Source organism: Pseudarcicella hirudinis, assembly GCF_900115665.1.
In the GTDB taxonomy this organism is placed as follows: domain Bacteria; phylum Bacteroidota; class Bacteroidia; order Cytophagales; family Spirosomataceae; genus Pseudarcicella; species Pseudarcicella hirudinis.
The window spans coordinates 115343-173013 of the sequence record NZ_FOXH01000002.1; the positions used below are offsets into that span (position 1 = coordinate 115343).

Genomic DNA, 57671 nt, shown 5'->3' on the forward strand with positions numbered 1-57671 from the left:
GGGTTCTGCATTTATGCTGCAAAGCTGCGGAAGCAGCGGATCTGATGATGAGGGTGATTATGAAGAGGTGGAAACTTACACCAGGGGTGTAAAAACGTATATCACTGAAACTTCAAAGGGAGTGTTCAGGATAACAGATGAAGTAAAAGTGCCGATTGATAGTTCTGTAGCTATTGTAACCTATCTCAGCGGAAAGAAAGATACCTTACATCAGGAAGCGGTGAAAGCGTTGATCGACTCTGAAATCAAGACAAATCCTCATGGAATTGGTCAGAGTAATAACCTTTCAAATGCCCTGCTTTATGGTGGAATGGGCTATATGCTCGCTAATATTATGGGAAGTAATAACCAATATTCATTTTACAGAGGTGGTGGTTATAATACTTCTTCCGGTCAGCAATATCCTAATACTTCCAGGGACACTTCAGGAAGACGCCATTATGGTTCCGGTACATTTATGAGATATTATGCTTCAAGAAGCCTGTTTAACCGTTCACAAAGTATTCAGGAAAGTGTTGGCAGCTCAAGAGTATTTACCTCAAGACCCTCAGGAGGAAGAAGTGGCTTTTTCCATAGTACGGGAAGGTCATTCGGAGGGTAGAGAAGTTGTTTCGGTCGGAATCAATGTTGATAAAAATACAGGATTTATGCCTGTTTTCATGAAAAGATTTTAGAAATGATAAAATTAAGAAAGTTAAAAAATAATCCTCTGACTGCTTTAAAACAGATAGGGTGGGACTGGATGCTGGGAGAAGATACAATTCCTTATCTGACAGATGAGGTAGTTGAAATAGAGGAGGGTGAGGCGGATGAATATTTTATAGCTGCCAATGAACTGTATGAAATGTTTATTAATGCAGGCCAGTATGTAATTGATAATAATAAATTTGAAGAGTTAGGCATTCCGGAAAATCTGATTGATCTGGTGAAATATTCCTGGGAAAATGATAAAACCTGGCATTTGTACGGACGTTTTGATTTAAGCGGGGGAACGGATGGAAAACCAATCAAACTTATCGAATTTAATGCGGATACGGCAACCTGTATTCCTGAAACGGCAGTTGTGCAATATGCGCACCTGAAGGCAAATGAACTGGAAGAACAGTTTCAGTTCAATGGTGTTTTTGAGGCATTTGTCGAGCAATTTAAATGTATTAAGGCCGAAAACGGTAGTTTTAGCCCGACCTTATTAATTTCCACACTCCGTGATGCACCGGAAGATGAAGCCAATGTATCTGTAATCGGAGAAGCAGCAAGGGAGGCGGGTTTTGAAGTCGATTTTGAATACATAGATGCTGTGGAGTTTTCTGAAACTGACGGGATTTTTAAGCAAAATCCACAGAACGGAAATTTTATCAGATATGATTTCTGGTTTAAACTTGTTCCATGGGAATACATCGGATGGGAAGAACCTGAATTAGCAGCTATTCTTACTAAAATTGTCATGAATCAGAAAGCGGTAGTAATGAATCCTGCCTATAGCCTGCTTTTCCAGTCGAAGGCTATGCTTAAAGTGCTTTGGGAACTGAATCCTTATCATCCGCTTTTACTGAAAACCGATAATAAACCGCTTCCGGAGTCTGTTTCAGTAGAAAAAGTTCTTTTTGGAAGAGAGGGAGCTAATGTCCGGGTGATTGAAAAGTCAGGAGAAATAGCTGAAGCTGCTGGAGGAGAATACGAGGGGCAAAGAGTTATATTTCAGGAATTCACGCCGTTTTTGAGAGATGAAGAAGATCATTATTATCAGGCGGGAGTGTTTTTTGCCGGAGAAGCCTGCGGTTTGGGTTTCAGACGCGGAGGTAAAATTATCGACAACCGTGCTCAGTTTTGCGGGCATATTTTGTATTAAGGAAAAGCGGAACGGTTTTTAGAAAGAAAAAGAGAAAAGACTGCTTCATGCAATCTTTTCTCTTTCTTAAATCCTCGGCTCCTTTTATCTGAAAACTATTACTCTAAGAAGCCAAAGGCAAAACTACCACTTCCCAGAGTTCAGGATAGGTAGTATCAAAATATTCGTGGATAATTTCAAAACCAACTCTTTTATGAGCTGATAGCGAACGTGTGTTTCTTTTGGCAATTTCTGTAACACAAATGTCAAATTGAGAGGATAGTAAATTTTGATGCGTTTTGTACAAACCGTCAAAAATCCCTTTTCCCCGATAAGCTTCTGAAACACAAACCTGTCCCATCACATAATAACGGTAATCTTTTACCAGCTTCCCCTGATATTCCAGTGCGCCAAGCATGTCGAACATTGCCATTAGCACCGGTACATCATTTTTAAAACTTTCAGGCATTACCAGTGCATAGCCTACCACCTGATCTCCGTCTTTGGCAATGATTTGCGGAATGGCCGTATTCATTCGGTTGAGCAGATCAAAATTGTGGACAACGGTTACAAATCCCTGATTGTCTGCGGTTTCTTCTGAAATATTTTTTCTGAGATTTTCCTGTTGGAGTGTTAAAACCTGTGTGATTTCTTCTGCTGATGAAATAGTTGTGAAAACAATGCTCATATTTTAAAATGCTTTTTGGCAAAACTCCTTAAAATAATTAATAATAAGAAATACTAAATTGGCATATATTAATAACAAATAGGAATAATTGTCAGCTCAGACGTCGGATAATCAGTGATTTTACCAACTCATAAAACTGAAGCGGTTTCATGGTTCTCCAGTTTGGGATATTGAGAGTTCCTCCGTAATTGATGTAATAGTCGAGTTTGAACTTCGTAAATTCCGTTTCCACAAAATCCATAAAATTACAGGCCGCAATCCATCCGTCTTCCACTTCTTCGAACCATTCCGCATAATAATCATCGTCTCTTGAGCCGTGAAAATTAAAGATATTTTCTCCCAGCAGAATAAACTGATTAATCCCCTCACCTAAAAGATGATCGATGACATGTCTTTTAAAAAACATAATATCATTGTGAAGGGTATCATTCCATTCTCCGAACATTTCAATAATTACTATTTTCCGGTCATAATCTGCGAAAAGGATTTTGCAGTAAAGTGTTTCGGTTTCAATTTCATCCCAAAGCGGATGAATGTAATATCCGTAAATAGTATTTTCATACATCGTCATGTTATACTTTCTGCCGAAGAAAGGGGAACGCTGATCTTTCGATGAAGCATAGTAGTTTTCCCAATTATAGAAAGGCTCAATTTCCTGCATTTATTTTTAATTAATATGGTCTGCTATTGTTTCTGATTAATCTCCTGCTAAATATAATAACCCACAAACCTGATAAATAAACTCCTTATCTTTCAGAAAATGATAAAAAATGTTTTAATGTTTCCTGAAAAATCAGCAGAAACAAAAGGCATATTTATCTTATCCAATAGTTAATTTTATAACACATTTTCTAAAAAATCTATTCTCTGCTTAACAAATGAAAAATTCAAGACGTAATTTCCTGAAAGCTATTACAGCCTCTTCTGTTGTAATGCCTATGATAGCTTCTGCCAAACCGCTTAACAAAGATGGCAGAAAACTTAATATTGCTCTGATCGGACTGGGTTATTATGCTACCTACCAGCTTGCTCCGGCATTTGCTCAAACGCAGTTTGCCAACCTCGCAGGTGTTGTTTCCGGTACGCCTTCAAAGATTGAGGATTGGAAGAAGAAATATAATATTCCTGAAAAAAACTGCTACAATTATCAGAATTTTGACAAAATTATTGAGAATAAAGACATTGATGCCGTGTATATTGTTCTCCCGAATTCAATGCATCATGAGTTTGCTTTGAGAGCAGCAAAGGCCGGGAAACATGTAATTTGTGAAAAACCTATGGCAGTTTCTGTCAGGGAAGCAGAAGAAATGATTGCTGCCTGTAAAAAAGCAGGTGTTCAACTGGCGATTGGTTACCGTTTGCATTATGAACCGTTTACCAATGAAGTAATGAGACTGGCCAGAGAAAAGGACTTCGGGAAAGTGAAATTTGTAGAGGCAAGTTTTGGTTTTAAGCTAAGAGATACCAATGCCTGGCGTATGAAAAAAGCCTTCGCCGGAGGCGGTCCGATGATGGATGTAGGGATCTATGCTTTAAATGCCAGCAGATATGCAACAGGAGAGGAACCTGTTTCAGTAACAGCACAGTGGGTAAAAACGGATCCTGAAATTTATAAAGACATTGAAGAAACGCTGTTCTGGCAATTGAAATTTCCAGGCGGAGCCATTTCTTCTTCCACAACTACCTATAATGGGAATGTCCACAGGTTGTTTGTTAGCTATGAAAATGGTAATTTGGAAATGTCTCCGGCTTATGATTATGGCCCCTTAAAAGGAAAAACCTCTAAAGGTGAGATGAATTTACCTGTTATCAAACACCAGACCGCTCAGCTCGAAGCAATGTCGGAAGCCATTCTGAACAACCGCCCGGTGAGGACTCCGGGAGAAGAAGGACTGCGTGACATGAAGATTATTGAAGCGATTTATAAAGCAGCGGAAACAGGAAAAGAAATAAAATTATAAAAGAATTTTATAACAGATATGCATCCAAATCAACAACTTATTCAAAATTTTTACGAAGCATTTGCCCGCAAAGATTATAAAGCAATGGCAGCATGCTATCATCCGGAAGCAACTTTCAAAGATGAAGTGTTTTCGCTGAAAGGAAAAGAAATCGCAGCAATGTGGCATCTGTTATGTGAGCGTGGGGCAGACCTTGAACTGTCTTTTTCAGGCATAGAAGCTGATGACAATACCGGAAAGGCAAATTGGGAAGCCTGGTATCATTTTTCACAAAGCGGTAAAAGAGTCCACAATGTTATCCAGTCGGCTTTTACATTTAAGGATGGTAAAATCCTGACCCAGCGGGATACTTTCAATTTCTATAGCTGGATGTCGCAGGCATTGGGCTGGATGGGGAGATTGTTCGGCTGGACCGGCTTTTTACAAAATAAGGTGAAAGAGCGTGCCAGTGAAAATATCAAAAGATTTATCAGAAAGCATACTCAGTATCAGGAATAGAATTGTCTTTTCATCGTTTTGAAATAAAGATTCAGGAATGAAGTGTTTGAGATAAATACTGTTTTGCAGATTTTGTCTGAAATCACCCTAAAAATCATTTCCTGAATCTTTCATTATTTTGTCATTATTCAGACTGGCTTGGTCATTTAAAATTTATGAAAATACTTATTAAAAATATCCATAACAGGATAGAAACGGTAAGCGAATATTTTTCAGCTTTTTCAGAAGAAGAACTCCGGCAGAAAGCTGCTCCTGAGAAATGGAGTAAAAAAGAGATTCTCGGGCATTTGATTGACTCGGCTCAGAATAATATCAGAAGATTTGTGATCGGACAATATCAGCATGAAGCGCATATCGTTTATCAGCAAAATGCCTGGGTAAAAGCAGCAGACTATCAGCAATACGATTCTCAGGATTTACTGGATTTCTGGATTTTACTTAATAAGCATCTATGTGTCATTCTCAAAAACCTTCCTAAAGAGCATTATCAGGTTCTGACGAATTGGGGAGGTTCTATTGCTTCTGCAAAAATCGGTGAAGATCTGGTGCCTCTGGAATTTGTGGCACATGATTACCTTCGTCATCTCGATCATCACCTCAGACAGATGGGAATGAATCTTTAAATTTGCCAGAATATTTGGAAGAGAGGAAATGTTTGTCGAGATTTACAAAACGTTCGTTTGGTAAAATTTTGTCAAAACAAATCCAATCTTCAAAATAATTATGCAAATACATTCTTTAATGCAGACAGGCTTTGCGCAGAATAGCAGGCTGATTTCCGGAATTTGTGAAGATGTTACAAAAGAGGAGGCTTTTTTCCGTCCTTATGAGCTGGTAAACCATCTTTCATGGGAAGTAGGGCATCTGGCATTTGTGAGAAATACCCTGATTAAACTGCTTGAACCGACTGAAAAACTGATCAAATTTGATAACGAAATACAGCTTTTTACTCCTAACACGCCTCTGTTGCAGGATGAGCTTTTTCCGTCGTTGCCTATCCTGAATACCGTTTTCGCAGAAAGAGGTGAAAAAGTAATTGATTTACTTGGAAAAGTTTCGGAGGAACATCTGAAGAAAGAAAGCCCATTTAAGTTATCAGCAGGAAAAACGATAGGAGAGCAGCTCTGGACTTTTTTCCTGCATGAAAGTGTCCATTACGGAGAGATGTTTTATCTGAAAAATATCATTAAACGTCAGAGAGTTTCATAATTCTCAAAATCACTCAATAAAGGGAATTTCAAGTGAAATCCCCTTTATTGAAATAGAATTTTACATTTTCCTGGCTACTTTTTCCACATCTTTCCAGACCCTGAAAATATTCTGATAACAGATTTTTTGAATATCATTTTCGGAATATCCTCTTTTAAGCAGAATATAGATCAGATTCGGTAATTGTGAACAATCTTTCAGGCCATCCGGCAAAGTAGGACCGACTCCTTCAAAATCAGAACCTAAACCGACATGCGTAATACCTGCCAGTTTTACTACATGATCGATATGGTCTGCTACCTTTTCCACATTGGTTAATTTCATGGGCTGATTTTTGGAATATTCTTCGTCAAAGGCCCTGGCTTCAGGGCTATTAACTGCCACATTATGCTCTTTTGCCCATTTTGCCACTTCCGCAGCTTTATTTTTGGAATAATTATTAGCAGTTTCATCAAGAAAAGAAGAGGCAAAATTGATCATAATTACTCCGTTTTTCTGAGCAAGCATCGTAATCATCTCATCTGACATATTTCTCTGGAAACCTGGTGTGAAAAACCTGCATGAAGAATGAGAAGCAATAACAGGAGCTTTCGACATCTTTACAACCTGTTCAAAAGTATTGTCTGAAATATGAGAACAGTCGATCATAATGCCTAGTTTATTCATTTCCAGAACCACTTTTCTGCCATAAGGACTTAGCCCTTGCCAGGTGCTGGTTGTATCATAAGAGCTGTCGCAGATGAGGTTATTTTCTCCGTGACAAAGGGTAATGTAACGGATTCCTCTTTTATAAAAATGATCCAGATTGGCCAGATTACTTTCAATCGGAGAACCATTTTCCATACCCATAGGTAATGAAATCAGGCCTTTTCTGAAATTTTTCTCAATATCTGCCGGAGATTTTGCCAGCGCAAATTTATCAGGAAACTGCGTCGTAAGGTTTTCAACCATATCAATGAGAGAATCGGCCAGTGCTTTTGAGTCACCGGGAGTCTGCTGAAGTTTTGACGGAACGTAAATCGACATAAAGGGAGCAGAAAGTCCGCCTTTCTTTGCCCGGACATAATCGAAGTCTCCGGCTGTAGTTTGTACGGAAACATCTTCCATTTTACCATGAAGTCTGTATGGTAAATCAACGTGTCCATCCACGATGATAAATTTATGAGCGAGCTCTTCGGCTTTTTTTTTCAGAAGCTCATCCTCATTTTGAGGAGGGTTGAAGGAAATAAAGCCGGCAAGGGAAAGCAAAAGGAAAGCTTTATGAAAGTTTTTTCTCATGAATGGTAAATAAAGGTTTAATAATCTGATGAAGGGAAATCAAGCGTATATAGTTTTAAATATAATAAATTTCCATGATTTTCACGCTTGTTTATGTCTCTTGGCCCTCATTTCTGTCTTCATAAGCGAGCATGCAAAATTTCTTTTTAGACGGACTTAAAATTTTTTAAAAAAATATTTAAGTCTATATGCAACATTTATATCAGGAATTGCATCTTATTGAGCAAGAGAGAAAGAAAAGGCCTTCCATTCATCAACACTAAAAACCGTTTATCATGATTTTCTGAAAAAAACGGTACTTTGTATTGCATAGTACAGTATAACGCATATATCTTTGTATCAGCTTCTAATGAACTCTGTTAGAAGATAACTTAAAAGATAAAGTCATGAAACTGCTTAATATTTTAATCATTTTTTCGTTGATAACTGGGTTGACATCCAATGCTTTAGCAATGGGATTTCCGCACAATATTCTGGCAGGAAGACATGCTTTGAAGAAAGATTCTGAGAAAAAAGAAATAGTTAAAGCAAAATATAGCACAAAAACTACCTCTGTTACCATTTTACAAAAAGCGCATGTTATCAGGCAGCTTGTAAATGTCGGACAGGTAAGCAGACTGGCATTTCTTTTTGTGAAAAGAAATGATGAATAAGATCACTGTTCCGCAATAAGCAGTGGGTACCTCTGACCTTTAAGAATTTTTAGTTTTGGTTTAAGGATTGATTTGTAGCGATGCCGGTTCGGCATCGCTACATTTGTTTCAGGGGATACCTTCAACTCAGGGAACAGGATCATGCCCGTGTCCTCCCCAGGGATTACATCTCGCAAATCTTTTCAGACCCATCCAGCCTCCTTTCAATGCTCCGTGTTTCAACACAGCTTCAATCATGTACTGGGAACAAGTTGGGGTATAACGGCATGAATTAGGGAAATAGGGAGAAATTAAACCCTGATATACTCTGACAAGAAAAATTAACAGGCTTTTCATGTGAATGGATCAATTAGAATTTTGAGACTCTGATCAGAATTCTCCTTAAAGAACCGCCAGATAGAGCATTATTCTCATGGCGTTTCATTAGAAATATATTACTTTTGAGCCGGATTTATTCACAAATGTAGTTTTACAAAGGCTATTTTCTCATAGGAAAATATTTTTTAGATCAGTAAAATAATTTTACTTCTCAATCTGAAATTGAAGACACAAATTTAATAAAGTGTTTGCCTTCAATTCCAAAACCTGTTCAAAATGTTACTTTTTATTGACTGGGATGTTAATCCTGAAATTATTTCAATATTCGGTTTCCCTATTCGCTGGTACGGACTTCTCTTTGCTTCTGCTTTTTTAGCCGGATATCAGGTGCTTAGCTATATTTTTAAGAAAGAAGGAAGACCTGTAGAGCAGGCAGACCAATTGTTGCTTTACGCCATGGTTGCTACAGTAATCGGAGCGAGATTCGGGCATTATTTCTTTTATGAATTCCCCTTGCTGAAAGCTGATCCGGTAAAATTCTTCATCAACATGGTTACGCCTCCTTATTCTGGTTTGGCTAGTCATGGAGCATCTATCGGGTTATTTCTGGCTTTTTATCTGTACGTCAGGAAGAACAAAGATCAGAGTTATTTATATGTGACAGACAGGGTAGTTCCGACAGTAGCTTTGGGTGGTTTTTTTATCAGAATGGGAAATCTGATGAACTCAGAGATTATAGGTAAACCAACTGATGTACCCTGGGCATTTCTTTTCAAAAGAGAAACAGAACACGAACTGCTGGTTCCCCGCCATCCTTCACAATTATATGAAGCACTTTCCTGTCTGATCCTGTTTATTGTACTCATGTGGATCTGGAACAAAAAGAAACAATATACCAGAGAAGGTTTGCTGACGGGTGTATTCATGATTGTTGTATTTACTTTAAGATTCTTTTATGAGTTTTTAAAGGAAAATCAATCTTCTTTCGAAGACTCAATGGCATTCAATATGGGGCAGTATCTTTCTATTCCTGCTGTGCTTTTCGGAATAGGCGTTTTGGTATATGCCTTTAGAAAAAAACCTGAAACTATTCAATAATGTCATTCAGGAAGGCCTAAAAGCCGTTTCAGACATTTTTACTTTCGCTAAAATGTCTGAAACGGCTTCATTTTTATAAGGCTTTATCAATTGTTAACTTTCAATTACTAGTATAGTTTAAAATATTTTACCATATTTGTAATGAACTAAAAAACAACTAATTGACTGATAATATGGAAAATAACCTGGATAATTTGAAAGATCAGGCTGCTGAAAAGTTAGATAATATTGCAGATGCGGCCGCTGGAAAAATAAAAGAGGTAACCGGAATGAATGTTGAAGAAAAAGCTCACGAGCTTGCTGATGCAGCTACTGAGAAATTAGAAGATCTTCAGGAAGCTGCTGAAGCTAAATTTGAAGAATTGAAAGCAACAGCTTCTGCAAAAATAGAAGAATTTACCGGAGAAAAACTGGACGAAGTAAAAGCAGCCGCTGCAGAGAAATTTGAAGATGCTAAAACCATTGCAGCTGAAAAAATAGAGGATGCAAAAGAATTTGCTTCGGAAAAAATAGAAGATGCTACTGAATTTGCAGCAGAAGCCATTGATGATGCTAAAGAAGCAGCAACTGGTTTCTGGGGTAAAATCTCAGGGTTGTTCGGAGGAAAAAAAGAAGTAAAAAAATAGTTTTTTACCGCATCAACCAAAATCAGAAACCCCTTTCCCGATCAGGAAAAGGGGTTTCTGATTTTATACTTCCTCTCAAAAGATTTAATAAATATTATTTTCCTTTAATACAGTAATGCCTTGTAAGCTGCTTTTCAGGATCCTTTTTGAGCGCAGGTATCTTTTTACATTATATTCGTCAAAGTTGGCAGCCTTCGGATTTACACTGCCTATTCTTACTTTGTCAGAAGCATGAATGAATTCGTCATTTCCAATCCACATACCTACATGAACAACTTTCTCTGAGCCATCTTCTCTTTTTTCACCGAAAAACAGCAAATCTCCCGGTTCAAGAGATTCAAAATGAGAAGATTTATCTACTAAATCCCCTGTAAAGACTTGTTGAGAGGCATCTCTTGGCAGAATAAGGCCGTTCATGAAATAAACGGTTTTGGTAAAACCACTGCAATCAACGCCTTTGAAAGAAGTTCCTCCCCATAAATAAGGAATACCCATCAATCTTTTAGAAGCCCTGACAAGACTTTCTTCCGTAGGATTGGTGTTCTTAATCCAGTCGCTGTAGATTTTAGCTTCACTTTTCAGAACATAACCTTTTCTGGCATCTGCAAAAAGTACCTGATAAAAATCCCCTTTTTCTCCCAGAATTTCCAAAACATCACCATATACTAAATCAGAAACGGTCTGACTTTCAGTATTTGTTTCAACATAAGAGAAGCCATAAGGGTTTGTATAGATGATTTTAGCTGCTGACTTCCATCGATCAAACTCTTCTTTGGTAATCCGGGTAACCGCTCCCCGGTCGACCCAGGCAATGTATTGATCGGGTGTTTGCACCAATAGCCAGCCATTGTCTTCCATTTCAAGTACTTTTAAGGGTGTTCCCATCAAAGCCTGCGTGGCAAGCTCTCCCGAATGTCTTGGTGCTGAACGAATGTTACAAACGGAAACCTCTACCAAACCATAAATTTTCTCGCCAAGTTCTGCTTCAGGAAGGGTTTTAATCTGATCATTCACCTCAAATTTCAGCCCTCTGAGTTGGTCAATCAATTGATTTTTGGCTTTTATCTGATTGGTTTTTCCGGAAAGGGTAACCTGGTTATTCTGACGATTTACCTCAATCTGAAAAACGGCTGTTCTTTTGTCCGGAGCATATCGGCGGGCTAATTTCTCAATAATCGGGCCGATAATAGAATCCGCTCTGGAATAAACCGGATTTGGTGTTTCTGCAAAAGCAGATAAACTGCTCAAAACCAGGGATAATAAAATCAGTAATTTAAAATTTTTCATTGACGGAAGTATTGTAATGGTTCTTGTTCTGAGGGTTTTCTATTAAAAAAATCCCTATTTGTCGTAAGTCATTTTGAATTTCCGGAGGTCAGGCTTTACCTTTTTAGGACGAGTCAGTTCGAAATCATATATAGTTTGTCCGAGGTGTTTCATGAAAGGAAATCCCGTTTTTTCATAATCATACTGGCTGTCATTGAAAATCTCATCATGATTACAAAGAATTACTGCGGTCAGCATAAATTCTATTCCTTTTTCAAAGTCAACGATATAAGCGTTGTCTAACAAAAATCCGTAGGCATCTCCAACTTTATTAAAAATCCTGATGTCGGGATTGATTACAGCATTTTTGTCGCCTCCGTATAACAGGAATTTACAATAAGCCGGAAAATAATCCTGTGAAGAACCATAGGCCGGGAATGTGCTTTCTGTAGGATACTGAGACATATATTGATACAAAAACTTATAATCCTCTGCCGTTAAGTTAAAACGGTGCTGAGCGTCAACCGCTTCCGGGAAAAGAACAGCTTTAAGGATAGCCTGCTGCTCATTCAGAGGGAAATAATTTTTTGCAGTAAAATCAAAAGGTTCATTTACCAGAGAATCGTCTTTTAGATAACCTTTTCCAAGTTTTATAGGCGTGTCCGGAATGTAGTTTTTGGAAGAAACAACCATTGGTTGCTGATAGATCAGCTTTTCTCCGTCAAAAAAACGTACAGGATTTGTTCTGCGGTTTTGTTCCGGCGTCATTCCGACTTCGAGCCGATGAATGATCCGGGCGTTTTTATAGCCTTTCTGATGCAATGTTTCGTTAAATGGTTCCTGACCAACAAATTCATACAATCTGTTAAAAGCATCATTATCGGAAACCATCAGAATTTTCTTAATATAATGTCCGACGGAGGGCAAACCTGTCTCAGAGGTCGTATCACGTGTTGCAGGTGTGTGACGCTCAAATTCAGCGTCGGTAAGCATGGTTGAGTTTTTAGACAGACCTTTGATTTTCAGGTTGTTAATTTTTTCAAGAGCCAATAGTGAGGCAGGGAATTTTACAGTACTGGCAGGATAAAAATATTCAGAAGTTCCGTTTCTGAAACCATAACCGGTAAATGTTGGCCGGTTTTTTTTGTCCCTGTCGATCTGTGTATAGATAATCTGCAACCTGTATTTTTCAGCATTCTTAAGAATTTCCCCGAAGTATTCAGGTTTGGATTCCAATAAGCTGGTCAAAACATTTTTGTCCTGAGAAAAGCCCTGAATCGTCATATGGGCAAAAATGGCAAACAAAAGAAGTCTTTTCATAAATTATAATTGCTGCACAAAGTTGATAATTTGCTGAGGTCTTCCTGCGTATGTAAGGCGCTGATAACGAGCCTTGTTACAGGTTTGTCATAGATGGAAGGGTAGGGGAAGCAGGCTGTAATAATTCCGTTTTCCTTCAAAAAATCATGCAGGCCTTCCGCATGAGTGCAAAATGCCGGATAATTTTCCAGACCTTCCAGAACGCTTTCCGGATTCAGTTTATCAGTGAAGGCCTGAATGTTCTTCATGAGTTTAATCCGCTGTCTTTCATAAACTTCCTGAGATTTTGTAAAGGCATATAGCAGAGCAGGCATCATGGGTGAAGCACCTGCAAAAACCGGCAGATTCCTGATGAACTGAATGGTTTGGGCATCAGATAAAATTACCCCGCCAACCATTCCCATAGCTTTGTTCAATGAACTTGTAATAACTAAACGAACGTTTTCCGGATGTTTGAACACAGGCAACTGAATCCCGAGGCTGTGTGAAGCATCGATGATTACACTGATGTTTTTATCATTTGGCAGATTGGCAAGCCATTCAAAATCAAAGGTTTCAACATATGGTGAACCTACTGAATCGCTGAAAATTACAAAATGATCTGCGGTTGAATGTCTGATTTTTCCGGGCAGTTCATTTGCCCAGTTTTGGTAACGCTGAGCAGGGAGAATTGTATTGCTTTTCCAGAGAGCCGGATGAGTTTTCGGGGCATAATAATATGCTGTCTGCTGATTTTTCCCGTTTTGATTTTCCAGCCACTCTACAAATTTTACCACCATTTGCCCTGCCAGAATCCCGGAAGAAACCGTCAGTGCTTCTGGCATATTACAGAATTGAGCCAAAGCTGATTCTGCTTCTTCATAAATAGATAACCGGACAGTATTATTTCTGGAACTTCCCCAGGAAGCCCCGTAATATTGTAAACCTTCGAAGAGGTTTTCTTTAAATTCCGGCTGAAAAGCCATTCCAAGATAAGAGGTTCCGCTAAACCAGAGAAATTCATTTCCTTCCACCATCAAAGTCCGGCCCGGAAGATGATCTATATTTAAAAAACCATTTTTGCTCATTTTCTTTTGGGTAAATCCGACAGATTAAAGATTGATTTAGCCAATCAGATTTGCACCTGTTCCATTTTCAGCTGCATAAATTACTTTGCCATAATCGATAGTGATTCCTGTTGAAATATGATCTTCCACCAGTAAGATACCATCCATGTCCACATAATCCAGAAGCGGAAGTAACTGAGCGATAGCGGAGCATCCGACATTCGATTCTGTCATACAGCCGACCATCACTTTCAAACCAACTTTATGAGCATGAGCAATCATTCTTTTAGCAGGTGTTAGTCCGCCACATTTCATTAGTTTGACATTAACCCCATGAAAAAATCCATAACAACGGGCCACATCATCTTCTACAATACAACTTTCATCTGCAATAATTGGCAGGACGGATTCAGCATAAACCTTTTTCATGCCTTCCCAATTATCGGCTTTCATAGGTTGTTCAATAAATTCAACGCCGAGTTCCTTCAACTGAACAGCATTTTGAATTGTTTCCTCAACATCCCAAGCCGTATTGGCATCTACTCTGAAAACAGCATTGGTATGTTTTCTGAGTTCTTTGACAATTTTGATATCTTCTTTGGTCCCCAGTTTGATTTTGTAAAGCGGAAAAGGAACTTCTTTGATCTTCTCCACCATTTTTTCTACGGTATCAATGCCAATGGTATAATCCGTAATCGGATTTTTGGAAATGTCTAGACCCCAGGCTTCATAGAGTTTTTTACCTGATTTTTTACCCCACAAATCGTTTGCTGCTATATCGAGTGCACAAAGTGCGAAAGGGTGATCGTCTTGAAGATAAGGAGAAATATATTGCCAGAAGTCTTCCGGATTTTTCAGGTCATATTTTTCAATCAGAGGTCTTACCGCCTCCAATTGCGCTTTCATTTTTTCAAGTGTTACTCCATAATAAGGCGTTTCGGTCGCTTCACCGAAGCCTCTGAAATTGCCTTCACGAAGTTCTACAATCAGAGTCGGCTGTACATTTCTTGACTCATGTGTAATCGTAAAAGTATGTTTAAGTTTTAGTTTGAAGGTATGAAGTATTAATTGCATTGATAAAGTTTTTTATGGTTTTGACAAATGTTCTTTAGGCTGATTATTCCGGCAATCTTGTAATAAAATGGTATTTCTTTTTATTTTCTCAATATTAATCAATTTTGCGACTTTTATTGCCATAATTTCCCCGAATGAAAGCCCTGTTAATATTGGATTACTGTCTTTTATTTGTGCTGTAAGTCTTTTCGCATAATATTCAATAGGCTCATTTTTCTCAGGTGAAATCCAATCAATAAATGTTATTTCGTAACCAGACAGATCCAAATATTTAAAGACTCTTCTGTCTGCTCCCAAACCGCTGAAGATATAGAGGTGTTTCATTTTTATTATAAATTAATCTTTATCCTATACATTAGCCGATTTCTCAATAAACGAATGAACTCGATTGTTTTGAGCGCAGCGAAAGGGCTTTCTATCCCTTATCCTCAAATTCCTTTTTAACAGCATCTTTCTGATGTTTCCACAATTCCTGAAATACGGGACTATTTTCTTTGAGGTATTGAAAAGTACCTTCATCAGCCAGATTTCCGTTTTGAAGAATATAAACATAGTCAAAATGCACAAGAAGATGTAATCTATGCAAAGTAGAAAGCACTGCTTTTTCTCTGAATTCCTGAAAAAGCTTCTGATAAATCTGCATTTCTGTTTTAGGATCAACGCTGCTGGTTGGCTCATCCAATAACACAATATCCGAACTTCTTGCCGCCAATACGCCTCTTGCCAATGCCAGACGCTGTTTTTGTCCTCCTGATAAATTCACCCCTTTTTCCTGAATGTTAGATTCCAGCCCTTTCGGTAATTGCTGAATTACATCACTGAAATGAGCCGTATTACAAACCTGTAAAATCTCATCTTTCTCAAAAGGAAGTCCTAAAGTAATATTATACTCAATACTGTTTTCAAAGATTTCCGGTTCCTGCGGAAAAAGTGTAACTGTTTCTGAGAGAATAGCTAATTCATCCGGCATGTTTTGTCCATCAATATCCAGCATCACACCCTTTTCAGGTACATATAATCCTCTCAGCAGGGCAAGCAGCGTGCTTTTTCCTGAGCCGCTTTCTCCGATAAATGCAATTTTTTGTCCTTTTTTAATTCTGATGCTCAGGTTATGCAAAGCCTGACCTTTACTTGTAGCATCGTAAGTTTCCTGGTGAGAAAAATTCAATCCTGAAATCTCTATTTCTTTCCAGTTTTCCGGTAAAACCGTATTACTTTCCAATCTATGTTGTTCATGGTAAGCAGCAGAAATCGTTCTTGCAGTCTGAACATCCGTATTATGCTGAATAATCTGTGTATAAAGCCATGCCACATCATGAAAAACACTGGTAAAATTGTTTACATACCCAAGGAGGGTAACCAGTCCTCCTACAAAAAACACCTTATCGCCTGACCAGTTCTGGAAAACAAATCCAACCGTAATTACCACGTAAATAGTTGCAACCAGCATATCTGCCACAAACCATTTCCACTCATTCAATATAACCTGTTTTTTAAAAGGCTTAAAAACATGAGCAATTTTACCAGAAAGACTATCTTCCATTCTGCTTTCCAGTCTAAGGGTAATAACAGTGATAATGTTGGAAAGGCTGTCGAATAAAGTTGATGAAACTACATGTTCTCTTTCATTGGTTTCATCCAGGGCCTTAATAAAAGGTTTATCAAATTTGGTAATAATCCAGATAGTAAATAATCCCAGCAAAACCCCGACTCCTCCGAAAACCGGAGAAAAATAAAGCATCGCAATGAATGAAAAGATAAATTTGGAAAAGGCATGCAGATACATAAATCCATCCTGAAAAAAGGTTTTCAAAGCCTCATAAGCTTTTCTGATTCTATTGATGGTAGCACCACTGTGATTATCCTGATGCCATTTAACGGGAAGATGCAGCGTCTGATGGTAGAGTTCGTGAAGGAAATTCCGGCTCAGGTTAAACGCCAGTTCCCTTTCCATTACCCTGGCGGTGCCATGAAAAGCCCATTCAGAAAGTCTTAAGAGCAAATATCCCCCTGCATACAACCAGGCATGTTTGAGCACATCAATGCCTTCTTTCTGAATTTTATCCACAAACCATCCATAGAGTAGTGGGTTCAGAGAGAAGATAATATTTGCTACGATAAACATAGCATAAACCAGCACAAATCTTTTTTTTTCATGTCTGGCATATTGCCAGGCGATCCGGAGTAGAGAGAAATAAGGATTTTGATTCATCAAAGTTTAAATTTTACCGAAGTTACGAAAATTGAATTGTTCAATCAGTGCAGAAGTTCTTAATTCTCCTTGATTTTCAGGTTAAACCCTCTTTTGAAAAAACGGAAAAAAGATAACTCAGATCCCATTAAATATTCATAACTTATTGACTATTAAACATAAACACACAAGCCATGGAGGAACGAATTGTAATTGCAGCTTACAAACCCAAAGAAGGCCAATCCGAAGCACTGAAATTGCTGATGAAGGAACATCTTTCCACTTTAAAAAGCCAGAACTATGTGACAGACAGAGCCTCAATTATAATGGAATCTCTGGACGGTACAATCATTGAAGTTTTTGAATGGGTATCAGCACATGCTATGCAGCAGGCTCATTCCAATCCGGTTGTGCTGGAAATGTGGGGGAAATATGCGGAAGTCTGTGATTATATTCCGGTAGGAAATGTTGCGGAAACCTCACAGTTATTTTCGGCTTTTACTCCCCTGAATTAATATAGTCTTACGACCGGAACCAGGGAGATTCTGACTGATTAATGGATCATAAGTTTATCTTTCCTGAAGTTTAAAACTACCTTTGTATTTAATATCAATCAGTAGGTTATGACTTTTGAAGAATTAAATCTTAACAGACCCTTGTTAAATGCCCTTGAAGATCTGGGCTTTACTTCCCCGACGCCCATTCAGGAAAAGGTGTTTTCCGTAGTAATGTCTGGAAAGGATGTATGTGGAATTGCGCAGACAGGAACGGGTAAAACTTATGCTTATTTATTGCCTTGTCTCAGACAATATCAGTTTTCCAAAGAAAAAATCCCTCAGATTCTGATTATCGTTCCAACCAGAGAATTAGTTGTTCAGGTAGTTGAAGAAGTTCAGAAACTTTCCAAATATTTAAGTTTAATTGCGGTAGGCGTTTTTGGCGGGGTAAATCTCAAACCACAGGCGGCAGAGGTGATGGCAGGTGCCGATGTACTGGTTGGTACACCCGGAAGATTGGTTGATTTACTTTCTAACGGAGTACTGAAACCCAAATCTATCAGAAGACTGGTCATCGATGAGTTTGATGAGATGCTTAACCTCGGTTTCAGGGCACAATTGAAGCAGATTTTTGAGAAACTTCCTGAAAAAAGACAGAACCTTCTTTTCTCTGCTACTTTAAATGAAGAAGTTGAATTTCTTGTTGAATCTTATTTCAATAATCCGGTAAGAATTGAAGCAACTCCTGTCGGTACTCCTTTAGACAATATTTCTCAGTCTTTATATTGTCTGCCTAATTTTCAAACTAAAATCAACCTGCTCAATCTGCTGCTGAATCAGTATCCTGAAATGAACAAAGTTTTGGTTTTTGTGGCAACAAAACACCTGGCAGATTTGCTTTTTGAACAATTGGATGAGATTCGATATCAGGATAAAATTGCTGTTATTCACTCCAATAAAGCACAAAATCATCGTTTTGAAGCTGTAAACATGTTCCAGAACGGAGATTGCAGGATTTTGATCGCTACGGACGTAATTGCCCGCGGGATTGATGTGGCAGAGGTTTCCCATGTTATTAATTTCGATCTGCCTGATGTTCCTGAAAATTATATACACAGAATAGGAAGAACGGGACGGGTAGAAAGAAAAGGAATTGCCATTTCTTTTGTCACCGAGAAAGAAAATGAGTTACTTGAAAGTATTGAAACCCTGATGAACTACAGCATTCCGGTAATGGAATTGCCTGAAAATCTTGAAATTTCTGACAAACTTCTACAGGCTGAAGTAGAAAAGGTTGCCATGAAAACCGTCCTTATCAAAGCTCCGAAAAGAGAAAATGCCGGTGCGGCCTTTCATGAAAAATCAGAGAAAAACAGCAAAGTCAATGTAAGAAGAAGTCATGAGGCTGAGATGAAGAAGAAATACGGGAAATCCTACAAAAAGAAAAGAAGAGATTCATAAAGTTAAGCTCAGCATTTATAAATTCCGGGAAGTCTGACCTCCCGGAATTTTGTTTTTTATCTTTTCAAAGGTCGATCAAAGTATATATCACATTGGCAGAATAATTTGCTGCCGGAATTGTCACGGATAAACCTCTGATTTCATATTGAATCGGTACATTATTTCTGTTCAGACTGGTCAGAACATTCGTTCCCCGGAAAAGCTCCTGTTGGGTAGTTGACAACTGAATATAACTACTGGTTCCCGAAGGTGTGATTGAACCTAAAAGACTGGTTCCGTCACCTGTTTTTCTGATCCAGACGGTAAGATTGGAATTCCATGAAACATCCTGCTTGGTTACCATCACTTTCCAGCTTAACAATAATCCCAGAAAAGCCGTGGATGAAACTGTTACAAGTGTCTGATTACTTGCACTGGTCACATTTGAACTATAGTTATTTCCTGCTTCAGTCAGTGTAGGTGCTGAAGCACTCCAACTGGTTCCTGTTATGGAAATGGCATTACTCTGCCCTGAGACCGAAGCACCGGACAGCAGGAAACAAAATAATCCGATTATTCTTTTCATTAATTATCAGTTAAAGTGTAAGTGATGGTCAGACTGGTAGAGGCATCGTGTTTAAGCTGACCATAATTACTAATTTGCAGAGAATATGTCAAATTATAACCATTATTTGCTCCGTTTCCTGTATAAGCACCTCCAATTCCTGTTACAACATTCTGAGCGGAGGTAGTCAGGCTCAGATTAGAACCTGCTGTTCCGAAAGTCCCCGAACCGGAACCCGAATAAGCAGACACTGTCAGTAACAGATTTAATCCGGCCGGAAGTGTTCCGGATGATATTTGTGCAGTAATTTTCCGGGTTACTCCCACCGCTACCGAAGACGTTACATTCAGCCATTTGGTATTATTCGAGGAAGGAACGGTCAAGGCTCTGCCAGCTTCCGTAGGAGATTGCATTGCCAGGGTAATAGCAGAATTATTGGGTTCCAGATCCAATAATCCTACTGATGGCAAATTAAAACTTATAGAAGCAGAAGCCGTAGTCTGAGCCATGACCGACCCAACCAGCATTATCATAAAATATAGTGTGTAAAATGCCCTCATTCTTTTGCCGTCAGGCGAAATGTATTTTCTGTAAAATGAATTTTTCTTTCTGCAATTTTAACTTTAAAATTCAATTCCTGTCTGCTTTCCGGCTCGATATTTAATTCGGACGATGCAGCCGTTTCAATCAGATATTTTCCCTGATTTCCCGGAATCCATACCTGAATCTTCCATTTTCCGGGTTTAATTTCTTTGAAAGAAAAACCATTTCCTTCTTTGTTAATTTGTGTCACAAAGCTTTCCTTTTCATTATAAAGTTTTGCCAGGATATTCGGTTTATTTTTGGAAATATCCGACTCAAACTGTGATTTTTCATATTGAATTTTTCCGATAATTGCTCCCGATTTTGTCAGAGGAATATTAAGAAAAGAAATGCTGTCTGCTTTCAGATCTATCTCAACCGGTGTCTGGATTGCAGCAATATCATCCACATTCATGGAAGAACGAACTACATTCACATAATATTTATTAGGAACCAGGTTATTAAATACAAATTTCCCGTTGGCATCAGTGATAAATTTCTGATCTCCGATCTGAAGTAATATCCCTTCTTTTCGGGTATTTTCAGGACCAACTATCTGTCCTCTCAAAGTACTCAACCTTTTGTTTTTGGCAATCGGTGCATTGATTTTCAAGGTATATTTTAAGCCGAAATAAAGCGTGTTCTGCTGGGCAACATTTGGGAAATACGCCTGACTTCCGATCAGACTTAACTGATGATTTCTTAAGTTAAGCGTCGCCTGCATGTCAAAAAAGGTTCTTCTTTCCGTAAATTCATCCATAGCATAATTGTTCCGGTACATGACCGACAGACTGAAATATTTCTTAACCTGCACTCTCAGCGTTCCTCCGTAATAAAGATAATTCTGTACTTCATTTTTCAGGGAAAAACGATTTGTTCTCAGGTATTCCAGATTCATTCCTATCGACAACCCATTTCCGATTTTCACTTCCGGCTGAATCATATTTCTAATCGATATTTTACGGTTCGAAATATCCGGAGAAACCAGCAGATTATGGGTATATCCATAATTTCCGTCCAGCCATAAATTAAATTTAAGGGTATTCAGGAAATAAGTATATCTCAGAAACTCTTCTTTGTAATCAAATTTTTTAGGTTCAAACCGATCTTCTCTGTGAAGAAGATTATAACTTAATACAACCCTGCTTAATTTATTAACTCTGTAAATCACTTCTGCTACATTCCCGACATAAAATGGCGACTGGCTGTAAACGGTTGAGTCAAGTCCGGGGTTTATTCTGTTATAATTGTTAATAACACCTATGGTAATTTTTTTTGAAATGGCATAATGAACGGAGTTATTCAATAACCAGCTGTTGTTGTAAAAGCCATAAAACTGTTTCCCTGCATAAACGATGTTATTGTAAATTCTGAAGTTATTTTTATTGAAACTCAAACTGCTGTAAACCCCGAAATCCGCACGGCCATTCCCCTGGCTTCCTGACAGTTCTGCATCGAGCCAGAAGTTTTCTTTTTTAATCCCGATGGTTGTGCTGAGAATATTTGCCCAGAAAGTATCCTGAGCGTTTACCTGATTGTTTACCTGGAATTTTGATACATAGTTAAATCCTAACACAATATTTGGAGACGCTTTATAAAAGAAACTTCCGCCTAGGCTCCTTTTTATATCGGGATAAAATCTTGGTTCAATAAAAAATACGGAGAAAGAGGTTTTTTTGAAGTTCTGATCAAACTTGAAACCCCGTCCAAATCTACTCAATTCCAATAAATTACTGATTTGAAGATTATAATCTCCCAGCGTAAGAGAACTTTCCTTGTGCGTGTATCTGAGTGAATATTGCTCATAGGTTCCCAAATACGGAAATCCGGTCTGGCTAGGCCCGTGTGCCAGAAAACTCAGGAAATTATTTCTGGAAAAGTCAAGATAACCTGCTCCTTTTACTTCATACTGCAAACCTTGTCTGTTGACTGTACTGCCGCTATAGCTATTATGAAGCACACTGACTTCGATCGGGAATCTTAAGTAAGGGTCATTCTTTTTGTTCTTGTTGGCATAAACAGGAATACTTTTTACCTGATAAATTACCTCAGAAGTGTCTTTGAAACCAAGCGTAAGGTCGGAAGTGGCCAGCCACATATTTTCGTCAGAATAGCCAATGTCCTGTTTAACCCAAACCTTCATGGATTCGTTTTTCTCCAGTACATATTCATCCTTGCTGCTTTCTATTTTTCCTCTGGAAGTTTTCAGGGTAAGTTTTTCCTTTTCATTACCAAGGTTCTGAATCAGGTACTCGACCTTTAAAACATCTCCTTCCCGCAGGTATTCCGGAAAGCTCAAGGGGGTAACTTCCAGTTTTCTGACTCTTTCAATGATAATTCTGATTTCTTTCCGGGCTTTTACAAAGCCGTTTTCTGAAACCGTAAATACAAGCGTGTATTCCCCCGCCTCGGCTTGAGAGGGGGTATTAACGGTATATACATACGTTTCTTCTGATTTCTGACCTTTCGGGTTGTCTGTTTTCTGGGTAAGTATCTGCCAGTTTTGAGGTAAGACCAGATTTGTACTTATTTTTTCGCTGAGAGTCTGATTACCGGATACTTTAAAAAACAAAACGACATGATCTCCCGGCTTCATATTCGGAAGAGGGTTCAATAACTGAATTGAAATCTCATCAGAAGCAAAAGCGGGAAAATCAAAGATTAGAAAAATTAATATGGCGGAAAGAAAAAATTTCACATCATTTGATTCTGAACTTCATCATAGCCGGGAAGCTTTATTCGATCTCTATTACAAGATTTGTCCCGAATAAATCTGCACCGTAATCTGCAACCAGAATAGCATCATAAGTCCCTTTTGGTAAATCCTTTATTTCAATCTCATAATCTTTACAAGACAAAGGATAAACTTTCTGAGAAGTTGATTCAAGCACTTTCAGCTTTTGCCCGTCTTTTGAATATATTTCTAAAAGTAATTTTGGTCTGACCATAAATGTCCCCGGATTTCTGAGTTTTACATTAACTGTTTTAATCAGCGGGGAGGTCTTTTTAAAGAATATATTTTCGAAGCTGAGTTTAGGGTTTTCAACCGTTCCGATATCAGTTATTACCTGTATGGCATAACGAATTTTTGAACCTATTGAAACACCTTTTTGCAGCTCCTCATTAACCGGGTCGGCACCTTCAATCATGAGCATAGACCAATAAGATCCATTCAATACATTCTCCTGTGGTATTCTGATGGTATAAAGTATTTCATACTCTTCACCTTCCTTAAGGAGTTTCTCATCTATATTGGTTTCAAGCCATTTTGCAGAAGACCTTTCCTGAGAACCGGCCACCGCAAAATCATTTTTGCCATCACAAGTCTGAAGAAGATCTCTTTTATAAACGAGCACCTTTTCAGGCTTTAGCCCTACATTTTTTACCTGAATTTTTCCCGTTACTACTTGTCCCAATCCGGTATTATGAATATGAGTAAGCCCATTCAATACAACAATTTTGGCGGTTGCAGAAAGGGAATGAAACAAGAACAGAAAAAGTAAAAAACGCAGAGAAAGGCTTATCTGTTTTACATACATAAGCATTACATTGGCGTGGATTTCAAAAAAAGAGCCCTTCCCGGGAGAGTTGACCAACCCGGGAAAGAACAACACAAAGATTAATTATCTGAAATAGTATAGGCAATAGTAAGTGTTGTACTATTATCCCATTTCAAATTTGAATAATTCCCTGCTTGAATAGCCAGATTGTAAGTTAACTGGTGCCCATTGTTTGCTCCGTCTCCTGTATAGCCACTGCCAATAGCTGTTAAAAGATCCTGTGCGGTTGTGCTGAGAGTGAGTGTTGAGGAGGCTGATGTTGCAATAGTCCCGCCACTGCTGCTTCCGGTAGGAGCCGCTGCCTGAACGGTTACATCAACACCTGCCGGAACTGTTCCGGAAGTAATCTGCACGCTTACTTTACGGGTTGTTTCTCCTGTAGCTGCCACTATAGAAGAATAATTCAACCAAAGAGCCGTATTCGCAGTTGGTGCAGAAATAGCATTACCAGCTTCTGTAGGATTTACAAAAGCCATTGAGATATTCTTTGAACCACTTGGTTCGATGTCAAGAATAGCCAATTCAGGAATGGTTACTTGCAGGGTGTGCGAATCCGTTTTAGTATCCTGAGCATAGAGACGAGAGCCCAACCCCAAAAATACTAGCATGGCGGTAATAGTAATTTTTTTCATTTGATTTTGTTTTACGTATGAGACATGAATTAATACAAAACAATTTTAGAATTGACAAAAAGTGTACCAGAAATATAATATACGACGTTGCATTTATTACCAGGTGGTAACCGATTTGGCTGTTATCTGGAAAGGTGAATTTACATGAACGGTATCTTTTTTTATTTAAAGTAGAATTTTAACCACAATTGCGAACATAAACATACCCTTGAGGATTGATGTATATTTCTGAAATAAAACCAAAAAAAAATACCTTATTTTCAAAAAAACTGAGTCTCCGGTTAATGTTTTTGTTGAAACACCTTTTTCATGTCCGTATTTCCGGATGATTTTCTTCGGAAACAGACTGCTTTTTTAACCGGAAAAAATCGGTTTACAATCATTGTGCCAGTATTTCGGTAATTTTTCTCTGAAAAGGTATTTCCTAATGGCCTGAAATCAGAAATTGTGTAACTTGAAGCCTTATAATTTTGACTGAATCTTTGTCATTTCAACCTGCTATGAACCTGGAACTACTTCGTGAAATATGTCTGGCTTTACCTTTCGCAACAGAAGATGTGAAGTATGGAAGTGATTTATGTTTTTCGGTAGGAAATAAGATTTTTTGCGGAACACGTATTGAAGGCCCTTTCCGAACCGGACTAAAATGTGATGAAAATGATTTCATCGAATTGACTGAACGCTCCGGAATTGTGCCCATGCCCCGCCTGTCAGCAACTTTCTGGGTCAGAATTGAAGATGATACTGTTCTAACTGTAAAAGAATGGGAATATTACATCAGAAAATCATATGAACAGATTCTTACCCGGTTACCGATGAAGACCAAAAAATCCTTAGGAATCATTGATGAATAAAAATGCCTGAATCATCAGGTTAAAACCGTTTCAGGCATTTTCTGAAATTTTTATGGATTTTTAACTATTTAAAACCCTTGTCGGCTTTTTATGCTCATCCAGTGCTACGAACGTAAAACTTCCGCTGATGGCTTTTTCCCGCTGGTCGCTATACATTTGCTCTATAAAAATCTCTACCCTTACATCAAGACTGGTATTACCGATTCTTGAAATGGAAGCCACTAATTCCACAATCGTTCCGGCCGGAATCGGTTTCTTAAAATCGATCCTGTCTGAAGAAACTGTTACGACTAGTTTTCTGGTAAATCTTGTTGCCGCGATAAAGGCTACTTCATCCATTAAGTGCATAGCCGTTCCCCCGAACATCGTATCATAATGATTTGTGGTACCTGGGAAAACTACTTTGAAAATTCTTGTTTCCGCTTGCTTAATCTGTTCTTCTAAAGTCATTATTTGTAAATTGATATCCTTCTTTCTTAATATTAGAAAAAATAAGTTAAACTTAATTTTGCCGAAAATGGTGTTCCGGGTGTGAAGTGAATCTCTTCAATCGGTTCTTTTTCTCCTTTCAATCTGCTTTCAGTGGCAAATTGAGTTTCTTTCCATCGGGTATTCAGAATATTTTGTATCGATAAGCCCAAAGTATATTTTTGTCTGGTATAATTAAGCTGTCCGTCAGTTACAAAATACCCTCTGGCTACAATTGAATTATCTTCGTTAGCAGGCCTGTCGCCAACATAACGGTATCTTAAACTTCCGCTAAACCCTTTTTTACCTTGCAAGGTTAATCCGCCCATTGTGGTAATAATCGGAGCCAGAGGCAAATAACTTTGTCCTTCCGGCTGGCCAATTGCTCTTGGTTTGGTTGCATTGAAATCCACATCTGCAAAAAGCGTTCTGGTAAGCTGATAACGAACAGAAAGATCTATTCCTTCTCTTCGTGATTGCCCGCTTGGTTCTACGACACCTTCATCTCCGACATACACAAATTCCTGGTCAAGCCACAAATACCAGGCTGCTGCATTAATCAGCAATTTGGGAAAGGGTTTGAAAATAATACCTAAATCAGATCCGTAAGCAGCAGGCAGAATCTGTTTTCCGGCTTGTGCTACTACCACTCTTGTATCGTTGGAATGAAAGCCCTTTCCGGTATTCAAATATAGCTGCAACTGAGGATTGAAGGTGTAATAAAAGTTAAGTTTGGGAGAAATTGTGTAATCATCTGCCTTTTTCAATTCCACCGGGTTATTGAGTAAATCCTCATAGCGGTTGTTAAAAAAATCAATTCTTACCCCTGCATTCATACTGAAGCGATCTGAAAACTGAACCAATTCATCAACATATGCTCCGACATTAATTTCATTGATATTTCCATACATTTTACGTTCAAGCGTAACGGATCGGTCTTTGGTATGAGAAAGTTCAGTATTATGGGTAATATCCTGACGGTAATTCAATCCGAATGTTGAAGTTATTTTGGTTTTCCCCAGTGTATAAAAGCTTGAAAAGCTTCCGTTGTATCCGAAAAGATTTCTTTTTTCTTTCTGACGAATCTGATCTCCGTTAATGGTATCTTCTTTAAAAAAGGTAAAATTTGAGTATAACTCGAAGTTATAATTGCTGTAAAAAAACTGATTTTTGATTACATGCTGTTTTGGCGTGACGGTAACAAACTCTGCGTTAACATTAGTTCTGCTGGTTTCTCCTCCTTCGGAAGGATCAATCGAACCGAAAAAGTCAATCATGCCGGATTCAACAGCCCGATCAGGAATCTGTCCTGAATGATTCCATTTACTCCAAAAAGTAGATGCCGTAAAATTCACATTGGTATTCTTGCTGATGTGTCCGTGGTATTTGCCGAATATATTTAATCTTTTGAAATTCTGCGGGTTATCAAAATAGGAATTGGTATATGAGTATTCTGAGGCAATATAGGCCGACTGGTTTTTCTCCTTCAGCTTTTCTCCGAGTAAATCAATCGCAGCCATTGCACGATAGGTATCAAACTGACCGGCTTCCAGTTTAAACATGCTTTTATCAAGTGCAGTACGTGTGCGAAAATCTACCCAGCCTGCTGTCGTAAAATTCCCTTTATCTGCCTGATATGGTCCTTTTTTAAAGTCCACACCTTGTACTAATTCAGGAATAACAAAGTGCAAATCTGCATAACCCTGTCCATGCGCATGTGAAACCATGTTTACGGGCATGCCATCTACTGTCAGACGAATATCTGTTCCGTGGTCGAGGTCAAAACCTCTTAAAAAAATCTGCTCGGCTTTTCCTCCTCCTGCATGTTGCCCGATAAACAAGCCCGGAACCATACGCAGAATTTCCTGGGAATTATTGATGGGTCTGAGTTTAATATCCAGACTGCTTATCAATTGCTGGTCATGCGCCCGGCCGGATGAGACCACTACTTCGCTCAACTCTATCCGGGAAACATCCATATAAGTTTTGACAAACGTAGTCTGGTCTTCCAGTACCGCTACCGTCAGTATCTGCGTCTTGAATCCGATATGAGAAATTTCCAGTTTAAAAGAAGCTACCGTCAAACCGCTAAACTGGTATTGCCCTAGTTCGTTGGTCACGGTGGCCTTGCCGGTTCCTGAAAGTATCACTGTAGCACCCTTCAGGGGTTGTTTCGTGGCATTGTCAAAAACGGTCCCGTTGATTTCTCCGAGATGGGCAAAAGCATTAAAGCTCAGGATGCATAAAATAAGGCTTAAGAAGTAAGTGTTTTTCATATGTTTGCTGATGTGATGAAGTTATTAAATCCGCTCAGTTTTCAGATCAGATTTATTGCAAATATCGGGAAAAACAGAAGGATTTTGGTTCGTTTCTTCTAATAATCACCTCATGTTAATCTTTTCAGAGGAGTTTTTCTGGCAATTTGCCCTCATCCAATCTGTTTTTATTCTTCAAAAATGATGACTTTTATCAGTGACAGATCTGTCATTCATCATTCTATCCGGATGGTCTTTTGACGAATTTTGTACCTGTAAAACGGATTATTATCTCTTTTTTGACAGTAACTATTTCGATAATACTTATACCAATATGATTCCATTTGAGCCAAAAACTTTCACATTGGGTGAAAAATTAACGGATGAACAACTTTGGTTTTTCAATAAATACGGTTTCCTCCACTTTAAGCATTTTATTTCAAAAGATACTGTAAAACAATTTCTGTCTGAAGCGCATCGTATTGAAAAGGATTGGCTTGAAGCGGGGCTTACCAAAATGAATGGTATTCCACTGAAATTCGGGAAAAACCCAGATGGTGCGTCTATGATTCAGCGTTTGTGTTTCCTTTCTCAGAACAGTCAGATTCTTCATGAATATCTGAAAGATCCCCGTCTGAAAGCACTTACCCAATTATTGGGATATGATGCCCGGATTGGCGAAAATGAGAAAGACGGCCTGGTTTTTAACCATTATGTAAATGCTGAAAACAGTAAATTTACACAGATGGGATGGCATACCGACAGTCCCAGGGATTTGTTTTTAGGTCAGAAAATACTGAAAATGTTAAATGTAGGTACGCATCTGGATGATTGCCCGAAGGAAAACGGCGGGCTCAGGGTTTTACCTGGCACACATAACCAAAGCCGTTTCAAGCTTCTTTTCGGTAAAAAACAGTTTATTGACCATCGTCCGGATCCAAATGAAGTAGGCCTGGATATCGAAGCCGGAGATTTAACTGTACATGACGGCGATTTATGGCATCGGGTAGAAGTTTGTCCTTTTACCGGGGAAAACTCAAGACGAAGAGTAATGTATATTCCGATAGTAACCGGAAAATACGCTCCGAAAGATGCCGGAAGCAAAACACCGTTTTACCACAGACTGGCGAAAGTAGTGCAATTCTAACACAGAGTCAAACCTTAATTTGTATGTATATTCTTATCTTTTTTGTTGCCCACTGGTACCTTTCCTTGTTTTCGCAAACTTTCTTTTTGCATCGGTATGCGGCACACGGAATGTTTACCATGTCTAAAGGCTGGGTAAAATTCTTTTATATTTTCACTTATATCACACAGGGATCTTCTTTTTTAAGTCCGAAAGCGTATGGAATTATGCATCGCCTGCATCATGCCCATGCGGATACTGAAAATGACCCGCATTCTCCGGGTTTTTCCAGAAATATGTTTGATATGATGTGGAAAACTAAAAATATTTACAATGATATTCTGAACGACCGGGCTGATATTGAACCAAAATTCAAGAAAAATGTTCCCAATTGGGGATTTATTGAAAAACTGGGAGATTTATGGCTGTCCAGAATTATGTGGGGCACTTTGTACACGCTTTTTTATATGAAGTTTGCAACGAGTCCCTGGGAATATTGTCTGCTGCCAATACATTATCTGATGGGTCCTGTTCATGGTGTTATCATCAACTGGTTCGCTCATAAGTATGGCTATGTGAATTTCAAGGTAAACGATACTGCGAAAAATCTTCTTCCCTTCGACTTTCTGATGATGGGGGAATCTTATCACAACAATCATCATAAGCTGGGTGGAAGAGCCAACTTCGGCGTAAAATGGCATGAATTTGATCCTACTTATCCGGTCATTTTGTTGCTGAATGCTTTAAAAATCATCAAACTAAAACCCAATAACGACTTAAACTATATGTAAGCGTATTGTTTAAAATAAGTAACAGGTCATTAACGTATTAATTTGTAATCTGGATGATTTAGAATGTAGAGACAGCAATTATGTCTCTACATTTTTGCATGAAAATCCATTTATATAATAAGGGAAACATGAAAAAGGCATTAGAAAATAAGGAAGATATCAAGCTATTAGTTGATAGTTTTTACGATAAAATCAAGCAGAATGAACTACTGGCTCCGATTTTTATTGATCAGATGCAGGTAAACTGGGAAAGTCATCTACCAAAAATGTATGATTTCTGGGAAATGATTCTGTTTGACGGAACGGAGTTCAGGGGAGCACCTATGCGCGCGCATTTGATTGTCAATAACAAAGTACCGCTTAACAGCGGGCATTTTGAACAATGGCTGCAATTGTTTTTCGATACGGTTGATGAATTATTTGAAGGAGAAAAAGCAGATGAGGTAAAAGTCAGAGCTTATAACATTGCAAATTCCTGGGCTTATAAGATGGAATACATCAATAGTCAGCAAGCGGAAAGCAGACCGATACCCGATTAACAAGAAAAAGGGGAAGTTTAATACACTTCCCCTTTTTGCTTAAGCTTAAAACATGTGCTCATAAAATCTAATCCATAAATATTTGTTGTTTCTTCCGAACTATTAAAATCGGCAGGTTTGATGCCTGAATAAAATGTTTTGTAACGCTTTTATGAAATAACTCCTCAAAAAAACCTCTTTCCTGATTCGCCAGAATTAATAAATCGGTTGGATGTGTCTTTAAATAAGTCTCCAGTCCCTGTATTACATTCGAGCGGTTAAGGTTTTTAAAAGTGACGTTTTCTCCTTCAAATTCCTCCCGCATCCATTCAATTACATCTGCCGGGTCAACAATAGCGGGTTCATATTCTTCTCTGATATGCAGAACCGTTATTTTTGATTTAAAAAGCCTGGAAAAATCCACCACGGAATGTGTCCCTGCTATTTCATCACTTTCAAAATCAGCGGCATAAAGCATATTTTCCCAGGGCTTCAGCGATGCTTTTTCCGGAACAATCAATACCGGACAATCAGAATGATGTGCTACCCGATATGAATTTGTACCTAAAAACTGGTCAATTATGTTTGAAGCGCCTTTGGTTCCCATAACAATAAAGTCAGCTTTATAGTCTGCGGCAGTTGACAATATGCCCTCCGACGGGAAACCGTATTTTACACAGGCTTCTATGTTCTCCCCCTCAAATCCTGTCTCTTTAATAAATTTCTCTTTAAACTCATTGAATTGCTCCCAGGCGACATGCTTCTCATCTTCAATCAGAGTTGTCGCATCGTATGCAAGCTGGTCTGAGGTAATTACCGGTATACCATAAATATTTAATAAAATAATTTTTGCCTTGATCTTTTTGGCAAGCATCACAGCGAAATGGGCAGCATGAGCAGCATTCTCGCTGAAATCAGTTGGAAACAAGATACTTTTCATAAGTATAACGTGTTTGTCGGTTCAAAGTAAATAAGAACTGAGTTGTTTTAGGATGACTTCTGCTACAATAAAAAATGATCTTCGTCATTTTTTCTCTTATTCAAATTCGCGCTGAAAAACATGAAACTGGTCGCACATCTTCTGAATAAAATAACGTCTTGCTTTTTCGTTCTGGGAAATAAGTCCGGCGATCAGCAATCTATCAAAAACCAGCAATATAGATGTATCCTTAACAACGGCCGTCTGCTCATGTTTATTTTCCAGAATCATTTCTTCAAGGCCTAAAAAACACCTTTGTCTTGAAATATTAAACACAATTCCGGTATCTTTTTGAAGTTCTACTTCCCCGTCTTTCAGAAAAAAAACGTAATCAGCATCCTGCTCCTGTTTAAACAAAAACTCTCCTTTGTTGAAGAAAAGCTCTGTTCCTTTTTCTAAGATTTTACTTTCAATATCAATCATATCGTCTATCATGTTAATCAAAAAGTCTGAAATCCAGCACTTTCCCATGTGATAGCACTAAGTTAAGAAGGGAATTAAAATTTGGAAATGACAAATGTCAATGGAGCGGGTGACTCATCTTTCTAATCGTATAAACTGCTTATTTTCACCAGTTTATCTGCACTTAAAATCGTAATAGTACTGCCCTGTGTGCTGACGATCCCTTCTTCTTTAAATTCTGAAAGGAATCTGATTACAGTTTCTTTAGCCGTACCGACAATTGCGGCAAGGTCTTCTCTTGAAATGGCAATAGAGAAATATCCTTCCTCTTTCTTCTGATAGGTATTTTTAAGCAGTAAAAGGGCCTCAGCCAAACGTTCTCTGACTGGTTTCATGGCCAAATGTATAAATTTATCCTGCGTATCTCCTAAAGCCTTTGCCAGCATTCTCATCAGATCGTTAGCTACTTTAACATTACTATCGATGAGCTTGTTAAAATCAGTTGCAGGAATGAAACAGGCTTCTGTATCATCCAGCGCAATAGCAGATGCAGTATATTTTGAGTTTTCAATCAGAGAACGATACCCCAGGGTATCTCCGGATTTAGCAAGTCTGATAATCTGCTCTTTTCCGTCTGAACCCAAACGGCTTACTTTTACTTTACCATTAAAAACACAGAATAATCCAAAAGGGCGATTCCCTTCATGGAAGATTACCTGACCTTTTTTATACGTATTAAAGCATTTATTTTCTGTCAGGCTTTCCAGTTCCTGAAAAACGCAGTTCCTGAAAAGTGAATTGTTTTTAAACTCGCAAGTTGTACAAACCGGAATGGAAGCCTTCATAATGTTATTGGGGTTCTGTTAAGCACTATTTTACCTTTGGGTAATCTATTTGTGAATAAATTACAATACGCTGTTTTTCAAATATTTAACAAATTAATATTATCTGTTTCAAAAACGCTTTCTCATCCGGATCTGATAAAAATCAACAATCAGAATGACATTGCGAAGGTGCGAAGAAACCGCATCTTAGAAAATGATATTTATCACTTTTAATTAAATCCTTCGTCATTCTGATCGCAGATTTTATTTCGGAGGTTTGGCAAATAATTCACTGGCGCATTAAGCTGATTTCTGAAAAGTACAGCATTTAATGATTGTCTGAAAATTTGTCAGAATATGAAAACCTTACACATCGAAAATATGATTGCCTGCTATCATTGCGGCAACGAGTGCCTCGATAACCACATTCATACAGAAGAGAAAGTGTTTTGTTGTGAGGGGTGTAAAACGGTTTTTGAAATACTGGATAAAAATAATCTCTGCAATTATTACGATTTAGAAACACAGGCGGGAATTTCTCCGGGGAATGCACATTTTGAGTTCCTGGACAGTGAGCAAGTCATTAATCAGTTACTTGATTTTAAAAATGAAGAAATTGGAAAAGTAACATTCTTCATTCCGTCAATTCATTGCAGTTCCTGCTTATATCTGCTTGAAAATCTCTATAAACTCAATACTGATATTTTACATTCAACGGTTGATTTTCTGAAAAAACAAGTTTCAGTAACATTCAGAATTTCAGTAAATGAGGAAGAAAAAACAGGAATCACGCTCCGCCAATTGGCTGAATTACTTACATCACTGGGCTATGAACCATTGGTCAGCCTGAATGATGTGGTAAAAAATCAGCAGATGCCATCTTCCAGGAAATTGATAACGCAAATTGGCGTGGCAGGTTTCTGTGCCGGAAATATTATGCTTTTCAGCTTTCCGGAATATCTGGGACTCAACGACCCGGATTATCAGTATCTTTTTGGCTATCTGAATATTGCTCTGGCTATTCCGGTAGTGTTTTATTCAGCTTCTGACTATTTTATTTCTGTTCGGAACAGCCTGAAAAACAAAAGAATTAACATTGATTTTCCTATACTTCTGGGAATTCTGACTGCATTTTTACGGGGGACATATGAAGTACTATTCAGTCATGGAGCAGGGTATTTCGACTCTCTGAGCGGATTGGTTTTCTTCTTGCTTATCGGAAAATGGTTTCAGGAAAAAACGTATTCTTTTCTCTCTTTTGAAAGGGACTATAAATCATTCTTTCCGCTTGCTGTTACACGTATAAAACAGGCGTCAGAAGAATTTGTGGCTGTAAATGAACTCAAAGAAGGAGATAAAATCCTGATCAGAAACGGAGAATTAATTCCGGCAGATTCATTGCTTTATAAAGGAAATGCACAAATAGACTACAGTTTTGTTACGGGAGAATCGAAATCCGAACATAAAAATCCGGGAGATTTCCTGTATGCCGGAGGACGGCATACAGGCGAAAAAATAGAAATGGAGGTACTGAAAAGTGTTTCCCAAAGCTACCTGACTCAGCTTTGGAATAATGATGCTTTTCAGAAAAACAGCCAAAGTCCGGTCAAAACTTTCTCAGGTTATGTGGCTAAATACTTCACTATTGCCGTATTGATTCTGGCGGTAATTGTTGCACTTTACTGGTATAATCATGATACTTCAAGAATGTGGAATGCTTTTACCGCTATTCTGATTATTGCCTGTCCCTGTGCATTATCACTCAGTTATCCGTTTGCCTTGGGAAACAGTCTCCGGAAAATGGGAAAGCAGCATTTTTACCTCAAAAATGCTGAAACAATAGAAACCCTGACCCAATGTGACAGCATCGTTTTTGATAAAACCGGGACGCTTACTTCAAGTAACGGAGATTTGCCTGCACCACATTTTAACAGAATCTTATCTGTTTTTGAGGAGATGTTTGTAGCCTCGCTGGTAAGTAACTCTACTCATCCGGTTTCAATGAAAATCAAAAAGTTATATCATGACAAAGGAAATATAACGCTTGAAAATTTCAGGGAAATCACCGGAAAAGGACTTGAAGCCACTTACCATCATCATAAAATAAAACTAGGTTCGGAGAGTTTTGTAATCCCTACGAAAAATGCCGTAAAAACAGAAGGGAATGGCAGTTTTACCCATCTCTCGATTGATGGAGTTTACGTCGGATATTACGCGCTGACGAATCATTACCGGAAAGGCGTAGCCGAAATGCTGGCAGCCCTGGCTAAAACACATGAATTGTTCTTATTATCGGGAGACAATGATGCTGAAAGAAATAAACTGTCGGCCTGGTTTCCGGGAGAGAATCACATCTTTTTCGAATGCAAACCTCAGCAGAAGCTTGATTTTATTAAAAACCTTCAGTTTTCCGGGAAAAGAGTCATCATGATCGGTGACGGTCTCAATGATGCCGGAGCATTAAAACAAGCAGATGCAGGCATTGCCGTAACAGACAATACATTGCAGTTTACCCCTTCTTCCGATGCAATTCTGGAAGCAGATAAACTCCGTCTTTTACCTGATTTTCTGAAATACAGTAAGTTTTCACTGAAAGTAATCCGGTTTAGTTTTCTGATCTCTCTGATTTATAATTTCATCGGGTTGAGCTTTGCTGTTTCGGGGACACTTTCTCCCGTTGTTGCAGCTATTCTTATGCCTGTCAGTTCTGCCACAATGCTTCTGATAGCTTCAGTTGGTACAAATTTCAGGTATTTCGGCAACGAGGATCAACCTTTTCAGTCAGCGTAAATAGAATCAAAACATAAAAATACCATGCAAATAATTTTTTTGATGATAGGCATTAGTCTGATTGTCGCCCTCATTTTTCTTGGGGCCTTCATCTGGTCTATGCAAAACGGGCAAAACGATGATTTGTTTACCCCAGCCATGAGAATTCTGACGGACGCAGAAATCTCAAAATCCGAAAAAAAATAGCCGGAACCCAAACAATAATTTCCATCAATTTTATACTTCCATGATTTCAACCAACACAATTGAAAGCTTTGAATATGACAACAGAATTGTCAGAAATTTCGGCGTAGCTACCATTATCTGGGGCGTCGTCGGAATGCTTGTCGGAGTCATTATCGCTTCCCAGCTTTTCCAGCCAGCCATGAACGTTACACAATATGGCACCTTCGGAAGACTTCGTCCTTTGCACACCAATGCGGTTATTTTCGCATTTGTGGGGAATGCCATTTTTATGGGTGTTTATTACTCTCTTCAAAGGCTTTGTAAAGCCAGAATGTTCAGTGATTTCTTATCAAAAGTACATTTCTGGGGATGGCAGTTAATCATTGTTGCAGCGGCCATTACTTTACCATTAGGGATGACTACCTCTCATGAATATGCCGAACTGGAATGGCCGATTGATATCGCTATTACATTAATCTGGGTGGTTTTTGGCATCAATATGTTCGGAACCATCTTCAAAAGACGGGAAAGACATTTGTACGTGGCCATCTGGTTTTATGTGGCAACCTTTATTACGGTAGCTGTATTACACATTATTAACTCATTTGAGCTACCAGTTTCTTTTATGAAAAGTTATTATCTGTATGCAGGTGTGCAGGATGCTCTGGTACAATGGTGGTACGGTCATAATGCGGTAGCCTTTTTCCTGACTACCCCATTTTTAGGTCTGATGTATTATTTCCTGCCTAAAATGTCTAACCGCCCGGTTTATTCTTACAAATTATCAATCCTGCATTTCTGGGCACTGATTTTTATATACATCTGGGCTGGTCCTCACCATTTGCTTTATACTTCATTACCAGACTGGGCTCAGTCATTAGGAACAGTTTTTTCCATCATGCTTATTGCTCCGTCATGGGGTGGAATGATTAACGGACTACTGACATTGCGTGGTGCTTGGGACAAGGTAAGAGAAGATGCCATTCTGAAATTCATGGTAGTTGGTCTGACTTCCTACGGTATGGCAACATTTGAAGGTCCGATGCTTTCTCTGAAAAATATCAATGCGATTGCACACTTTACAGACTGGATTGTGGCACACGTACACGTAGGAGCACTCGGATGGAATGGTTTCTTAACCTTTGCGATTCTTTACTGGTTGATTCCACGCCTTTACAATACTGTGATTTTCTCAAAAAAACTGATTAACATCCACTTTTGGATCGGTACTCTGGGGATTATTTTCTATGCTATCCCAATGTATATTTCAGGGTTTACACAAGGAATGATGTGGAAGGAATTTACCCCGGAAGGTACTTTGAAATATGGTAATTTCCTGGAAACTACCTTGCAATTATTAAGCATGCACCAGATGCGTGCTTTCGGAGGACTGCTTTATCTTTCCGGAGCGATCATTATGAGTTATAACCTGTTTAAAACCATGGCTCAGGGAACTTTGGTTGCCAATGAAAAAGCAGAAGCTCCGGCACTTTCCAAAGAATTTGTAGCCACAGGAAGCGATACCTACTGGCATAAATGGTTTGAAAGAAAGCCTATCCCATTATTGATTGGTTCTTTAGTCATGATTCTGATCGGTTCAATGATTGAGTTGATTCCTACATTTACCATCCAGTCGAACGTACCGACTATTTCAGCTGTACAGCCTTACACTTCATTAGAACTGGAGGGCAGGGATTTATACATCCGTGAAGGCTGCGTAAACTGCCACAGCCAGATGGTACGACCTTTCAGAAGTGAAACCGAACGTTACGGTGAATACTCAAAAGCAGGTGAATTTGTGTACGATCACCCGTTTTTATGGGGAAGTAAGCGAACCGGACCGGACTTACATCGTGAAGGTGGAAAATATCCTGATTCATGGCATTTTCACCATATGAGAGAACCATCATCAATGTCTCCGGGATCGATTATGCCTCCTTATCCCTGGCTTCTGGAACAGAAACTGGATGTTTCTCAAACAGCTGATAAACTCCGGGCAATGAAAACACTGGGGGTTCCATATGATGAATATCAGATCAAACATGCCAATCAGGATTTGAAGGAACAGGCAACCGTAATTTCTGAAAATCTTGCCAAAGAAGGTATTAAAATAAATCCTGACAAAGAGATTATTGCGCTGATTGCTTATCTGCAAAGATTAGGAACTGATATTAAAAAGTAAATTCCAGCGGTAAGGTTTCCGCCAAAACCATACCGGAATTCTGAAAACTCATTAAATACTAAGCAGAATGTTTAAACAATTCATAAACAACGTACAGGGTGCAGATGTGTATATGATTACCTCGCTCCTGATTTTCTCTGTATTCTTTGTCCTGGTAGGCATTTATCTGTTCATGATTGATAAAAAGCACGCCAAAGACATGAGCTATTTACCCCTGAAAGATTAGATCGGTCATAATCCGGGGAACAGTCAGGCTGCCCCTGTTAACTTGATCGTCACTTACAAATCATCAAAAAAATGAAAAGAATACTCTCATTTTTATCAGTACTCATAATTGCACAGCAGGCATTCGGTGCTGATGCCCAGACAAACTCAGTCTTTCATATTAAAACCGGGGAAGAGTTATTAATGGTTTCAATTGTAGGAATCCTGGTTTTATTCAGTATTACAATTGCGGTCATTACATTCAGTATCAATCAAAGGGTAAATCATTTCATTAAAGGTCTTCATTCTGAGAAAGATCAGGAACTGGAAGAAGCCATGGCAAACAGAACCCTTTGGCAGAAAATCGCAGGACTTAAGCCTATTTCTTATGAGAAAAAGCTGGTTATTCCTCATGATTTTGACGGTATCTATGAATTGGATAATCCTACTCCGGCCTGGTTCATGTATCTCTTTTACGGAAGTATTCTTGTCGGTGTGGTTTATTTCTTTGCCTATCATGTAGTTGGTAACGGGAAAGTCATGGAAAATGAATACGCTGAGGAAACAGCTATTGCGGAAAAGGCTCGTGAAAATTATATGAAAAAATTTGCCAATTCTGTGAATGAAAACAATGTGGTTGTGCTGAAAGATGCGAAAGGCATTGATGAGGGAAAGAAAATTTACACCCAAAACTGTGTGGCCTGTCACGGAGAAAAAGCAGAAGGGAAAGTTGGCCCGAACCTTACAGATGAATATTGGCTGCATGGTGGCAAAATCAACCAGGTTTTCCACACTATTACCAATGGCGTTCCTGAAAAAGGTATGATTGCCTGGAATAAAACACTTAATCCTATTCAGATACAACAAGTTGCCAGCTTCATTCTGAGTTTGCAGGGAACGAATCCTCCGGGGGCAAAAGAACCACAGGGAGAAAAATAATTACATGCCATACCGGAATCCGGTCTTCAGCCGGATTCCAAAAAGTACTTTATAATGAATCAGGAGCTATTTCATACAGATGATGATTTCAGAGATCACCTGTCAACCGTTTCCGAAAACGGGAAACGTCTGTGGGTTTATCCGCGTATTATCAAAGGTAAGTTTTTCAAACTTCGCTCTGTTTTCGCCTGGATATTACTGGCATTGATGTTTGGGCTTCCCTTTGTGGAAGTTGATAATCACCCATTCTTTCTTTTCAATGTGATCGAAAGGAAGTTCATTTTCTGGGGTGTTACCTTTTTCCCACAGGATTTCCACCTTGTTGCAATCGGATTAATTATTTTTATCGTTTTTATCATCCTTTTTACCGTAATATTCGGAAGGGTATGGTGTGGCTGGGCTTGTCCGCAGACCATTTTTATGGAAATGGTTTTCCGGAAAATCGAAAACTGGATTGAAGGAGACTACAGGGCTCAGAAAAGACTTGATGCCTCTCCCTGGACTTCAGAAAAAATCCGGAAAAAAACCTTAAAACATAGCTTGTTTTTTCTGATTTCGTTTCTGATTGCCAATATATTTCTGGCTTATATAATTGGTAAAAACGAGTTACTCCGGATTATTACTGACAATCCTGCAAATCATATCGCCGGACTATCCTCTATCCTGATTTTTACAGGTACATTCTATTACGTTTTTGCCAGATTCAGGGAAAATGTTTGTACGGTAGTCTGCCCATATGGCCGTCTTCAGGCAGCATTGATGGATAAAAAATCAATGATTGTCGCTTATGATTATCAAAGAGGCGAACCTCGTGGAAAAGTTCAGAAAAACACAGAAAGTCCTCTGAATCAGGATAAAGGAGATTGTATAGATTGCGCTTTATGTGTTCATGTCTGTCCTACAGCCATTGATATCCGGAATGGAAGCCAGATGGAATGTATCGGCTGTACAGCGTGTATTGATGCCTGTGATATGGTAATGGATAAAATTCAGAAACCAAGAGGATTAATCAGCTACAATTCAACGGAAGGCATAGAAAACAAAAAGAAATTCAGATTTACAGGAAGAATTGCGGCATACTCAGGTGTTTTACTGGTACTCACCGGAATTATGACATTCCTCCTCCTCACGCGCGGGAATACGGAAACGACTATACTGCGAACACCGGGTCTGACCTATCAGCAGGAAAAAGACGGATCTATTTCAAATCTGTACAATTTACAGATTCTGAATAAGACTTCTCAGAACTTATCCATTACACTGAGAATTAAGGATTTTCCGGCGGCTAAAGTAAAAATGGTGGGAACAGATCAAATACAGATTTTGGCCAATGACCTGGCAACAGCCTCTTTTTTCATTGCTATTCCAAATGATAAAATAGAAGCCGGTAATCTGAAATTACAGGTAGAAGTAGTTTCAGAAGGAAAGGTAATAGATGCTAAAAAAACCTCTTTCCTCGGTCCGGTTAAATAAATACAATTTCAGGAAAGAATCAAATCCATTAATAATATGAACTGGGGAAAAGCTGTTATTCTGATATTTTTATCATTTGCCACCTTCATCGGAGTAATGGCTTATAAAATGATGCATACCAATATTGATCTGGTAGGAGAAGATTATTACCAGAAAGAGATCGATTATCAGCGGCAAATTGAACGGCTTAAAAGTACAAATGCTTTAACAAGTCGGCCGGAATTTAATTATTCTTCTGAAAATCAATCCATTGTATTGAAGCTGCCTTCGGCTGTTTCATCCGGAAATGCTTTGTTTTTCAGACCCGACAATAAGAAAGATGATGTGAATATAAACCTGAAGTCTCAATCTGAGACTACAATCAGGCTTTCAACAAAGCTGTTGAAAAAAGGGCATTGGAAACTGAAAGTTATCTGGACAGATAACACGAAAGAATATTTTGTGGAAAACTCCTTTGTAAAATAATTCATCAGGAAAAAACTTTCGGCATGAACTGGATAGAGATCGTCGCTTTTACAACCGGATTGGCCGGAAGCCTGCATTGTCTGGGTATGTGCGGGCCGATTGCTCTTGCCCTTCCTGTGGGAGGTTTTTCCTATGGAAAAACACTGTTTTCAAGATTGGTTTATAACTCCGGAAGAATCCTGACTTACAGTATGTTAGGGTTGATTCTCGGGTTTATCGGAAATCAATTTCTCCTGGCCGGATTTCAGAGACAGCTTTCTGTATTATTAGGAATTTTCATACTTTTTAACCTTTTTTTTACCGGGATTCCCTCGCTTAGTCATAAACTGGGTTTTGTTTCAGCCCTGAAAAAACACTTTTCTACATTCCTTAAAAGTAAAAAAATAAGCAGTTTTTTTATTTTGGGAATCTTAAATGGTTTTCTACCCTGTGGCTTGGTATATGTTGCTCTGGCCGGAGCAACGGCCAGTTCTTCACCTCTTTCAGGGATGTTGTATATGTTTCTGTTTGGCCTCGGAACTACCCCAATGATGATGGGAATAACAATGATTATGCCCTTATTTACACTTGGTTTCCGCAGGAAAATACAAAAAATTTTACCGGTTTATACCCTGATTTTAGGTTTGCTTCTCATTATCCGTGGTGCCAATCTGGGTATTCCGTATCTTAGTCCTCTACTCGAAAAAATCACAAATACTACCGATATTCCCGTTTGTCATGGTACATCCAAAATATAGGATATTCCGGTCTGGTTCTTTACATACAAAATTCAAAGCATTCTGTTTCAGTAACTTAGGGTAGGTTTCTCAAAATTCTCTACAGCTTTTTCTATAAATGAGAACCAAATGCTAAAAGTGTAATTAACTTTATTGCCTTAAATAATCATAATTTGAACTCATCAGCAATTCTTATCATTGACGACGAAGATACGCTTCGTGCGCTGACAGCCCGTATTCTGGAACTGGAAGGTTATCAGGTTTTTCAGGCCTCAGATGCAAAGCATGGTCTTAAAATTCTTGAAAATGAGACAATCCAGCTCATTTTATGTGATGTTAAGCTTCCTGATGCCAATGGGGTAGAACTCACCGCCATCCTGAAAGAAAAGAAACCATTTGTCGAAATCATTGTCCTGACTGCTTACGGAACAATTTCCGATGGGGTGAAGGCTATTAAAAACGGTGCTTTTGATTATATCACCAAGGGAGACGATAATGACAAAATCATTCCGTTAGTGAGCCGGGCAATGGAAAAGGCTTTGCTTCAGGAAAAAGTACATTTATTAGAAAAAAAAGTTTCTCAGCAATATGGTTTTGACCAGATTATCGGGCATTCCAATCTTATTGAACAATCTAAAACCCTGGCACAGAAGGTAGCGGCGACCGATACAACAGTATTGTTAACCGGTGAAACCGGAACGGGAAAAGAAGTATTTTCTCAGGCAATTCATTATACCAGTCCAAGGAAAACCAACAATTTCGTAGCCGTAAATTGCAGCGCATTTACCAAAGAAATTCTGGAAAGTGAGGTATTCGGGCATAAAGCAGGCGCTTTTACCGGAGCAGTTAAAGACAAAAAAGGGCTGGTAGAAGAAGCAGATGGCGGAACTCTTTTTCTCGATGAAATAGGAGAAATGACACTTGATTTACAGGCAAAAATGCTCCGTTTTCTTGAAACAGGAACCTTTATAAAAGTCGGGGATACCAAAACTTCCAAAGTGAATGTAAGGATTATCGCAGCCACCAACCGTGATCTCGAAAAAGAATGCCAGGCCGGGACATTCCGGCTGGATTTATTTTACCGATTGTCTGTATTTCAGATTAAGCTTCCTTCTCTGAGCGAACGCCCTAAAGACATTATTCTGCTTGCACACACTTTTTTGAAAACATTTTCCCATAAAACCAATAAAAGGATTACCAAAATGAGTCCGGAATTTGTGGAAAAAATACTATCTCATCCCTGGAAAGGAAATATCCGGGAATTGAAAAATGTAATAGAAAGAGCTGTAATTCTGACAGATACTGACCAATTGATGTTTGAAAGTCTTCCGTTCGATATACAATATTCGGGAAACGACATTCATCACAACCAGCAAAGCCCGCTTGATCTGGCTACGGTAGAGAAACTGCATATTCAGAAAGTACTCGCATTATGCAAAGGGAATAAAACTGAAAGTGCCAGATTGATGGGGATAGGTTTGACAACTTTATATCGAAAAATTGAAGAATATGGAATTATATAACTCCATATTCGTTCTTCCTGAGGATTGCACGTAGTTAAAATAGGTATATTTAGTCACGTAAGCTTACACATAAATTTTAAACCGAAGTATTTCCGATATGTTGTTTAGCTTTTAAAATCCAAAAAAAGTAACAAACATATCTTTAGATGCTTCGTTCATCTCATCTGAACTCTATTTGTTTTCACAAATTCATCCGGAATCTGACAATTTTCATAATTTGATCAGAGTGTGCAACAGTTTTACAGACAATTGAGGGATTGGTGGTTAGTTATTTAGTTTTTAATGCTAGAACCTGTGAATTCTATAAAATCCTGGAGGGAGAACAAATAAACGCCTCAACAAAACATTCAGAGCCTTTTCTCTACCTGTTTTGTACCGCTAAATTACTAAGCCGGGTTCTCGTGAAAACAGGTAAAAATACCCGTTTATTAGTTTTTACATAAAAAAAGCGACCATTTCCGGGTCGCTTGCACATGTATAATCTCCATATTTTGCGAAATAAACTACACCATAGCTTTGTGGCACACAAAGCATAATAAACCCTAAACTAAAGACCATACAGACTACGGTGAAAGGTTTTGAAGAGCAGTTTTACAGACTTTATAACAAGGCAATCGGATTAATCAGATTATGTTTGATGGCAAAAATCACCAGTCCTGCGGAATTTCTGACTCCGGTTTTTTCCAGCAGATTGTTTCTGTGGCCATCAACGGTTCTCACGCTGATACACAGTTTATCTGCTATTTCAGTGGTAGTAAACTGCTGACAAATCAGGTCCATGATTTCAATTTCCCTGGAGGTAAGCGTTGAAGGAATATAGTCTAACATGGTCAGTTTAGACCGCTTTTTAGCCATTCTCTTCTTTATGGCATTCAGCACATCATCATTAAAATAGAAGTCTTTTTCTACTACCTGACGAATCGCCTTTTCTACTTCAGCAGGATCGGCATTCTTAAAAAGATAGCCATTTACACCAATTTCAACCAAATGGGTGATGAATTTGTCTTCCGAGAAAACAGACAGGATTAATACTTTGATCTGGGGAAAATCGGCATGTAAAATTTTGGCTGTTTCGATTCCGTTGAGTTCAGGCATAGACAGATCCAGCAAAATAACGTCCGGCTGATTGGTAATCGTTTTCAGCGCCACAAGCAGCTCCCTGCCATTTTCGGCCTCAATCGTTACCTTAAATCCTTCAAAAGTATTTAAAAGCGACGCCATCCCTTTTCTGAATAAAAGCTGGTCATCTGCGATAGCAATTTCTATTGTTTTCATAGTTGTAAAGGGATTATCCGGCGGCTCCCAGAACTATTTTGGTGTATTAGATTCAGCGTTTTTCTGTAATTTGTGTGTAAATGTATAAATCAATTCTCATTTTGTAAAAGTATTGAAACCGGAACCTTGATTTCAATCCGGAAACCCTGCTGGGGCTGCGTAAAAAGCTTCATGGATCCGAAAATCATCTTAACCCTGTTTTCAATGTTCATAATTCCCAAACCGGCTTTTTTGCGCGGAACAGGATATTCAAAGCCTATACCATTATCCTGATACGTAATCAGGTAATCCTCCTCTTCGTCCGGCTTCTGAATACCTATATTGATTTCGGTAGCCCGGGCATGTTTCAGCGAATTATTCAATAACTCCTGCACAATCCTGTAAATAACGAGTTCTGCCTTTTTATTTACTCCGTGATAATCCTCTGAATCAAAATCGATATCTATGTCAGAGGCCATCATTACTTTATCACATAACTCTTCAATGGCATATTCCAGACCAAACTCCTCCAGACCATGCGGCAACATATCATTTGAAATCCTACGGATATTATCCATAGTTTTATCGATCATTTTTTTACATTCTTCGGTAAGCGTCTGAGCATCATCTGTATCTTTTTCCTGAATCTGGCAAACAATCAATCTCGTGGTTGACAAAGCTGCACCAACTTCATCATGTAAATCCCTTGAAATACGTTTACGTTCGTTTTCCATACTTTCAAGGTTTCCGTAAAACAATTCCTGCTGGTGTTTTACTTCCATTTCCTGCATTTTAAGCTGGTTACTCAGGATTCTTTTCTGGTATGAATTCAAAAAAAGGATGATACCTCCGGCAAACAGAAACATCATTATTGTTCCACAAATGATAAGAATGTAGATATCTATTGCTCCCGCCGACTCCACCATAAGCCAATTGCTATAAAAATATTCATAAATATATCTAAACCTGCATGAATAGCCCAGGCCATTCTGCTAAGCTCCTGATCTTTGGATAACAGCAGATTACCAAGCACAAACAAAAACAGGTTTCCTGAAAAATAAAGTGTAAAACCGGAATTAATCCAAAATACCGAAGTTCTGTCAATCCTGACATACTCAAGCGTCTGGAACATTTTATAAAATGCAATCAAGCTTAAGCAAACAATTAAAAGGCTTTCAAGGCTTCGAGGATAGGTATTAAATTCAAAAACAGTTTGTATAAAAACTCCATTGATAATGGCAAAAAGCAGGAAGCCCGTCACCAGCACCGGAATAATATTTTTATGAATAAAATCTTTCAGAAATACGTAATAAAACCAGCAAATCAGTGAAAACTCCAGGACGGTATAAATGTGCAAAAACGGAAGACTATTCCTGACATGAAAACCGAACGATAAAACTCTTATAAAAATTTCAGTAAAAAGCTGAAGACCGATATAAAACGCGACAGGACGAAGTTCATTTACCAAATATTTTTTACGCACTAGAGCAACAGTAACCGGTAATAATAATGAAATGGGTGCATAAACTGCAATTAACGTAGAGATGCGCATAGTACATAAATTTAAGTTCTTAAGAGAAACCTGTTAACTTACCTTTTCCAGAAAAGGTAAGTTAACAATGAAACCATATAACCGGGATTATCAATTCAATGGACTATCCGGATCAGTATATGGAGGAACCGGTAATGTGTAATCATTAACTACTCCGGCTTCCATAACATTGGCAGACACTTCATCTCCGTTTGCATCAAATATCAAATCTGATACCCTGAATAAACCAGGAACCTCTGTGTCAGGTGTAACAGCAGCGTTAACCATCAGTAAATGAGGTGTTTTAGATTTAATATCATTCCCTAGTCCTTCCTGAAGACCAATATACATTCTGACAAAATCAGCATCAGGAGCCTGTTCGAAAAGATCCAGCAAATCCTGTCTTCTGATCAGGAAACCTCTCAATAAAGAAGTCGGAGAATCTTCTAAAGCGGTTGTTGGGGGTTGGTAATTTAGCCAGTTGTTAATCCATTCCTGGGCTACTTTCAAGGGAATTTTAAATGGGTCTGGTGTTTCCTGCGCCATAGCTAGTTTAGTGTTAGTTAAATTTTAAAATGTAAAAGTAAACGATAGAAAATAGTTGTGAACGGGTAAATTTACCTATTTACAATGTACTCAGCAAGACTATGTATAATTTTAAAAAATAAAATAATAATGCATAAAAAGCTTCATCGCTTTTTGTTATTTCAGACAGGATTCTCTGTGTTTTTCAAGTCGTTTGTCTTCTTACTTCTTCGTAATCCGGGAAATTACAGGTTTTATGGCTTATTTCTAACCCTGCCATTTTGGAAAAACCCTGCCAAAATGAAAAGGTTCCTGCTTGCAGAAAAATCATCTGGATTTTATTTATTTAAGTCAATGTGTTGATTTTAAGGTGTTTATGTAAGTGTAAATTTTTATTTAATCTTTTGGAACAGCTTTTGGCATGCAGTATTCAAACTAACATCAGAAACTCATGACAACTATCATTCTTTTACTGGCCGGTGCTTTATGCTTCGTCCTTTTTTTCAAATCCATCAATTTTTTCGAAAATATCTGAAACCATGATGACATTACTCTTTGTGCTGGCAATTGCCGTATTCGGTTACTTATGTTACGTACTGTTAAAACCGGAAAAATTCTAGACACGTATCCTCAACATCACAAAATGTCAGCTTTTAAAACCCTGGCAAAAACAATACAATGAATACTGAAATCTTAGGAATCGTCCTCTCTTTCGCACTGACCGTAGCTCTGGCTATTCCACTTGGAAAATATATTGCGAAAGTTTATGCGGGAAAACCAACTTCGCTTGACCCGATTTTCAATCCTGTCGAAAAACTTTTCTTCAGACTCTCAGGAATTAATCCGACTCAGGAAATGACATGGAAGCAGCACCTTGTTGCGTTGCTGACTATTAACCTGCTTTGGTTTTTCTGGGCCATGTTTATTCTGATGAATCAGGGCTGGTTACCCTGGAACCCGGATGGAAACCCGTCTATGTCTCCTGATTTAGCATTTAACACCGCTATTTCATTCCTTGTTAACTGTAACCTGCAGCACTATTCAGGAGAATCAGGTATGTCATATCTGGGACAGATTTCCTGTCTGATGTTCCTTCAGTTTGTTACTGCCGGAACAGGAATGGCTGCTTGTGCTGTCGTTTTCAATGCCATGAAAGAACGCACTACAGACAAATTAGGCAACTTTTATGACTATTTCATTAAATCATGCACCAGAGTTTTATTACCACTTTCTTTCCTGGTTGCACTGATAATTATGTTTCAGGGAACACCCATGAATGTGGAAGGTAAGGCCTCATTTATTTCAATGCAGGGTGATACCGTACAGGTAAGCAGAGGTCCGGCCGCGGCTTTGATCGGTATTAAACAAATCGGGACTAACGGTGGTGGTTATTTTGGTGTAAACTCAGCCCACCCTTTAGAAAATCCTACTTACCTGACCAATATTGTAGAAGTAGGAAGTATCATCATTATTCCGATAGCCATGGTTTTTGCACTGGGTTTCTATCTTCAGAGAAAACGACTTTCCTGGATGATCTTTGGAGTTATGACGCTTGGTTTTATCCTCTTTTTGTTACCAACCGTTTATCTTGAAATGCAGGGGAATCCGGCCATTTCTCAAATGGGAATCGGCCAGCATCTGGGCAGTATGGAAGGGAAAGAGATCCGTTTCGGCTCGGCAGCTTCGGCTTTCTGGGCTATAACAACCACCGTAACGTCTAATGGTTCCGTTAATGCCATGCATGACAGCCTTACCCCGCTTTCAGGAATGTTTGCCATGCTGGGAATGATGATTAACTCACTCTACGGTGGTGTCGGTGTCGGTTTTCTGAACTTCTATATTTTCGTAATCATTGCTGTATTCATTTCCGGTTTAATGGTTGGGAGAACCCCTGAATTTCTGGGCAAGAAAATAGAAGCCCGTGAAATGAAAATAGCGACCATCGTAGCATTACTCCATACCTTACTGATCCTGGCCGGAACGGCAATAGCTTCCTATGTTTTTGTCAGGAACCCTAGCATCGGATGGCTGAATAACCCTCAATTTCACGGATTTTCTGAAATGCTTTATGAATACACTTCCTCATCAGCCAACAACGGATCCGGATTTGAAGGTTTAGGAGATAATACACCGTTCTGGAATATTTCAACAGGTATCGTAATGATTCTGAGCAGGTTTTTACCAATTATCGGTCCGATTGCCATTGCAGGTATTCTTGCGAATAAAAAATTCATTCCTGAAAGTGCGGGTACTTTGAAAACAGACACAAGCACTTTTGGCTTAATGGTATTCGCTGTTATTCTGATTGTTGCGGCATTGTCCTTCTTCCCTTCATTGGCCCTGGGTCCGATTGCGGAATATTTTTCAATGAAATAGCTTCAGGATTAATTCTCAATTTCAGTACAAACAATAAACAGGTTTTTACTTGTAATATTTAAAAATAATAAAAATGAAAACGCAATCTGCTTCGCTTTTTCAGGCTGATCTGGTAAAAGAAGCTTTAGGTGCTTCAATTACCAAGCTGAATCCCAAAATCATGTTCCGGAATCCAGTAATGTTCACAGTTGAACTCGGAACAATTGTTATGCTTTTGGTAACGATTTATAGTCTTAGCCATAACGACCAGGGTACTTTTGCTTACAACTTGACCGTATTTTTAGTACTTTTTGTCACTTTACTTTTTGCCAATTTTGCAGAAGCAATTGCAGAAGCCAGAGGAAAAGCCCAGGCCGATTCTTTGAGAAAAACAAGGGAAGAAACTCCTGCCAAAGTGATCAGAACAGTTGGTGAAATGTATCTTAATGAAGTACAAATCATCAGTTCAGCCCGACTTCGCAAAGGAGATGTGTTTATTTGCGAGGCAGGAGATACCATTCCTACCGATGGTGAGATCATCGAAGGGCTTGCTACCATTGACGAATCAGCGATTACCGGAGAATCTGCTCCGGTAATCCGGGAAGCAGGTGGAGATAAATCTTCTGTAACCGGGGGTACCAAGGTGTTATCAGACAAAATCAAGGTGGAAGTTACAACACAGCCAGGAGAAAGTTTTCTTGACAAAATGATCGCACTTGTAGAAGGAGCCTCACGTCAGAAAACACCAAATGAGATTGCCCTTACGATTCTTTTGGCCGGTTTTACACTCATCTTCGTCATCGTATGTGTAACCTTAAAACCATTTGCTGATTACGCCAATACGCCTATCACGATTGCGGCATTTATTTCTCTTTTTGTCTGTCTGATTCCAACCACCATTGGCGGGCTGCTTTCAGCCATTGGTATTGCAGGGATGGATCGGGCCTTAAGAGCTAATGTAATTACCAAATCAGGAAAAGCCGTAGAAACCGCAGGAGATATTGACGTATTGCTGTTAGACAAAACCGGAACAATTACCATTGGTAACCGTAAAGCCACCCATTTTCACGCAGCTAAGAAAGTAGATCACCAGGCTTTTATCAATGCCATAACCCTGAGCTCTCTCTCAGATGAAACTCCGGAAGGAAAATCAATTATCGAACTGGTAAAAACCTCAGAAAATATCGATCTGACCATCGACAGTCAGCAGATTAGCCTGAAAAATACTAAAAATACAAGCTCGTATTCTATTCAGGATTTACACTTCATCAAATTCACGGCAGAAACACGTTCTTCCGGAATTGATATGCCGGATGGCAGGAGAATCAGAAAAGGAGCTTTTGACGCCATGAGAAATCTGACAGAAAGAGCAGGAAATACTTTTCCACAGGATATTTCTGAAGCAGTGAAACGAATCTCATCTAACGGTGGTACTCCTTTGGTGGTGACAGAAAATGAAGTTGTTTTAGGCGTAATTGAACTGCAGGATATTATCAAACCTGGTATTCAGGAACGTTTTGAGCGCTTGCGTAAAATGGGTGTGAAAACAGTAATGGTTACAGGAGATAATCCTCTGACAGCTAAATATATTGCTGAAAAATCAGGGGTTGACGACTTTATTGCTGAAGCAAAACCTGAGGACAAGATGAACTACATCAAAGCAGAACAGGCTACCGGTAAACTCGTTGCAATGATGGGCGATGGTACAAATGATGCGCCGGCCTTAGCTCAGGCTGATGTGGGAGTAGCGATGAACTCTGGTACGCAAGCTGCCAAGGAAGCTGGTAATATGGTGGATCTTGACAATGACCCTACCAAACTGATTGAGATTGTGGAAATCGGGAAGCAGTTGTTAATGACCCGGGGAACCCTAACGACTTTCTCTATTGCCAATGACGTTGCAAAATATTTTGCTATCGTGCCTGCTTTGTTTATTGCCAGCATTCCAAGTTTACAAGGGCTTAATATCATGAAACTGCACTCGCCTGAAAGTGCGATTCTTTCAGCGGTAATTTTCAATGCGATTATTATCCCTGCGCTTATTCCGCTGGCGTTGAAAGGTGTTGATTATAAGCCGATTGGTGCCAGTGCTTTATTAAGAAGAAACCTCTTGATTTACGGACTTGGCGGTGTGCTTATTCCTTTCGTCGGTATTAAAGTAATAGATTTAGCAGTTTCATTATTTTTTTAATTCTTTAAAGTCATGAAATCCCAATTATTCACAGCATTCAAACTTACCTTTTTATGTTTGTTGCTTTTCGTAGTGATTTATCCATTAGTATTACTTGGCTTTGCCAAACTTGCTCCCAATCAGGGAAAAGTAAAATTTATCGAACGCCAGGGCAAAATTGTCGGGGCAGAAAATGTTGGACAAAAATTTGATCAGGACCGTTATTTCAACTCACGCCCTTCTGCGGTAAATTATAATGCCGCTGGATCAGGTGGTTCTAACAAAGGCCCTTCAAATCCTGATTACCTTAAAGATGTTCAGGCAAGAATTGATACATTTCTGGTACATAATCCAGGCATTAAAAAATCAGAAATTCCTTCTGAATTGGTTACTGCCTCAGGAAGTGGCCTTGACCCTCATCTTTCTCCTGCCGGAGCATTGATTCAAGTTGACCGGATTGCTCTTTTCCGTCATATCTCTAAAGAAAAACTAGTGCAATTAGTTGATGCTCATACCGAAAAACCGTTATTAGGTCTTTTCGGACCGGAAAGGGTCAATATTTTAAAACTGAATCTGGCTTTAGACGAGCTTAAATAGATGTAAAAGATCCCGGGAGAATATCTGATGATTTTCTCCCGGTTTACCGAAACCTGATGTACATTTACTCTGAACCCATATAGCTGTGAAAACTTTTATAAAATCTTAAAAACAGCTCAAGAAATGAAATACATTGCTTTACTTTTTGCCTTTTTACTGACTTTTTCAAACATTTTTGCTCAGTCTGAAAACAAGTCACCGATTACCTGGAGCGGTTATCTCGAAACTTATTATGTGTATGATTTTAATCAGCCTGCAAACCATGAAAGGCCATCTTTTTTATACAATCATACACGTCATAATGAATTTAACCTCAATCTTGGATTTATCAAAGCGGCCTATTCTTCTGAGAAAATCAGAGCGAATCTGGCATTCATGGCAGGTACTTATGCGCAGTACAATCTGGCAGCAGAACCTTCTCTGTTGCAGCATGTTTTTGAAGCAAATGTCGGGGTTAAACTTTCAGATACGAAAAACCTCTGGCTGGATATGGGAATTATGCCTTCTCATATTGGTTTTGAAAGTGCTATTTCAAAAGACTGCTGGACTTTGACCAGAAGTTTACTGGCAGAAAATAGTCCTTATTTCGAAACAGGGGCAAAGATAAGTTATGCTTCTGAGGACAATCAATGGACTTTATCAGCATTGGTTCTGAATGGCTGGCAAAGAATTCGCCGGCCGGAGGGCAATCAGACGCCTGCATTCGGAACACAGGTTTACTATAAGCCTTCTGACAAAGTTACGTTAAACTGGAGCACCTTCATCGGTAACGATAAACCTGATAGTCTGAGACAAATGAGATATTTCCAGAACTTTTACGGTATCTTCCAGTTAAGTCCAAAAGTAGGTTTGATTGCAGGCTTTGACTATGGTTTAGAGAAAAAAAGCAAGGAAAACAGTGATTTTAATACCTGGTACAGTCCGGTTGCTATTTTGAAATACGATATAAACCCAAAAATAAGTACTGCGGCACGTATTGAATATTATTATGATCCGAATGGAGTAATTATTGCTACGCCCACATCAAATGGTTTCCGGACTACAGGTTATTCTTTAAATTTAGATTACAAAGCTTTCAGCAATTTTGTCTGGCGTATTGAAGGACGATTGCTTAACAGTAAAGACAACATTTTTACCAGAGAAGGGAAAGCCGTTTCAGATAATTTTTCACTGAATACCTCTATGGCGGTATCATTTTAGCAGAAAGTATTAACATTAAAACGGGGTGAAATCATTGATAATAAACAGAATTAATACCCTTTAATTTTCAAAATTTCACCCTACAATTACAGACTTCCTCAAATTCAGGTTAAAATTCAATGGTTAAGCATGGAAAAAGAACAATCAGCGGCTTATTTTCTTGAACTTATCAGGCAATCCCGGCGGGGTAAGTTTAAGATTTATATTGGGATGAGTGCCGGGGTTGGAAAAACATACAGAATGTTACAGGAAGCGCATTCATTACTCAAAAACAATGTGAATGTAAAAATCGGTTTTGTAGAAACCCATAAGCGGGTAGAAACTCATGCTTTGCTGGAAGGGCTGCCCATGATTCCGCATAGAAAGCTTTTTTACAAAGGGAAAGAACTGGAAGAAATGGATTTACAGGCCATTCTGAACCTTCGTCCGGAAGTGGTACTTGTCGATGAACTGGCTCATACCAATATTGAAGGTTCAAAAAATGAGAAAAGATGGCAGGATGTTATGGATATTCTCAATGCAGGCATCAATGTAATTTCAGCACTCAATATCCAGCATATTGAAAGCCTGAATGAAGAGGTAAAGAGAATAACCGGTATTGAAGTAACCGAACGGGTACCGGATCTGGTTCTTCAGCAGGCAGATGAGGTAGTAAATATAGACCTAACGGCTGATGAGTTAATTACGCGGCTGAAAGAAGGTAAAATTTATGACCTGAGAAAGGTTGAAACGGCTTTGAATAATTTTTTTCAGGCTAATAAAATCCTGCAATTAAGGGAGTTATCTTTGAAAGAAGTGGCACATCAGGTAGAGAGAAAAGTAGACACTGAGGTCACAAACAGTAAATTAAAGCATGAAAGATTTTTGGCATGTATCAGCTCAAACGCTGATACTTCCAAAACTGTAATCCGGAAAACAGCGCGTCTTGCCTCTCATTACGATTCAAAATGGTTTGTTTTGTATGTGCAGACACCTTCGGAATCAGGAGATAAGATTAACCTGGCCACACAAAGACATTTAATCAACAACCTGAAAATGGCGACTGAATTAGGGGCAGAAGTAATAAGAGTGCAAAGCGAGTCAGTAGCCAGAACCATTGTGAGCATTGCAGAAAAACAACAGATTACCACTGTTTGTATCGGAAAACCGCATTTCAATCTGCTAAGAATTATACTCGCAACAAACCTTTTTAATCAACTGCTGAAAAAGCTTTCATCATCTGATATTGACATTGTTATTTTGTCTTAAAATTGTTTTACTTAGGGCAGAGTAATTTTTTACAAAATCATAAACAATTTATATTTCCTTTATCCGGATGTGGTTAATAAAAGCCTGTCTCAACAATGAAAATCAAAAATAAAATATCACTGGGACTCATTTTCCTGTTTAGCGTAATTGTGCTGCTGGGAGGGCTGGGAACATATTACCTCAATCAGATTAAAGCTGACGGTCAGGCTATTTTAAAGGATAATAATGAATCCCTGGAATATGTACAGCTGATGCAGAAAGAACTGGATCACTGGCAAATGGAAGGTAAAACTGATTTTGACAATTTTGATAAAGCGTTAAGATTTCAGGAGATCAATGTAACAGAAATAGGCGAAAAGGAATCTACTCTTTCCTTAAGAATTGCATTTGATGAATTTAAAAAAGATCATGATCCTGCTCATATGGCGGAAATGAAAAAAGCCTTGTATTCAATCGCTGATGTGAATAGAAATGCCATTGTCAGAAAAAATGATATCGCTCAGAGAACCGCTGAAAAAGCAACTTCATTTCTCGTTTTAATAACCGGATTATGTCTGCTTCTTTCCTTTTCTTTTATCCTTAATTTTCCTTCCTACATTGCCGGACCAATTAAGCAATTGACAGAAGGAATCAAGCAAATTGCCAATAAAAACTATGAACAGCGCATTCATATCATGACGAAGGATGAGTTTGGAGAACTGGCAGAAGCATTTAACCTGATGGCTGAAAAGCTTGACAAATACGAACATAGTAATCTGGCAAAACTGCTTTTTGAAAAGGGCAGAATTGATACCATTATCAACAACATGAATGATGCGATTATCGGATTGGATGAAAAAAACAACATCATGTTCACTAATCAGGTAGCCTCGCAACTGCTTGGAGCAAACCAGAACGACCTCGTTGGATATTATGCGCCTGATATTGCCCTGAAAAATGATTTGTTACGAAGCCTGTTGCAACAAAATGAAGCTTCAGCTCCCATAAAAATATTTGCAGATAATAAAGAAAGTTATTTTACCAAAGAGTTGCTGGAAGTTAAAATTCCTGAAACCAACCAGGTGGCGGGCACAGTAATCACTTTAAAGAATATTACTAAATTTCAGGAGCTTGATGTGGCTAAAACCAATTTTATTGCCACAATTTCCCATGAATTAAAAACACCTATTTCGGCAATAAAAATGAGTCTGAAATTGCTTGAAAATGAAAAAGTAGGCTTACTTAATCAGGAACAGCAGCATCTGGTAAAGCACATTAAAGATGACAGTGAGCGTTTACTGAAAATTACAGGGGAATTACTTGATCTCACACAAGTGGAATCAGGTAAAATCCAGCTGCATGAGCAGGAAATTCTGCCGGACAATATCATTAAGTTTGCCACAGAAGCGGTTCAGACATTAGCAGAGCAAAAACAGATCTTTTTTGATATTCAATGTCCGGAAAATCTCTCCAAAGTGCATGCGGATCTTGAAAAAACGGTTTGGGTAATGGTCAATTTATTGTCGAACGCCATCCGCTACAGTACAGACCAGAGTAAAATTATCATTAAAGCGGAAGACATTGGAAAGAGCATTAAATTTTGGGTTCAGGACTTTGGAAAAGGAATAGATGAAAAGTTTCAGGAAAGGATTTTTGAGAAATTCTTTCAGGTACCAAACAATACTAAAAGTCAGTACGGAACCGGATTAGGGCTGGCTATTTCAAAGGATTTTATTGAAGCGCAGGGTGGAAATATCGGTGTGAAAAGTGAGTTGAATCTGGGAAGTACTTTTTATTTTTCAATTCCAAAATCAATCTGATTACTCGCAGAGATTAATGAAAATCCTATATTTGTTTCAGGAATCTGAGAACTAAACAAATACAGGAATTTCAAGATATGCAGCCATTAGCGGAAAGAATGCGTCCTCAGACGCTGGATGATTATGTCGGCCAGGAACATTTGGTTGGCAAAGGGGCTGTTTTACGACAAGCTATTGAATCCGGAAGAATCCCTTCTTTTATCCTTTGGGGGCCTCCGGGGGTTGGAAAAACTACATTGGCAAGTATTATCGCTAAAACCTTAAAACGTCCGTTTCACACACTTTCTGCCATAAGTGCCGGGGTTAAAGACATTCGGGATACCATAGAAATAGCGAAGAAACAGAAGTTTTTTGATACCCCTTCTCCAATCCTGTTTATTGATGAAATCCATCGTTTTTCTAAATCTCAGCAGGATTCACTTCTCGGGGCTGTAGAACAGGGAATTGTAACGCTTATCGGAGCTACAACAGAAAACCCTTCCTTTGAAGTCATCTCAGCGTTACTCTCAAGAGCACAGGTGTATGTTCTGAAACCTCTTGAAAGAAAAGAGCTTGAGCACATGGTTAATATCGCACTGGAAAAAGATATTTTTCTGAAAAACCGGAAAGTTGTTGTCAAAGAATTCGAGGCAATGCTTCAGTTTTCAGGAGGTGATGGCCGTAAATTGTACAACATTCTTGAATTGGTAAGTAATTTTCAGGAAGGGGATACCCCGCTTGAAATTACCAATGATCTGGTTGTTGATCTTTTACAGCAGAATATTGCACTTTACGATAAAGACGGCGAACAACACTACGATATTATTTCGGCTTTTATTAAGTCTATCCGTGGCTCTGATCCTAATGCAGCAGTTTATTGGCTGGCAAGAATGATTGAAGGAGGCGAAGACATAGAATTTATTGCGAGAAGAATCATCATTTCTGCCTCTGAAGACATAGGTCTGGCGAATCCAAACGCCTTATTAATGGCAACTACCTGTCTTCAGGCTGTGCGGACAGTAGGTTGGCCGGAATCCAGAATTATTCTTTCCCAAACGGTAATTTATCTGGCAACTTCTCCGAAAAGTAACTCAGCTTATCTGGCTATTTCAGATGCACAGAATCTGGTGAGAGAAACCGGCAATTTACCCGTTCCGTTGCATCTGAGAAATGCCCCGACCAAATTGATGAAATCATTGGATTATGGCAAAAACTACAAATATTCCCATGATTATGAAGGAAACTTTGTCAAACAGCAGTTCATGCCTGATGATGTTTCCGGCAAAAAGCTTTTCGAGCCGCAAGCCAATGCCGCAGAAGAAAAAATCAAGCAAAAACTAAGAGAGCAGTGGGGAAATGAATACGGCTATTAACAAACACACCTATGTGACCTATATGCCTATGTGGTTACAACCCTATGTGACCTATATGCCTATGTGGTTGCAATCCTATGCGCCCCATGTGCCTATATAGTTGCAATCCTATGTGACCTATATGCCAATGTGGTTGCAATCCTATGCGCCCCATGTGCCTATATAGTTGCAACTCTATGTGCCCTATATGCCTATGTGGTTACAACCCTATGTGCCCTATGTGCCTATATAGTTGCAACTCTATGTGCCCTATATGCCTATGTGGTTACAACCCTATGTGCCCTATGTGCCTATGTGGTTGCAAAGCCACTAACAAATTCCATTTCTAACAGCCCAGGCAACCATTCCGGCTACATTTTTTGTTCCGGTTTTTTCCATGATTCTGTTTCTGTGACCTTCAACTGTTCTGGGACTAAGGAATATTTTTTCAGCGATTTGCGGGGTGCTCATGCCTTCACAAATGTATTTCAAGACTTCAAGTTCCCGTTCTGAAAGATCAACTTTCACACTCAGACGCGGAGCATCCTTTTTTACAGGCTTGCTTAGCATACGGTTGTGCATCACTTTTAAAAGAAATGCGCCATAATAATAATCTTCGGTTGCAACAACTCTGATAGCTTTTTCCACTTCATCCGG

Annotated in this window: 58 protein-coding genes (2 of these 58 running past the window's edge); 32 read left to right on the plus strand and 26 right to left on the minus strand. The window is 38.8% G+C overall.

Features of this window, described 5'->3' with window-relative positions:
- Together BM179_RS03585 and BM179_RS03590 are read left to right on the plus strand one after the other, a co-directional pair.
- Window positions 1–601: the 3' portion of a Cj0371 family chemotaxis-regulating polar lipoprotein gene (locus BM179_RS03585; RefSeq protein WP_092012349.1), read on the plus strand. Its footprint begins 74 nt before the window's first position; only the last 601 of its 675 coding nucleotides appear in the window; its start codon lies off the left edge, out of view; its stop codon occupies window positions 599–601.
- A gap of 75 nt (window positions 602–676) precedes the next feature.
- Complete coding sequence (locus BM179_RS03590) at window positions 677–1849, plus strand: glutathionylspermidine synthase family protein (RefSeq protein ID WP_092012352.1); 1173 nt, start codon at window positions 677–679, stop codon at window positions 1847–1849.
- A gap of 103 nt (window positions 1850–1952) precedes the next feature.
- Here the strand turns inward: BM179_RS03590 and BM179_RS03595 are convergent, their stop codons facing one another.
- Both BM179_RS03595 and BM179_RS03600 read right to left on the minus strand, forming a co-directional pair.
- Window positions 1953–2516, minus strand: a complete 564-nt coding sequence (locus BM179_RS03595) for a GNAT family N-acetyltransferase (RefSeq protein ID WP_092012357.1) — start codon at window positions 2514–2516, stop codon at window positions 1953–1955.
- 91 nt (window positions 2517–2607) lie between these two features.
- Entirely contained in the window at window positions 2608–3177 is a 570-nt protein-coding gene (locus BM179_RS03600) for a hypothetical protein (RefSeq protein WP_092012360.1), read from the minus strand.
- 217 nt (window positions 3178–3394) lie between these two features.
- On the opposite strand from BM179_RS03600, the gene BM179_RS03605 reads away from it, so the two are divergent.
- From BM179_RS03605 to BM179_RS03620, 4 genes are all read left to right on the plus strand, one after another.
- Window positions 3395–4477: a Gfo/Idh/MocA family protein gene (locus BM179_RS03605; RefSeq protein ID WP_092012363.1), complete on the plus strand. Its 1083-nt coding sequence runs from the start codon at window positions 3395–3397 to the stop codon at window positions 4475–4477.
- An 18-nt stretch (window positions 4478–4495) separates the two neighbouring features.
- Window positions 4496–4975, plus strand: coding sequence for a nuclear transport factor 2 family protein (locus BM179_RS03610; RefSeq protein WP_092012366.1), 480 nt, complete (start codon window positions 4496–4498; stop codon window positions 4973–4975).
- Window positions 4976–5130: 155 nt separating this feature from the next.
- The gene (locus tag BM179_RS03615) at window positions 5131–5598 is read left to right on the plus strand and encodes a DinB family protein (protein ID WP_092012369.1); all 468 of its coding nucleotides are present in this window, start codon (window positions 5131–5133) and stop codon (window positions 5596–5598) included.
- A 100-nt stretch (window positions 5599–5698) separates the two neighbouring features.
- Complete coding sequence (locus BM179_RS03620; protein ID WP_092012372.1) at window positions 5699–6184, plus strand: DinB family protein; 486 nt, start codon at window positions 5699–5701, stop codon at window positions 6182–6184.
- A 60-nt stretch (window positions 6185–6244) separates the two neighbouring features.
- Here the strand turns inward: BM179_RS03620 and BM179_RS03625 are convergent, their stop codons facing one another.
- Window positions 6245–7462, minus strand: coding sequence for a dipeptidase (locus tag BM179_RS03625; RefSeq protein WP_092012375.1), 1218 nt, complete (start codon window positions 7460–7462; stop codon window positions 6245–6247).
- Window positions 7463–7848: 386 nt separating this feature from the next.
- Here BM179_RS03625 and BM179_RS03630 point away from each other — a divergent pair, with 386 nt between their 5' ends.
- Window positions 7849–8115 (plus strand): hypothetical protein, encoded by a 267-nt coding sequence (locus BM179_RS03630; protein WP_092012378.1) that lies wholly within the window; start codon window positions 7849–7851, stop codon window positions 8113–8115.
- Window positions 8116–8241: 126 nt separating this feature from the next.
- On the opposite strand, the gene yidD is transcribed toward BM179_RS03630, so the two are convergent.
- Entirely contained in the window at window positions 8242–8451 is a 210-nt protein-coding gene (yidD, locus tag BM179_RS03635) for a membrane protein insertion efficiency factor YidD (RefSeq protein WP_092012381.1), read from the minus strand.
- A 258-nt stretch (window positions 8452–8709) separates the two neighbouring features.
- Here yidD and lgt point away from each other — a divergent pair, with 258 nt between their 5' ends.
- Together lgt and BM179_RS03645 are read left to right on the plus strand one after the other, a co-directional pair.
- Window positions 8710–9531 (plus strand): prolipoprotein diacylglyceryl transferase, encoded by an 822-nt coding sequence (gene lgt / locus BM179_RS03640; protein ID WP_092012384.1) that lies wholly within the window; start codon window positions 8710–8712, stop codon window positions 9529–9531.
- Window positions 9532–9704: 173 nt separating this feature from the next.
- Window positions 9705–10157 (plus strand): hypothetical protein, encoded by a 453-nt coding sequence (locus BM179_RS03645; RefSeq protein ID WP_092012387.1) that lies wholly within the window; start codon window positions 9705–9707, stop codon window positions 10155–10157.
- A gap of 84 nt (window positions 10158–10241) precedes the next feature.
- Here the strand turns inward: BM179_RS03645 and BM179_RS03650 are convergent, their stop codons facing one another.
- The 6 genes from BM179_RS03650 to BM179_RS03675 form a co-directional block, all read right to left on the minus strand.
- Window positions 10242–11444, minus strand: coding sequence for a C40 family peptidase (locus tag BM179_RS03650; protein ID WP_092012390.1), 1203 nt, complete (start codon window positions 11442–11444; stop codon window positions 10242–10244).
- A 54-nt stretch (window positions 11445–11498) separates the two neighbouring features.
- A complete protein-coding gene (locus BM179_RS03655) occupies window positions 11499–12743 on the minus strand; it encodes a serine hydrolase (protein WP_092012393.1) in 1245 nt (414 codons plus the stop codon).
- Window positions 12740–13810: an aminotransferase class I/II-fold pyridoxal phosphate-dependent enzyme gene (locus BM179_RS03660; protein ID WP_092012396.1), complete on the minus strand. Its 1071-nt coding sequence runs from the start codon at window positions 13808–13810 to the stop codon at window positions 12740–12742. The genes BM179_RS03655 and BM179_RS03660 overlap by 4 nt, the downstream gene beginning before the upstream one ends.
- 36 nt (window positions 13811–13846) lie before the next feature.
- Window positions 13847–14863, minus strand: coding sequence for a dipeptide epimerase (locus tag BM179_RS03665; RefSeq protein WP_092012398.1), 1017 nt, complete (start codon window positions 14861–14863; stop codon window positions 13847–13849).
- Window positions 14864–14875: 12 nt separating this feature from the next.
- Entirely contained in the window at window positions 14876–15187 is a 312-nt protein-coding gene (locus tag BM179_RS03670) for a hypothetical protein (protein WP_092012401.1), read from the minus strand.
- Window positions 15188–15278: 91 nt separating this feature from the next.
- On the minus strand, window positions 15279–17075 hold the full coding sequence (locus BM179_RS03675) for an ABC transporter ATP-binding protein (protein ID WP_092012404.1): 1797 nt from the start codon (window positions 17073–17075) through the stop codon (window positions 15279–15281).
- A 173-nt stretch (window positions 17076–17248) separates the two neighbouring features.
- Between BM179_RS03675 and BM179_RS03680 the strand changes: the two genes are divergently transcribed.
- Both BM179_RS03680 and BM179_RS03685 read left to right on the plus strand, forming a co-directional pair.
- Window positions 17249–17569 (plus strand): hypothetical protein, encoded by a 321-nt coding sequence (locus BM179_RS03680; protein ID WP_092012407.1) that lies wholly within the window; start codon window positions 17249–17251, stop codon window positions 17567–17569.
- Between the two features lie 108 nt (window positions 17570–17677).
- Window positions 17678–19012, plus strand: coding sequence for a DEAD/DEAH box helicase (locus BM179_RS03685; protein ID WP_092012409.1), 1335 nt, complete (start codon window positions 17678–17680; stop codon window positions 19010–19012).
- A gap of 64 nt (window positions 19013–19076) precedes the next feature.
- Here the strand turns inward: BM179_RS03685 and BM179_RS03690 are convergent, their stop codons facing one another.
- The 5 genes from BM179_RS03690 to BM179_RS03710 form a co-directional block, all read right to left on the minus strand.
- Entirely contained in the window at window positions 19077–19577 is a 501-nt protein-coding gene (locus BM179_RS03690; RefSeq protein WP_092012412.1) for a hypothetical protein, read from the minus strand.
- Entirely contained in the window at window positions 19577–20089 is a 513-nt protein-coding gene (locus BM179_RS03695; protein ID WP_143095146.1) for a hypothetical protein, read from the minus strand. The genes BM179_RS03690 and BM179_RS03695 overlap by 1 nt, the downstream gene beginning before the upstream one ends.
- A 23-nt stretch (window positions 20090–20112) precedes the next feature.
- The gene (locus BM179_RS03700) at window positions 20113–22836 is read right to left on the minus strand and encodes a hypothetical protein (RefSeq protein ID WP_092012417.1); all 2724 of its coding nucleotides are present in this window, start codon (window positions 22834–22836) and stop codon (window positions 20113–20115) included.
- Window positions 22837–22873: 37 nt separating this feature from the next.
- Entirely contained in the window at window positions 22874–23677 is an 804-nt protein-coding gene (locus tag BM179_RS03705) for a hypothetical protein (protein WP_092012420.1), read from the minus strand.
- Between the two features lie 80 nt (window positions 23678–23757).
- Window positions 23758–24330: a hypothetical protein gene (locus BM179_RS03710; protein ID WP_092012423.1), complete on the minus strand. Its 573-nt coding sequence runs from the start codon at window positions 24328–24330 to the stop codon at window positions 23758–23760.
- Between the two features lie 500 nt (window positions 24331–24830).
- Between BM179_RS03710 and BM179_RS03715 the strand changes: the two genes are divergently transcribed.
- Complete coding sequence (locus BM179_RS03715) at window positions 24831–25184, plus strand: MmcQ/YjbR family DNA-binding protein (RefSeq protein ID WP_092012426.1); 354 nt, start codon at window positions 24831–24833, stop codon at window positions 25182–25184.
- 60 nt (window positions 25185–25244) lie between these two features.
- Here BM179_RS03715 and BM179_RS03720 read toward each other — a convergent pair whose 3' ends face one another.
- Together BM179_RS03720 and BM179_RS03725 are read right to left on the minus strand one after the other, a co-directional pair.
- Complete coding sequence (locus tag BM179_RS03720; RefSeq protein ID WP_092012429.1) at window positions 25245–25634, minus strand: acyl-CoA thioesterase; 390 nt, start codon at window positions 25632–25634, stop codon at window positions 25245–25247.
- 32 nt (window positions 25635–25666) lie between these two features.
- Window positions 25667–27928, minus strand: a complete 2262-nt coding sequence (locus BM179_RS03725) for a TonB-dependent receptor (RefSeq protein ID WP_092012432.1) — start codon at window positions 27926–27928, stop codon at window positions 25667–25669.
- 313 nt (window positions 27929–28241) lie between these two features.
- Here BM179_RS03725 and BM179_RS03730 point away from each other — a divergent pair, with 313 nt between their 5' ends.
- From BM179_RS03730 to BM179_RS03740, 3 genes are all read left to right on the plus strand, one after another.
- Window positions 28242–29054 (plus strand): phytanoyl-CoA dioxygenase family protein, encoded by an 813-nt coding sequence (locus tag BM179_RS03730; RefSeq protein ID WP_092013610.1) that lies wholly within the window; start codon window positions 28242–28244, stop codon window positions 29052–29054.
- Window positions 29055–29077: 23 nt separating this feature from the next.
- Window positions 29078–29824: an acyl-CoA desaturase gene (locus BM179_RS03735; protein WP_092012435.1), complete on the plus strand. Its 747-nt coding sequence runs from the start codon at window positions 29078–29080 to the stop codon at window positions 29822–29824.
- Window positions 29825–29952: 128 nt separating this feature from the next.
- A complete protein-coding gene (locus BM179_RS03740) occupies window positions 29953–30363 on the plus strand; it encodes a group III truncated hemoglobin (RefSeq protein WP_092012439.1) in 411 nt (136 codons plus the stop codon).
- Between the two features lie 67 nt (window positions 30364–30430).
- Here the strand turns inward: BM179_RS03740 and BM179_RS03745 are convergent, their stop codons facing one another.
- From BM179_RS03745 to BM179_RS03755, 3 genes are all read right to left on the minus strand, one after another.
- Complete coding sequence (locus tag BM179_RS03745) at window positions 30431–31282, minus strand: universal stress protein (RefSeq protein ID WP_092012442.1); 852 nt, start codon at window positions 31280–31282, stop codon at window positions 30431–30433.
- Between the two features lie 96 nt (window positions 31283–31378).
- Window positions 31379–31792, minus strand: coding sequence for a cyclic nucleotide-binding domain-containing protein (locus tag BM179_RS03750; RefSeq protein WP_092012445.1), 414 nt, complete (start codon window positions 31790–31792; stop codon window positions 31379–31381).
- Window positions 31793–31866: 74 nt separating this feature from the next.
- Window positions 31867–32568 (minus strand): Crp/Fnr family transcriptional regulator, encoded by a 702-nt coding sequence (locus BM179_RS03755; protein ID WP_092012448.1) that lies wholly within the window; start codon window positions 32566–32568, stop codon window positions 31867–31869.
- A gap of 336 nt (window positions 32569–32904) precedes the next feature.
- Here BM179_RS03755 and BM179_RS03760 point away from each other — a divergent pair, with 336 nt between their 5' ends.
- From BM179_RS03760 to BM179_RS03795, 9 genes are all read left to right on the plus strand, one after another.
- Window positions 32905–35337 (plus strand): heavy metal translocating P-type ATPase, encoded by a 2433-nt coding sequence (locus tag BM179_RS03760; RefSeq protein WP_092012451.1) that lies wholly within the window; start codon window positions 32905–32907, stop codon window positions 35335–35337.
- A 24-nt stretch (window positions 35338–35361) separates the two neighbouring features.
- Window positions 35362–35523, plus strand: coding sequence for a cbb3-type cytochrome oxidase assembly protein CcoS (ccoS, locus tag BM179_RS03765; protein ID WP_092012454.1), 162 nt, complete (start codon window positions 35362–35364; stop codon window positions 35521–35523).
- 40 nt (window positions 35524–35563) lie between these two features.
- Window positions 35564–37684, plus strand: a complete 2121-nt coding sequence (gene ccoN, locus BM179_RS03770) for a cytochrome-c oxidase, cbb3-type subunit I (protein ID WP_092012457.1) — start codon at window positions 35564–35566, stop codon at window positions 37682–37684.
- A 67-nt stretch (window positions 37685–37751) separates the two neighbouring features.
- Complete coding sequence (locus BM179_RS25200) at window positions 37752–37910, plus strand: hypothetical protein (RefSeq protein ID WP_177219290.1); 159 nt, start codon at window positions 37752–37754, stop codon at window positions 37908–37910.
- A gap of 71 nt (window positions 37911–37981) precedes the next feature.
- A complete protein-coding gene (locus BM179_RS03775; protein WP_229632890.1) occupies window positions 37982–38827 on the plus strand; it encodes a cbb3-type cytochrome c oxidase N-terminal domain-containing protein in 846 nt (281 codons plus the stop codon).
- 54 nt (window positions 38828–38881) lie between these two features.
- Window positions 38882–40300: a cytochrome c oxidase accessory protein CcoG gene (gene ccoG / locus BM179_RS03780; protein ID WP_092012460.1), complete on the plus strand. Its 1419-nt coding sequence runs from the start codon at window positions 38882–38884 to the stop codon at window positions 40298–40300.
- 36 nt (window positions 40301–40336) lie between these two features.
- A complete protein-coding gene (locus BM179_RS03785) occupies window positions 40337–40765 on the plus strand; it encodes a FixH family protein (protein ID WP_092012462.1) in 429 nt (142 codons plus the stop codon).
- A 23-nt stretch (window positions 40766–40788) separates the two neighbouring features.
- The gene (locus tag BM179_RS03790) at window positions 40789–41502 is read left to right on the plus strand and encodes a sulfite exporter TauE/SafE family protein (protein ID WP_092012465.1); all 714 of its coding nucleotides are present in this window, start codon (window positions 40789–40791) and stop codon (window positions 41500–41502) included.
- Between the two features lie 152 nt (window positions 41503–41654).
- Window positions 41655–43004: a sigma-54-dependent transcriptional regulator gene (locus BM179_RS03795; protein WP_092012468.1), complete on the plus strand. Its 1350-nt coding sequence runs from the start codon at window positions 41655–41657 to the stop codon at window positions 43002–43004.
- A gap of 600 nt (window positions 43005–43604) precedes the next feature.
- Here BM179_RS03795 and BM179_RS03800 read toward each other — a convergent pair.
- The 5 genes from BM179_RS03800 to BM179_RS25730 form a co-directional block, all read right to left on the minus strand.
- Window positions 43605–44279 (minus strand): response regulator transcription factor, encoded by a 675-nt coding sequence (locus tag BM179_RS03800; RefSeq protein ID WP_092012471.1) that lies wholly within the window; start codon window positions 44277–44279, stop codon window positions 43605–43607.
- Window positions 44280–44368: 89 nt separating this feature from the next.
- Entirely contained in the window at window positions 44369–45127 is a 759-nt protein-coding gene (locus BM179_RS03805; RefSeq protein WP_177219291.1) for a sensor histidine kinase, read from the minus strand.
- A gap of 32 nt (window positions 45128–45159) precedes the next feature.
- On the minus strand, window positions 45160–45810 hold the full coding sequence (locus BM179_RS03810; protein WP_092012477.1) for a hypothetical protein: 651 nt from the start codon (window positions 45808–45810) through the stop codon (window positions 45160–45162).
- A gap of 90 nt (window positions 45811–45900) precedes the next feature.
- Window positions 45901–46335, minus strand: a complete 435-nt coding sequence (locus BM179_RS03815) for a hypothetical protein (RefSeq protein WP_092012481.1) — start codon at window positions 46333–46335, stop codon at window positions 45901–45903.
- A gap of 184 nt (window positions 46336–46519) precedes the next feature.
- A complete protein-coding gene (locus tag BM179_RS25730; RefSeq protein ID WP_262503424.1) occupies window positions 46520–46645 on the minus strand; it encodes a hypothetical protein in 126 nt (41 codons plus the stop codon).
- A 211-nt stretch (window positions 46646–46856) separates the two neighbouring features.
- Between BM179_RS25730 and kdpF the strand changes: the two genes are divergently transcribed.
- The 8 genes from kdpF (at window position 46857) to BM179_RS03855 (ending at window position 57035) form a co-directional block, all read left to right on the plus strand.
- Window positions 46857–46934, plus strand: coding sequence for a K(+)-transporting ATPase subunit F (gene kdpF, locus BM179_RS25785; RefSeq protein WP_143095159.1), 78 nt, complete (start codon window positions 46857–46859; stop codon window positions 46932–46934).
- A gap of 58 nt (window positions 46935–46992) precedes the next feature.
- Complete coding sequence (gene kdpA / locus BM179_RS03825) at window positions 46993–48690, plus strand: potassium-transporting ATPase subunit KdpA (protein WP_092012487.1); 1698 nt, start codon at window positions 46993–46995, stop codon at window positions 48688–48690.
- Window positions 48691–48763: 73 nt separating this feature from the next.
- Window positions 48764–50860 carry a potassium-transporting ATPase subunit KdpB gene (kdpB, locus tag BM179_RS03830; RefSeq protein ID WP_092012490.1) on the plus strand — a complete coding sequence of 699 codons (2097 nt, stop codon included), beginning with the start codon at window positions 48764–48766 and terminating at the stop codon, window positions 50858–50860.
- A 12-nt stretch (window positions 50861–50872) separates the two neighbouring features.
- On the plus strand, window positions 50873–51436 hold the full coding sequence (locus tag BM179_RS03835) for a K(+)-transporting ATPase subunit C (protein ID WP_092012493.1): 564 nt from the start codon (window positions 50873–50875) through the stop codon (window positions 51434–51436).
- Between the two features lie 123 nt (window positions 51437–51559).
- Window positions 51560–52636 carry a porin gene (locus BM179_RS03840; protein WP_092012496.1) on the plus strand — a complete coding sequence of 359 codons (1077 nt, stop codon included), beginning with the start codon at window positions 51560–51562 and terminating at the stop codon, window positions 52634–52636.
- A 129-nt stretch (window positions 52637–52765) separates the two neighbouring features.
- Entirely contained in the window at window positions 52766–53884 is a 1119-nt protein-coding gene (locus BM179_RS03845) for a universal stress protein (RefSeq protein ID WP_092012499.1), read from the plus strand.
- Window positions 53885–53979: 95 nt separating this feature from the next.
- Entirely contained in the window at window positions 53980–55683 is a 1704-nt protein-coding gene (locus BM179_RS03850; RefSeq protein ID WP_092012502.1) for a sensor histidine kinase, read from the plus strand.
- Between the two features lie 77 nt (window positions 55684–55760).
- Window positions 55761–57035, plus strand: coding sequence for a replication-associated recombination protein A (locus BM179_RS03855; RefSeq protein ID WP_092012505.1), 1275 nt, complete (start codon window positions 55761–55763; stop codon window positions 57033–57035).
- A gap of 309 nt (window positions 57036–57344) precedes the next feature.
- Here the strand turns inward: BM179_RS03855 and BM179_RS03860 are convergent, their stop codons facing one another.
- A protein-coding gene (locus tag BM179_RS03860) for a response regulator transcription factor (RefSeq protein ID WP_092012508.1) crosses the window boundary here: on the minus strand, window positions 57345–57671 show its 3' portion. 330 nt of this gene lie beyond the right edge of the window; the window shows 327 of its 657 coding nt (coding positions 331–657); the start codon falls outside the window, past its right edge; it ends in the stop codon at window positions 57345–57347.

Bases quoted from the DNA above. Each gene is read 5' to 3' on its own strand.
- BM179_RS03620 (WP_092012372.1), top strand. From the start codon at position 5,699: ATGCAAATACATTCTTTAATGCAGACAGGCTTTGCGCAGAATAGCAGG.
- BM179_RS03605 (WP_092012363.1), top strand. From the start codon at position 3,395: ATGAAAAATTCAAGACGTAATTTCCTGAAAGCTATTACAGCCTCTTCT.
- BM179_RS03740 (WP_092012439.1), top strand. From the start codon at position 29,953: ATGAAAAAGGCATTAGAAAATAAGGAAGATATCAAGCTATTAGTTGAT.
- BM179_RS03790 (WP_092012465.1), top strand. From the start codon at position 40,789: ATGAACTGGATAGAGATCGTCGCTTTTACAACCGGATTGGCCGGAAGC.
- BM179_RS03760 (WP_092012451.1), top strand. From the start codon at position 32,905: ATGAAAACCTTACACATCGAAAATATGATTGCCTGCTATCATTGCGGC.
- kdpB (WP_092012490.1), top strand. From the start codon at position 48,764: ATGAAAACGCAATCTGCTTCGCTTTTTCAGGCTGATCTGGTAAAAGAA.
- BM179_RS03670 (WP_092012401.1), bottom strand. From the start codon at position 15,187: ATGAAACACCTCTATATCTTCAGCGGTTTGGGAGCAGACAGAAGAGTC.
- BM179_RS03725 (WP_092012432.1), bottom strand. From the start codon at position 27,928: ATGAAAAACACTTACTTCTTAAGCCTTATTTTATGCATCCTGAGCTTT.
- yidD (WP_092012381.1), bottom strand. From the start codon at position 8,451: ATGAAAAGCCTGTTAATTTTTCTTGTCAGAGTATATCAGGGTTTAATT.
- BM179_RS03695 (WP_143095146.1), bottom strand. From the start codon at position 20,089: ATGATAATGCTGGTTGGGTCGGTCATGGCTCAGACTACGGCTTCTGCT.
- BM179_RS03685 (WP_092012409.1), top strand. From the start codon at position 17,678: ATGACTTTTGAAGAATTAAATCTTAACAGACCCTTGTTAAATGCCCTT.
- BM179_RS03705 (WP_092012420.1), bottom strand. From the start codon at position 23,677: ATGTATGTAAAACAGATAAGCCTTTCTCTGCGTTTTTTACTTTTTCTG.
- BM179_RS03775 (WP_229632890.1), top strand. From the start codon at position 37,982: ATGAAAAGAATACTCTCATTTTTATCAGTACTCATAATTGCACAGCAG.
- BM179_RS03610 (WP_092012366.1), top strand. From the start codon at position 4,496: ATGCATCCAAATCAACAACTTATTCAAAATTTTTACGAAGCATTTGCC.
- BM179_RS03600 (WP_092012360.1), bottom strand. From the start codon at position 3,177: ATGCAGGAAATTGAGCCTTTCTATAATTGGGAAAACTACTATGCTTCA.
- BM179_RS03595 (WP_092012357.1), bottom strand. From the start codon at position 2,516: ATGAGCATTGTTTTCACAACTATTTCATCAGCAGAAGAAATCACACAG.
- BM179_RS03845 (WP_092012499.1), top strand. From the start codon at position 52,766: ATGGAAAAAGAACAATCAGCGGCTTATTTTCTTGAACTTATCAGGCAA.
- BM179_RS03590 (WP_092012352.1), top strand. From the start codon at position 677: ATGATAAAATTAAGAAAGTTAAAAAATAATCCTCTGACTGCTTTAAAA.
- kdpA (WP_092012487.1), top strand. From the start codon at position 46,993: ATGAATACTGAAATCTTAGGAATCGTCCTCTCTTTCGCACTGACCGTA.
- BM179_RS03630 (WP_092012378.1), top strand. From the start codon at position 7,849: ATGAAACTGCTTAATATTTTAATCATTTTTTCGTTGATAACTGGGTTG.
- BM179_RS03755 (WP_092012448.1), bottom strand. From the start codon at position 32,568: ATGAAGGCTTCCATTCCGGTTTGTACAACTTGCGAGTTTAAAAACAAT.
- ccoN (WP_092012457.1), top strand. From the start codon at position 35,564: ATGATTTCAACCAACACAATTGAAAGCTTTGAATATGACAACAGAATT.
- BM179_RS03800 (WP_092012471.1), bottom strand. From the start codon at position 44,279: ATGAAAACAATAGAAATTGCTATCGCAGATGACCAGCTTTTATTCAGA.
- BM179_RS03850 (WP_092012502.1), top strand. From the start codon at position 53,980: ATGAAAATCAAAAATAAAATATCACTGGGACTCATTTTCCTGTTTAGC.
- BM179_RS03810 (WP_092012477.1), bottom strand. From the start codon at position 45,810: ATGCGCATCTCTACGTTAATTGCAGTTTATGCACCCATTTCATTATTA.
- BM179_RS03735 (WP_092012435.1), top strand. From the start codon at position 29,078: ATGTATATTCTTATCTTTTTTGTTGCCCACTGGTACCTTTCCTTGTTT.
- BM179_RS03750 (WP_092012445.1), bottom strand. From the start codon at position 31,792: ATGGGAAAGTGCTGGATTTCAGACTTTTTGATTAACATGATAGACGAT.
- ccoG (WP_092012460.1), top strand. From the start codon at position 38,882: ATGAATCAGGAGCTATTTCATACAGATGATGATTTCAGAGATCACCTG.
- BM179_RS03835 (WP_092012493.1), top strand. From the start codon at position 50,873: ATGAAATCCCAATTATTCACAGCATTCAAACTTACCTTTTTATGTTTG.
- BM179_RS03655 (WP_092012393.1), bottom strand. From the start codon at position 12,743: ATGAAAAGACTTCTTTTGTTTGCCATTTTTGCCCATATGACGATTCAG.
- BM179_RS03615 (WP_092012369.1), top strand. From the start codon at position 5,131: ATGAAAATACTTATTAAAAATATCCATAACAGGATAGAAACGGTAAGC.
- lgt (WP_092012384.1), top strand. From the start codon at position 8,710: ATGTTACTTTTTATTGACTGGGATGTTAATCCTGAAATTATTTCAATA.
- BM179_RS03710 (WP_092012423.1), bottom strand. From the start codon at position 24,330: ATGAAAAAAATTACTATTACCGCCATGCTAGTATTTTTGGGGTTGGGC.
- ccoS (WP_092012454.1), top strand. From the start codon at position 35,362: ATGCAAATAATTTTTTTGATGATAGGCATTAGTCTGATTGTCGCCCTC.
- BM179_RS03650 (WP_092012390.1), bottom strand. From the start codon at position 11,444: ATGAAAAATTTTAAATTACTGATTTTATTATCCCTGGTTTTGAGCAGT.
- BM179_RS25730 (WP_262503424.1), bottom strand. From the start codon at position 46,645: ATGATTTTTCTGCAAGCAGGAACCTTTTCATTTTGGCAGGGTTTTTCC.
- BM179_RS03680 (WP_092012407.1), top strand. From the start codon at position 17,249: ATGGAGGAACGAATTGTAATTGCAGCTTACAAACCCAAAGAAGGCCAA.
- BM179_RS03745 (WP_092012442.1), bottom strand. From the start codon at position 31,282: ATGAAAAGTATCTTGTTTCCAACTGATTTCAGCGAGAATGCTGCTCAT.
- BM179_RS03785 (WP_092012462.1), top strand. From the start codon at position 40,337: ATGAACTGGGGAAAAGCTGTTATTCTGATATTTTTATCATTTGCCACC.
- BM179_RS03855 (WP_092012505.1), top strand. From the start codon at position 55,761: ATGCAGCCATTAGCGGAAAGAATGCGTCCTCAGACGCTGGATGATTAT.
- BM179_RS03815 (WP_092012481.1), bottom strand. From the start codon at position 46,335: ATGGCGCAGGAAACACCAGACCCATTTAAAATTCCCTTGAAAGTAGCC.
- BM179_RS03840 (WP_092012496.1), top strand. From the start codon at position 51,560: ATGAAATACATTGCTTTACTTTTTGCCTTTTTACTGACTTTTTCAAAC.
- BM179_RS03720 (WP_092012429.1), bottom strand. From the start codon at position 25,634: ATGACTTTAGAAGAACAGATTAAGCAAGCGGAAACAAGAATTTTCAAA.
- BM179_RS03675 (WP_092012404.1), bottom strand. From the start codon at position 17,075: ATGAATCAAAATCCTTATTTCTCTCTACTCCGGATCGCCTGGCAATAT.
- BM179_RS03730 (WP_092013610.1), top strand. From the start codon at position 28,242: ATGATTCCATTTGAGCCAAAAACTTTCACATTGGGTGAAAAATTAACG.
- kdpF (WP_143095159.1), top strand. From the start codon at position 46,857: ATGACATTACTCTTTGTGCTGGCAATTGCCGTATTCGGTTACTTATGT.
- BM179_RS03660 (WP_092012396.1), bottom strand. From the start codon at position 13,810: ATGAGCAAAAATGGTTTTTTAAATATAGATCATCTTCCGGGCCGGACT.
- BM179_RS25200 (WP_177219290.1), top strand. From the start codon at position 37,752: ATGTTTAAACAATTCATAAACAACGTACAGGGTGCAGATGTGTATATG.
- BM179_RS03645 (WP_092012387.1), top strand. From the start codon at position 9,705: ATGGAAAATAACCTGGATAATTTGAAAGATCAGGCTGCTGAAAAGTTA.
- BM179_RS03625 (WP_092012375.1), bottom strand. From the start codon at position 7,462: ATGAGAAAAAACTTTCATAAAGCTTTCCTTTTGCTTTCCCTTGCCGGC.
- BM179_RS03715 (WP_092012426.1), top strand. From the start codon at position 24,831: ATGAACCTGGAACTACTTCGTGAAATATGTCTGGCTTTACCTTTCGCA.
- BM179_RS03805 (WP_177219291.1), bottom strand. From the start codon at position 45,127: ATGATGTTTCTGTTTGCCGGAGGTATCATCCTTTTTTTGAATTCATAC.
- BM179_RS03665 (WP_092012398.1), bottom strand. From the start codon at position 14,863: ATGCAATTAATACTTCATACCTTCAAACTAAAACTTAAACATACTTTT.
- BM179_RS03690 (WP_092012412.1), bottom strand. From the start codon at position 19,577: ATGAAAAGAATAATCGGATTATTTTGTTTCCTGCTGTCCGGTGCTTCG.